The sequence below is a fragment of the Burkholderia aenigmatica genome (assembly GCF_902499175.1).
In the GTDB taxonomy this organism is placed as follows: domain Bacteria; phylum Pseudomonadota; class Gammaproteobacteria; order Burkholderiales; family Burkholderiaceae; genus Burkholderia; species Burkholderia aenigmatica.
Window position 1 is genome coordinate 1 of the sequence record NZ_CABVQC010000072.1, and the last position, 46,523, is coordinate 46,523.

Consider the following 46,523-nt stretch of genomic DNA (forward strand, 5'->3'; position numbering starts at 1 on the left):
GCTGATGCCGCGCGGCCCGCGCGCGGCGCTCGCGGCCGCCGCGCTGGCCGCCCTGATCCAGTGGCTCGCGACCCGCGCCGGCATTCCCGCGTTCACGGCCCCGTTCGCGCTCGCGTCGTGGGGCACGGTGATCGTCGCGCGCCGCTTCACCCTCGGAGAACCCGATGTCGTCATTCGCACACCGTCCTGATGCCGTGAAACCCGGCGGCCCGATCTCGGACGCCGAACGCCAGATGCGCGTCGACCTCGCCGCCGCATACCGGCTCGTCGCGCTGAACGGCTGGGACGACCTGATCTACACGCACCTTTCCGCGACCGTCCCCGGCGAGCCCGGCCACTTCCTGATCAACCCGTTCGGCCTCACGTTCGACGAAGTCCGCGCCTCGAATCTCGTGAAGATCGACCTGGCCGGCAACCGGATCGGCGACAGCGAGCATGCGGTCAACGTGACGGGCTTCGCGCTGCACGCGGCCGTGCACGCCGCGCGCGCCGACGCCGTGTGCGTGATGCACCTGCACAATACGGCCGGCATCGCCGTGTCGATCCAGCGCGACGGGCTGCTGCCCGCGTCGCAGCACGCGCTGCGGTTTCATGGCGACCTCGCGTACCACGACTACGAGGCGCTCGCGTTCTCGCCAGCCGAAGGCGCGCGGCTGACCGCGAGCCTCGGCGCGAAATCCGCGATGCTGCTGCGCAACCATGGCACGCTGACGGTCGGCCGCACCGTGGCCGAAGCCTATGTGCTGATGGATACGCTGATCAAGGCGTGCGACATCCAGGTGCGCGCGCAGGCTGGCGGCGGGCCGCTCGTGCTGCCCGACCCGGCCATCGCCGACCGAACCGCCGAACAGCTGCGCGACGGCGGCGCGATCGAAGGCGAACTGGAATGGCCGGCGCTGCTGCGCCGGCTCGACCGGATCGATCCGACGTATCGCGACTGACGCCGCCGGCTCCCAACCCATCATTCACCCCAACCATCGGAGCATCCGTCATGCCGACTTTCAATATCCAGCTCTTCGAAGGCCGCACCGTCGACCAGAAGCGCGCATTCGTCGAAGCGATCACGCGCGTCACGTGCGAGACGCTCGGCTGCGAGCCGGGCTCGGTCGACATCATCCTGACCGACGTGAAGAAAGAGAACTGGGCGACGGCCGGCAAGCTGTGGAGCGACGAGCGCTGAGCGTCAAAGGCGGCGTCGCTTCGGCGCTGCCTGCCCTGCACTGATTCACCCACAGTGGCGCCCGCAACGGGCGCCGCGAGCGGCTTCCTCCGGCCCGCCCCTCGTTGTGCGCCCGCACATCGCTTTGTCACGCAATCGGCGCATAATGCCGGACAGACGCAGCAGCCGATGGCCACCCGACGAGGAGACCGCCATGGAAGCGAAGAACGAGGAAGTCGTCGCACACCTGCTCTCGGACGTCGTCGAATTCGCGCGCGGGCGCCTGCCCGAAGCCACGTTCCGGATCGTCGAACCCTTCCTGCGTCATTACTACGATTTCGCCGATGCCGACGATCTGCAGAGCCGCAGCATCGCCGATCTCTACGGCGCCGCGATGGCGCACTGGCAGACCGCCCAGAAATTCGTGACCGGCAGCGAACGGCTGCGCGTGTACAACCCGATCCTCGAACAGCACGGCTGGCATTCCGACCACACGGTCATCGAGATCGTCAACGACGACATGCCGTTCCTCGTCGATTCGGTGACGATGGCCGTCAACCGCCTCGGGCTCGCGCTGCACTCGGCGCTGCACCCGGTATTCCGCATCTGGCGCGGTCGCGATGGCGCCATCGAGCGCGTCGATGCGGGCGGCGCGACGCCCGGCGACGGCCAGTCGCAGCTCGCGTCGTTCATCCATTTCGAAGTCGACCGCTGCGGCGATGCCGCGCTGCTCAACACGTTGCGCAACGACATCGCGCACGTGCTCGGCGACGTGCGCGCGTCGGTGGAAGACTGGCCGAAGATCGTCGACATCGCGCGCGCGACGATCAAGGAAATGAAGGCGCGCGAATCGACCGCGGAAGACATCGAGGCACGCGCGTTCCTCGAATGGATGGCCGCCGATCACTTCACGTTCCTCGGCCAGCGCGACTACGCGCTGGTATCGGACGGCACCGGCTTCGGGCTGCGCGGCATCGAAGGCACCGGCTTCGGCATCCTGCGCGAATCGCTGCGCACGTCGGGCGCGCCCGACGTCACGCCGCTGCCGCCGGCCGCCGCCGACATCATCACCGGCTCCTGGCCGATCTTCCTGACCAAGGCGAATTCGCGCGCGACCGTGCACCGGCCCGGCTATCTCGACTACGTCGGCGTGAAACTCGTCGGCCCCGATGGCAAGGTCACCGGCGAACGCCGCTTCATCGGGCTCTACACGTCGACCGCCTACATGGTGTCGAGCGCCGAGATTCCGATCGTGCGCCGCAAGTGCGCGAACATCGTGCGGCGCGCGGGCTTCTTGCCGAAGGGGCATCTCGGCAAGTCGCTCGTGACGGTGCTCGAAACCTATCCGCGTGACGAGCTGTTCCAGGCCGACGAAGACCAGCTCTACGACATCGCGCTCGGCATCCTGCGGCTGCAGGAACACCAGCGCACGCGCCTGTTCGTGCGGCGCGACCGCTTCGACCGCTTCGTGTCGTGCCTCGTGTTCGTGCCGCGCGACAAGTACAACACCGACCTGCGCCGGCGCATCGCGAAGCTGCTCGTCGACGCGTACAACGGCGTGAACGTCGAATTCACGCCGCTGCTGTCGGAATCGGCGATCGCGCGCATCCATTTCGTCGTGCATGCGGAACCGGGCACGATGCCCGACGTCGACACGCGCGAGCTCGAAACGCGGCTCGTGCAGGTCACGCGCCGCTGGCAGGACGATCTCGCCGACGCGCTGCTCGACGCATTCGGCGAAGAGCAAGGCAACCGCCTGCTGCAGCGCTATGCCGACTCGTTCCCGGCCGGCTATCGCGACGACTATCCGGCGCGCACGGCCGTGCGCGACATCGAGCTGATCGAGCGTGTGAAGGATTCGGGGCAGCTCGCGATGAACCTGTACCGGCCGATCGAGGCCGAGGCGCGTGCGTTCCGCTTCAAGGTCTATCGCGCGGGCGACCCAATCGCGCTGTCGCGCAGCCTGCCGATGCTCGAGCATCTCGGCGTGCGCGTCGACGAGGAGCGGCCGTACCGGATCCATACGCAGGATGCCGCGCATGCGTGGGTACACGACTTCGGCCTCGAGCTCGCCGACGATACCGAATTCGACATCGAGCGCGTGAAGGGCCTGTTCGAAGATGCGTTCGACCAGATCTGGAGCGGCCGGATCGAGAACGACGACTTCAACCGCCTCGTGCTGCGCGCCCACCTGAGCGCACGCGAAGTGACGATCCTGCGCGCGTATGCGAAGTATCTGCGGCAAGTCGGCTCGACGTTCAGCGACGCCTATATCGAACGCGCGCTGACCGGCAATCCGTCGATCGCGCGGCAGCTCGTCGAGCTGTTCCTGCTACGCTTCGACCCGGCCACCGGCGACACGCGCGACGTGCAGGCCGAACGGCTGCTGAAAGAGATCGAAGGCGCGCTCGACCAAGTGCCGAACCTCGACGAGGATCGCATCCTGCGCCAGTTCCTCGGCGTGATCAACGCGACCGAGCGCACCAACTACTTCCTGGCCGACGCGAACGGCAACTCGAAACCGTACCTGTCGTTCAAGTTCAATCCGGCGAAGGTACCGGGCCTGCCCGAACCGAAGCCGATGTTCGAGATCTGGGTGTATTCGCCGCGGGTCGAGGGCGTACACCTGCGCGGCGGGCGCGTCGCGCGCGGCGGCCTGCGCTGGTCGGATCGCCGTGAGGATTTCCGCACCGAAGTGCTCGGGCTGATGAAGGCGCAGATGGTGAAGAACGTCGTGATCGTGCCGGTCGGCTCGAAAGGCGGCTTCGTCGTGAAGAACCCGCCGCCGCCGAGCGATCGCGAAGCGTGGATGCGCGAAGGCATCGCGTGCTACCAGACCTTCCTGCGCGGCCTGCTCGACCTGACCGACAACCTGGTGAGCAACGCGATCGTGCCGCCGCCCGACGTCGTGCGCCACGATCCGGATGACCCGTACCTGGTCGTCGCCGCCGACAAGGGCACGGCCACCTTCTCCGACTACGCGAACGCGATCTCGCACGAATACGGCTTCTGGCTCGACGACGCGTTCGCGTCCGGCGGCTCGGTCGGCTACGACCACAAGAAGATGGCGATCACCGCGCGCGGCGCGTGGGAATCGGTGAAGCGGCATTTCCGCGAGATGGGCATCGATACGCAGACGACCGACTTCACGGTGGTCGGCGTCGGCGACATGTCGGGCGACGTGTTCGGCAACGGGATGCTGCTGTCGCCGCATATCCGCCTGGTCGCCGCGTTCGATCACCGGCACGTATTCCTCGACCCGAACCCCGATCCCGCGACGAGCTTCGCGGAGCGCGCACGCATGTTCGCGCTCGAACGTTCGAGCTGGGCCGACTACGATCCGGCGTCGATCTCGTCGGGCGGCGGCGTCTATCCGCGCACCGCGAAGACGATCCCGCTGTCGCCGGCCGTGCAGGCCGCGCTCGGCATCGACGCGCACGCGCTGCCGCCGGCCGAGCTGATCCGCGCGATCCTGCAGGCGCCGGTCGACCTGCTGTACAACGGCGGCATCGGCACCTACGTGAAGGCCGCGCGCGAAACCCACCTCCAGGTGGGCGACCGCGCGAACGACGCGGTGCGCGTGAACGGCACGGACCTGCGCTGCAAGGTGGTCGGCGAAGGCGGCAACCTCGGCTGCACACAGTTCGGCCGGATCGAGTTCGCGCAGCGTGGCGGCCGCATCAACACCGATGCGATCGACAACTCGGCCGGCGTCGATTGTTCGGATCACGAAGTCAACATCAAGATCCTGCTCGGGCTCGTCGTGTCCGATGGCGAGATGACCGAGAAGCAACGCAATGCGCTGCTCGCGGAGATGACCGACGAAGTCGGGCTGCTCGTGCTGCGCGACAACTACTACCAGACGCAGGCGCTGTCGATCGCCGGCCGCTATGCGGTCGAGATGCTCGACGCCGAGGCGCGCCTGATGCGCTGGCTCGAACGCGCGGGGCGCCTGAACCGCGTGATCGAATTCCTGCCGACCGACGACGAAGTCGCCGAGCGCCAGACCGCGAAGCTCGGCCTCACGTCGCCGGAACGCGCGGTGCTGCTCGCGTACAGCAAGATGTGGCTGTACGACGCGCTGCTCGAATCCGACGTGCCCGAGGATCCGCTGGTGGCCGCGATGCTCGTCGACTACTTCCCGAAGCCGCTGCAGCAGCGCTTCAGCGAACCGATGCGCCGCCATCCGCTGCGCCGCGAGATCCTCGCGACGCACCTGACCAACGCGCTGGTGAACCGCGTCGGCTGTGCGTTCGTGCACCGGCTGATGGAGGAAACCAACGCGATACCCGGCGATATCGTGCGGGCGTGCATCATGGCGCGCGACGTGTTCGACCTCGATGCGGTGTGGCGCGACATCGACGCGCTCGACAACCGCGTCGCCGACGACGTGCAGGCGCGCATGTTCGTCGACGTCGCACGATTGCTGGAGCGCGCGGCACTGTGGTTCCTGCGGCATCTGCAATCCGGCGCGGTGGCCGACGGCGGCGTCGTCGAGCTGATCGCACGCTGCCGCGATGCGGCGGAGCGGCTCGCGCCGCAACTGCCGTCGCTGCTGCCGGCCGACGATCTCGAAGCGCTGTCCGAGCGGCAGCGCGTGCTGGTCGAAGCCGGCGTCGACAGCGCGCTGGCGGTGCGCGTCGCGAGCGGCGACATCTCGGCCGCGCTGCTCGACATCGCCGAAGTGGCCGCGGCGAGCAACCGCAGCCTCGAACTCGTCGCGGGCGTCTATTTCTCGCTCGGCACGCTGCTCAATTACAGCTGGATCGGCGAACGCGCGGCGACACTGCCGACGCCGACGCACTGGGACATGCTGGCGCGCGCGGCCGCGCTCGCGGAAGTCGCGCGCCTCAAGCGCACACTCGCGACGAGCGCCCTCGCGGAATCGCCGGATTCGACCACGCCGGAGACGATCGTCGGCGCGTGGCGCGCGCGCCGCGAAGCCGCGCTCGTGCGCTACGAGCACCTGCTCGCGGACCTGCGCGCGTCGGGCGGCGCGAGCCTCGCGGTGCTGCTCGTGGTCGTGCGGGAAATGGCCGTGCTCGAACGCGCTTGACGGGCGTGGTGAACGCGACGGCTCAGACCGTCGCGACCAGCAGCTCTTCCGCGTTGTTCGGCGGCCGCAGGCCGTCGGTGCGATCGGCGAAATAGCGACGCGTCAGTTCGGCGGCCGAGACGTGCGCGGCTTGCGCAAAGCCGGCCTCCCGCGCGAGCGCCTGGATCTGCGCCGGCATGAAGAAGCTGATGAACGGCGTGCCGCTTGCGCGTGCGCCCTTCGCGGCCATTTCGAGCCCGGGGCGCACGTCCGGATCCGCATTCTCCAGCGGCAGCAGGAACGTCATCGCGAGCGTCGAGCCCGGCGCGAGCGATGCGACTTCGCGCAACGCGGCCGCGTTCGCTTCGTGCGTCAGGTACATGCTGACGCCGGTGGACACCACGACCGCCGGCTTGCCGGCATCGAAGCCCGCGCCGACGAGCGCCGCGAGCCACGACTGTTTCGCCTCGAAATCGACCGGCACGAAACGCAGCCAGTCGGGCACGCCGAAACCGAGCTCGACCAGACGGCGCTGCTTCCATGCCTGCGGCACGGGCGGATCGACCTCGAAGACGGTCACGCGCGACGCCATGTCGGGCCGGCGCTGCACGAAGCTGTCGAGGCCTGCGCCGAGGATTACGTACTGGCTCACGCCGCGCGCGGCCTGCTCGGTCACCAGATCTTCGATAAAGCGCGCCCGCGCGACGATCGACGCACGGAACGGCCGCGTGAACTGCGGATCCATGTCGCCGCGCTGCTGCCAGCCGGGTTCCGGTGCGAGCAGTTGCAGCCCGACCTCGTCGACGAGCACATGCGGCGGCGCGTCGAGTTCGACGTGCAGTGCGCGCCACAGCGCAACGCGCGCGGCCGTGCTGTCGGGGGCGCTTTCGCGGGGTTCGGTCATGGCCGCCTCACGCGCCCTGCTTGCCCGGCGCCTGCAGACGCCACACGCGGCCGTCCGGGTCGCGCACGGTCATGTCGCGCGTGCCCCAGTGCGTATCCTCGAACGGCGTGACGACGTCGACGATCGGCTGCGGCTGCACCGCCTGTTCATCCGGCACCTTGAGCACGACCTGCATGTCCGGCGTCTCGCCCGGCGGGACTTCGGCGATGAACAGAAAGGGGCCGTCGCCGCTGCGCAGCTGGCCCGAGTGATGATCGGTCTCGAACTCCAGCGTGAAGCCCAGCGCCTGGAAGAATTTCGCCGACTTGCCCCAGTTGTGCGTCGTCAGGTACACCGCTTCGATTCGCTCGGATGACATGTCACTCCTCCTTGGTGGATGGCCCCGTGCCCGGCGGCGGCGCGGCCAGGTACGCGCGCAATGCATCGGCCACCAGCGCGGACAGCGATTGCTCCGTTTCGATGGCGCGATGCTTGACCTGCCGGATCAGGCTGAGCGGCAGGTACACGTTGAATTGCTTCACTTCTTCGTCGGTCATGGAGCTAGTATGCTAGCAATCTAGCAAATGTCAACCGCAGCCGCGGCCCGTGTTTGCGGGCCGCCGTTGGCTATCGATCGTGAGTCCGGCTTACGTCGCGGCGCGCGCCGCCAGCCGCGCGAACAGCGCGTCGAGGTCGAATCCCGTCGTGTCGATGCCGATCGTGTCGCGCAGGCATGCGCCCCATGTGGCCGCATCGTCGAACGTGACGGTGCGCCCGACACCCGCCGCGTCGCGGATCGTCAGCGTGGTGTTGCGCAGCGCTGCACGGCCGTCCGGCAGCACGCGACAGGCAATCAGGTTATGCAGGAAGATCGATTCGGGATAGGTCGACGTGAACCAGTTCGCGGCGTCGTAATCGATCCACTCGACCCGCTTCGGCTGAAAGCGGTAGGTGGTCTGCCAACTTTCGGGCGTCTCGATCTGCATGTCGAATTCACCGTCGACCGGCGCGGCGACGACGCGGAACGCGCCGTGCGGCGTCAGTTGCCGCTCGTCCGGCACGAAACGCAGCGGCGCAGTGAGCGTCGCGCTGCCGAAGCCGATGTCCGCGAGCCAGGCCGCACCGTCGAGATCGATGCGCAGCAGCATGTGCGTATGCGCGGTGGCGACTTCCGGCGGCAGCATCCAGCGCACGCGCGCGATCATCGGCGTCACGCGAAAGCCGATCGTCGTGAGCGCGGTGTAGAACAGCTTGTTGAGTTCGAAGCAGTAGCCGCCGCGGCGATGTGCGAGCACCTTGTCGACGATCGAAGGCAGGTCGAGTGCGACGCGCGCACCGGTCAGCGGATTGAGGTTTTCGAACGGAATCGCCTGCGGGTGCAGCAGGTGCAGCCGGCGCAGCACGTCGAGCGTCGGCTCGACCGGGCCGTCGTAGCCGATGCGGGAGAAATAGCGCGAGAGGTCGAACGAGTCTGTCATGAACCTGCACCGAAAAAAGGGACACGCCACGATAGCATCGCGCGGAATCCCCATGTTGGGCGGGGCGATCTTCGTCGTCGCGCGCGATGCCGGCACCGCATCGCGCGCAGCCCCGCGCAACGTTACGGCAGCAGCTTCAGCGCGGACGAGGCGACCGACGGCACCGAAATGCCCTGGCTCGTCGCGAATTGCACGGCCTGGCTGAGCGTCGCCGCGAGCGACTGCAACTGGCCCGGTGCGCTTTGCGCGATATACGACGCAGCCTGCATGTTCTGCGGATTCAGGCCCGACTGCAACAGCGACGCCGCGCTCGTCGAACCGAGATTGCCGAGCCCCGACTGCAGCTGCGAATACTGCGTGAGCCCCTGCCCGAGCGACGCGAGGCCGTTGCTGAACGCCTGCTTGTCGATCGGCCCGTGCGTCGCGCCGCCGCTCGCGAATGCCTGGCCGAGCGCCTGTGACACCGATTGCTGCGCGCCCCCCATCTGCGACAGCGCGGCCGGCGTCAGCGCTTCGCCGCCAGAGAGCTGGCTCGCGGCCTGCTGCGCCTGCCCGGCCGCGCCGGTGAGCCCCATCGCCGACGCAAGCGAAGACTGGCCGGTCAGCACCTGCTGGTTCGCGCCGACATAGGCCTGCAGCAGTTGCCCGACACCGCCCTGCGCAGGCGCCGCCTGCTGCCCGCCGCCGAGCAGCGATGCGCCGAGCGACTGCAGGTCGAGCTGCGCGTGCGCGGCACCGCTTGCCAGCATGCTGAACGCAATGCCTGCCGAGGCCAGGTACCGGCCCGTCGCGCGAATCTGCTTCATGTGTTTTCCTCGTGCCCGAATTGTTGAGGCCGATATTGTCGAAGCGCGCCGCGCGCGGCCGCAACGACTGAAACACATCGAAACGAAATCGCGCGGCGCGGCCGCTTGCAATTCGGCGACCGGCGTACGCGGCCGGGCGGATTCGTCCGCATTTGCCGGGCGATATCGGGCGGGAGCTGGAATTCGTTCGCGAGCCGCGTCAATGGCGGCGTTGCCGGGTTTCCCAGACGATGCCGGAGGGGCGGCCAGCCGTCGCGCGTGTCGCACTGCACGTCGAATTCACCGTCGACCGGCACGGCGGCGACGCGGAACGTGCCGAGCAGCGTCTAATGACGTGACGCCACGCCGTCGCACAACACGCCTGTGCCCGTGCCTGGCGTGCCCCGCGCCGTCGAACAACACGTTCGGGAATCAAAGCAAAACGGGCGGCTTGTCGCCGCCCGCCTGTCGATCTGCCATGCGCCCATCCGCACCGGCTTCGGCTTCGGCTTCGGCTTCGGCTTCGGCTTCGGCTTCGGCTTCGGCTTCGGCTTCGGCTTCGGCTTCGGCTATCGGCTATCGGCTATTTGCTATCGACCAGCGCCGCCGCGTTACGCAGCCATCCACCCCGGCAACCGTCCGCCGACCCAATCAGCCGCCTGCTCATAGCCACGCGCAAGCTGCAACACCGCGAGATCGGCGCGCGGACGCCCGATCAGCTGCATCCCCATCGGCAGCCCCGCGTCGTTGAAGCCGACCGGCACGCTGATCACCGGGCAGCCGGCCAGCGTCCACGGCACGACCGTTTCCATCCAGCGGTGGTAGGTATCCATCGCGCGGCCCGCGATCTCCTTCGGCCAGCGCTGGTCGACGTCGAACGGGAACACCTGCGCGGTCGGCGCCGCGATGAAGTCGTAGCGGTCGAAGAAGCTCAGCACGGCCTGATGCCACGCGGTGCGCTCGACGCTCGCGTCGAACACGGCCGCACCCTGCATCGCGAGCAGCCCTTCGACCTCGTAGATCGCCTCGGGCTTCAGCAGCGCACGGCGCGCCGGGTCGCGATAGTGCGCCAGCAGCCCGCCGCCGGACAGCAGGTGCCGGTGCGTGAGCCACAGGCGCCAGATCCGGTCGGGCGCGAACGCCGGCAGCGCGGCATCGACGTCGCAGCCGATCTCGCGCAGCGTCGCCAGCCCCTGTTCGCACAGCGCGAGCACGCCAGCCTCGGTCGCGAGATAGCCGTTCCAGTCACCGACCCATGCGATGCGCTTGCCGCGCAGGTCGGTGTCGAGCGGCTGCGCGAACATGGCCGGATCATCCGCAAGCGACAGCGGATCGTTGCGGTCGTAGCCGGCCTGGATCGCGAGCAGCTGCGCGACGTCGCCGACCGTACGGCCCATCGGCCCTTCGATGCCGAGTTGCTGCACGAACACGTCGACGCCCGGCCAGCGCGGCACGCGGCCCTGCGACGGACGGAAGCCGTAGATGTTGCAGAACGCGGCCGGATTGCGCAGCGAACCGCCGAAATCGCTGCCGTCCGCCACCGGCAACAGCCGCGACGCGAGCGCCGCCGCCGTGCCGCCGCTGCTGCCGCCCGCGCTCTTCTTCAGGTCGTACGGGTTGCGCGTCGCGCCGTAGACTTCGTTGAACGTGTGCGAGCCGAGCCCGAATTCGGGCGTGTTGGTCTTGCCGATGAAGATCGCGCCGGCCGCGCGCATCCGCGCGACACCCACGGAATCGGCCTGCGGCACGTTTTCGCGGAAGATCGGCGAGCCGTAGGTCGTCCGCAGCCCCTTCGTCATCGCCAGATCCTTCGGCGCCTGCGGCATCCCGTGCATCCAGCCGTGGTACTCGCCGCGCGCCAGCGCGGCATCCTTCTCCGCGGCTTCGGCGAGCAGCGCGTCGCGATCGCGCAGCGCGACGATCGCGTTGACCGCGCCGTTCACGCGCTCGACGTGATCGAGATACGCGCGCATCGTCTCGACGCACGACACGGCCTTGCCGCGGATCGCCGACGCGAGCTCGCCCGCCGACAGGCGCACGATCGGATCGACGGGGATGGAAGCGGGAGCGAGAAGCTGCGGGGCGCCGTGCGGCATGCGGAGTCTCCTGGAATCGGAATGGAATGACGGGCCGCGTGGCGGCGGTCGCTCCCGAACCGGCCGGGAGCGGCCGCGCCGCGGCCGATGCACTACTCTACGCGACGCCGGATCGGCAACCTCCGATATTTTCCGCCGCGATTCATTGCGGTTTCGACTGAATCGGGGCGGCGGGCCACGCGTCGCGCACACCGGCCCGGCCGATGAAATCGTTTATGCGCATAAACTTAAATTTCTTATATTTCTATTAGGTGCGGCGCGAGGCAGCGCGCGTTAACGACATTTTTACGCGCTCGCCCGCTCTCTTTAGATGGTTCGACCCGGCGGCGCGCTACGCTGGAATCATCTCGTTCCCTGGACAACATTCATGCTCAAGCTGCTGGTTCCGGTCGGCCACTCTCCACGATCGCTTCAGGCGGTTCGCCATGCGACCTTCCTGTATCGCGAACGTTGCGCGTCGGAGATCGTACTGATCAACGTTCAGGCACCGCTCGAATCGACGCGGCTCGAGGCCTACCATCCGCTGTCGCGGTTGCGTTCGATCGAGGAGAAGTTCGCGTCCGACGATCTGGCCATGGCCGAGCGGATTCTGCAGGAAGCCGGCGTCGAGTACAGCGTCGTGATGAAGGTGGGCCCGGTGGCCGACACGATCGCCGCCGTGGCAGCGGAGACGGGATGCGACGAGATCGTGGTCGTCGCGCCGCGGCACGACCCGTTGCATGCGTTGATGTCAGTGTTCCGCCGCAGCGTGATGAGCCGGCTGGTACGGATTTCGAATGTGCCGGTAACCGCCGTGCAATGACGGCGATGACGCGCGGCGGCGCGTCGACGGGCGTTCGCTGATGGGCCGCACGCCAACACCCGTGACAGACGGGCGAACGAGCAGTGCGACACAGGTGCGCGTTGCCGCCCGCACGCGCACCGGCCTTCACGCAGCGCTTAATCGATGACCTTGCGCCAGAACACGAAATAGGCGGCTGCCGACGATGCAACGAGCAGGATGGCCCACATCGGGGCGAGGCTGATCAGGACGGAAGAGACGTTAAGCATTTGGATTCCTCACTATTTCGATAGCAATGTTCAACACGCACCTGCTTGCCGGAACCGATGCATTCGTCCGCGATCGCGTTCCGTCAAATCATGCATTCATGCTATCGCTTTGAACGGCCGCGCGACCGCCCCGTCCCGCCCGTACCCTGACATTCGTCAAACTCGCGCGAATCGCGTGCCTGCCGCGCTGAAAACCATCGCGCGAATGCCGCGCCGCATGTCCGGTTTCGCCCGCCTGCCGCATTGAAGCCGCGCCCTCCTTCCGCACGCAAAGCACGAAAAACGGGACAGGATCACCGCGCTTCCCCTGTTTCAGCAGACGTTTACCGGGGGAACCCCCAAGTGCTTCGTCGAACGGGTCCGCGTTACGCTTGAGCGACGAGGAGACGAACCATGAGACGAGCCGTACATATCGCTGTTTTCGCGCTGCTGGCGTATCTCATTGGCGATCGCGCGATCCTGCATGCGCAGGGCCGCGACACCAGCCCGCTTGCGTGCGAACAGGGCGCCGCGCAGGTGAAGGTCGACGCGCTCGGCCGCGGCTTCGGCGAAGCGGCCGCCAGCAGCCAGAGCGAGGCATTCATGTCGGGCTGCCTGGTGACGGGGCGCGGCAACCAGGACGTCGCGCTGGCGAACCGCTGACGTACGTCGGTTGACGCGCCGGTCGCGCCCGGGTCACAAGGCCTGAACCGGCGCCACGTGCGCCCGCATCCCTTCCCGCTTATTTCGACCGAAGTCGCGACGCATGTCACGGCCCGGACGGCGGTGCCGCCGAACGTCTGCACGTGACCGCCATCATCGCGGGGCAAACGCGTCGACGTCGGCTCGATCGGCGGATCCTTGCCGCCCAGCACGCCCCCGTCGATCGACCGGCCGAATTTCCGGCCGCCGCGTCACGGCTCCGCTTCATTCGCAGCAACACCCCATCCAGAGATGAACCATCCGCACACCGAGTTGATCCAGCGCTTCTACACGGCGTTCCAGCAGCGCGACATCGACGCCATGCTCGCCTGCTATGCCGATGACGTCGTCTTCAGCGATCCCGCATTCGGCGAGTTGCGCGGCGACCTCGCACGCGACATGTGGCGCATGCTGGTCGCGCGGGCGCAGGACTTTTCCTTGACGTTCGGCGACGTCGACGCGGATCAACAGGCCGGGCGTGCCGAGTGGATCGCCCACTACCGGTTCACCGCGACCGGCCGGATGGTGGTCAACCGGATCGACGCGCGGTTCCGGTTTCGCGACGGACTCATCGTCGAGCATCGCGACAGCTTCGACCTGTGGCGCTGGGCGCGTCAGGCGCTGGGACTGAAAGGCGCGCTGCTCGGCTGGACGCCTTTCGTGCAACGCGCGATCCGCGCGCAGGCGCGGAAAAATCTCGACGCGTATCGCGCCAAACGGAAATAGCACCACCGTTATGGCTTCATCGTCGCATTGATCAGGTCGTAAGCCATGTCCGGCAGCACGCCGTCCGGATTCTTGAGACCGTACTGGCTGTACCAGCTTTCGTCCGCTTCGGGATGCGGGCCGACGAGCCCGACGCGGCCTTTGCCGTAGCGATAGGTCGCGGCCGCGATATCGCGGTTCGGATAGGTCGCCAGCACGACCGCGCCGGGAGCGGCCGGAAGCATCGCGCCATCCTGGAAGTAGATCCAGCGCCGTTTCCCGCGCCATACCACCGGCGTCACCGTGTCCGCGATACCGTGAAGCGTCGAGCGTGGCCGGTCGACTTCGGTGTCGATCTCGCCGTCGACCAGCCCGAAACCCGGAGCGCCCGCCAGGTAGGCGCCCATGCAGATGCCCAGATAGCGCCCGCCGTTCGACACGTATTGCCGCACGGCCTGGATCGAGCGCTTCCCGATGCTGGCCGCTGCGCCCGGGATGTCCTGCCCGCCGCCGGGCTGGACATACAGCGCGGCGCCCGCCAGGACTGCGGGCGTGATCTTGAGTTTTTCCGCCGGCCCGACGTAGATCACGCGGAACCGGTGGTCCGATTCCCGCAGGCGCCTCGCAATCGTCTCGGGGCAACCATCGCACGCGGCCGGGCCGCGATAGACCAGCGCGACGGGACGGCTGGCGGAGCCGCGCGTTTCGTCGCCGGCCGCGGCCGCCTGCACGACCGACGAAGCGACGAGCGACACCACCACGAAAACCGATTCTCTGTATCGCATGCTGTTGATCGAAAGGACTGACGGACGCGCGGCCGTTCGGGACAGGGCGATCGGCACGCACCGCTGCTCGCCTCGGCTTTTGAAACCTGATTGAAAGCCGCGCGAAATGGAGCGTAGGCGCGCGAAAGCGCCATGTGTGTACCGTTTCCTTGCGTGCTTGTGCAGATATGTGCGCCACGGCCCCGGCAGCAGGGCTCCCGGGACTTCGTTACCGGTCGCGCCCCTCGCCTGCCGTCCCGAACGGCCCGCGCCCGTTCCGCATGACGGCATGCCTGATCCGACGGGAGCGGCCTGGCGCGAACGGACGATCCCGGGCCGCAGTTGGCCACCCGGCCCCGCCGCCCGCGCACATCCCGGCGGCGGTCGGAACCACCCGGAACCCCTCTCCCGCGTTCACGCCCAGGCAAGCCACCGAAACACGTCCGAAAAACCCAACTCCCCCGTCCCATCGGGCTTTTCCGTGCCGCGCCCAGCAACTCTTATATAAGACATAAGACATTTGACGTTACAGAGCATTGAGATTAGAATCCCGCTCAAAGCAGTGCCTGGAACAGCCCCGGAGTGCCGGCAAGGCCTTCCCCTCAAACGCAATATCAGCAGGTCTCCCCATGCTTGAAAACTTTCGTGCTCACGTGGCCGCCCGCGCCGCGCTCGGTATTCCTCCCCTGCCGCTGACGGCTCAGCAGACCGCCGAACTGGTGGAACTGCTGGCGAACCCGCCTGCCGGCGAAGAGCAGACGCTCGTCGACCTGATCACCCATCGCGTGCCTGCCGGCGTCGACGAAGCCGCCCGCGTGAAGGCCGGCTTCCTGGCTGCCGTGGCCAAGGGCGAGACCGCCTCCCCGCTGATCTCGCGCGAACGCGCGACCGAACTGCTCGGCACGATGCTGGGCGGCTACAACATCCAGCCGCTGATCGAGCTGCTGTCCGATGAAGCCGTCGCAGCCGTGGCCGCCGACGCACTGAAGAAAACCCTGCTGATGTTCGACCAGTTCCATGACGTCAAGGAACTCGCCGACAAGGGCAACGCGCACGCGAAGGCCGTGCTGCAAAGCTGGGCCGACGCCGAATGGTTCACGAGCCGTCCGGAAGTGCCGCAAAGCCTGACCATCACCGTGTTCAAGGTGACGGGCGAAACCAACACCGACGACCTGTCGCCGGCCCCGGACGCCACCACCCGCCCGGACATCCCGATGCACGCACTGGCGATGCTGAAGAACGCACGCCCGGGCATCACGCCGGAAGAAGACGGCAAGCGCGGCCCGGTCAAGTTCATCGAATCGCTGAAGGAAAAGGGTCACCTGGTCGCCTACGTGGGCGACGTGGTCGGCACCGGCTCCTCGCGCAAGTCGGCCACCAACTCGGTGCTGTGGTTCACCGGCGAAGACATCCCGTTCGTGCCGAACAAGCGCTTCGGCGGCGTGTGCCTCGGCAGCAAGATCGCCCCGATCTTCTACAACACGATGGAAGATGCCGGCGCGCTGCCGATCGAGCTCGACGTGTCGCAGATGGAAATGGGCGACGTGGTCGAACTGCGCCCGTACGATGGCAAGGCACTGAAGGACGGCAACGTGATCGCCGAATTCCAGGTCAAGTCCGACGTGCTGTTCGACGAAGTGCGCGCCGGCGGCCGCATTCCGCTGATCATCGGCCGCGGCCTGACCGCGAAGGCACGTGAAGCGCTGGGCCTCGCGCCGTCGACGCTGTTCCGCCTGCCGCACCAGCCGGCCGACAGCGGCAAGGGCTTCTCGCTCGCGCAGAAGATGGTCGGCCGCGCATGCGGTCTGCCGGAAGGCCAGGGCGTCCGCCCGGGCACGTACTGCGAACCGAAGATGACCTCGGTCGGCTCGCAGGACACCACGGGCCCGATGACCCGCGACGAACTGAAGGATCTCGCATGCCTCGGCTTCTCGGCCGATCTCGTGATGCAGTCGTTCTGCCACACCGCCGCTTATCCGAAGCCGGTCGACGTGAAGACGCACCAGACGCTGCCGAACTTCATCAGCACGCGTGGCGGTATCGCGCTGCGCCCGGGCGACGGCGTGATCCACTCGTGGCTGAACCGCATGCTGCTGCCCGACACCGTCGGCACCGGCGGCGATTCGCACACCCGCTTCCCGATCGGTATCAGCTTCCCGGCAGGTTCGGGCCTGGTCGCGTTCGCGGCCGCCACCGGCACGATGCCGCTGGACATGCCGGAATCGGTGCTGGTCCGCTTCAAGGGCAAGATGCAGCCGGGCGTCACGCTGCGTGACCTCGTCAACGCGATCCCGCTGTACGCGATCAAGCAAGGCATGCTGACGGTCGCCAAGCAAGGCAAGAAGAACATCTTCTCGGGCCGTATCCTCGAAATCGAAGGCCTGCCCGACCTGAAGGTCGAGCAAGCGTTCGAGCTGTCGGATGCGTCGGCAGAGCGTTCGGCAGCCGGTTGCTCGGTGCACCTGAACAAGGAACCGATCATCGAATACCTCAACAGCAACATCACGCTGCTGAAGTGGATGATCGCGCAGGGCTACCAGGATCCGCGCAGCCTGCAGCGCCGTATCGAAGCGATGGAACAGTGGCTGGCCGACCCGCAACTGCTGTCGCCGGATGCCGACGCCGAGTACGCGGCCGTCATCGAGATCGACCTCGCCGACATCCACGAGCCGATCGTCGCATGCCCGAACGACCCGGACGACGTGAAGACGCTGTCGGACGTCGCAGGCGCGAAGATCGACGAAGTGTTCATCGGCTCGTGCATGACCAACATCGGTCACTTCCGTGCAGCGTCGAAGCTGCTCGAAGGCAAGCGCGACATCCCGGTCAAGCTGTGGGTCGCGCCGCCGACCAAGATGGACCAGAAGCAACTGACCGAAGAAGGCCACTACGGCGTGTTCGGCACGGCTGGTGCGCGTACCGAAATGCCGGGCTGCTCGCTGTGCATGGGTAACCAGGCACAAGTGCGCGAAGGCGCGACGGTCATGTCGACGTCGACCCGCAACTTCCCGAACCGCCTGGGCAAGAACACGAACGTGTACCTCGGCTCGGCGGAACTGGCAGCGATCTGCTCGCGTCTGGGCAAGATCCCGACCAAGGAAGAGTACATGGCCGACATGGGCGTGCTCACCGCGAACGGCGACAAGATCTACAAGTACATGAACTTCGACCAGATCGAAGACTTCAAGGAAGTGGCCGACACCGTGCAGCTGTAAGCACGCGCAGCGGGCTGCGACGGGCGGTTGACGTCGCGGCACCACGCAATGGCGCCGCAGGCTGAATGCCCGCGGCGCCATTTTTTTATCGGGCGCCGGAGGGCAGCGCCGGCCCGGTCACTTGTGAAGCGCGTAAAGCCGCTCGACCACGTCGAACGGCAAGCCTTCGTCGTACCCTTCCGCTTCGTCGAGATCGACATACTCGCGGCCGTCGGTCGGCTGCAGCATCAGCGCCGGCACTGGTCGCGCGACCGGGAGATCGGGATAGTCGTTCGGGCTCGCGCCTTCGTAGTCATGCGGATCGAACCAGATCCCGTGATCGGCGTAATAGCCGTCGGCATAACGCTGCTCGATTTCACGCACCAGCCGGAACTGGTCCAGTTGATACGACGCGTTGCCCAGGTCGCTTTCGTTCGCGTACTGCACGAACCACGCGGCGCCCAGACTCCAGTAGATCAGCAGCGCGGTGGCGCGATCGATGTTGCGGTTGTCGAGCAGCCAGCGCAGCGCGCGGCTGTTACCGTCGTAATTGGAGCGCGCGGCGAAGCGGTGCAATTGCTCGGGCGTCGCGCCCTCGAGCCAGGTGCGGACGATATCCCACGCCTTTTGTTCGATGTCGGAATCATCCATGGATGGCGGCCTCGCGGAACGGTGAATGGCGAAAAAGCGTCGAATGACCGCCAATTCTAACGCGGCTTCGCAACCGTCACGCGCCCTCGCCGCCCGGCTGGCGGCGGATCACCAGTTCGTTGAAGCTGGTGTGCGGGTCGGGTTCGCGCGCAAAGCGATGCGCGGGAAGCACGGCAAGCAGGATCTCGGCGGTCGTGCGCACCACGCAGCCGCTGGCCACGTGGCCGCCCGACACGCGGCCGACCACATCGGAAACGGACATGTGCAAGTGCGCGCCGTCCGGCGATACCGAGCCGGCCAGCGTCAGGATTTCGAGGTCGCCGCGCAGTTCGGTCGGCACGTCGGCCCCGGCAAAGCGCAACTGCGCGACGCTCAGGCTGCCGATGCCCTGGATCACGAAGGCTGCGTGCGCGTCGTGCTGACGCAATGCGTGCTCGATCGACGCGCGCAGGTCGTCGCCGGGGGAAAGACGCAGGGGGTGGGCTTGCATGGTCGTGATCCTGTTCGGGGCCGGGATGTCGACCAAGGGTAAGTTCGTGACGGCAATCCGGCAAGCCCGCCGGTCGCCCGCCCGGTCAGAGATCGAGCCGGAGGCACTCGAATTCGACCGCGCCGTCGCATGGCAACTCGCCCATGTCGAGCGTGAAGCCGACCACGTCGATCAATCCCTGCTCCCGATCGATGACCCACCCGCATCCGCGGTAGCCGTACGGGTTCCCGGTTTTCCCGATCCATTGCCGGCTGGCTGCACGTCTTGCGTCGTCGGGCCAATCGTCGAGACAGGCCGCCCGGACCTCGCAGTCGACTGCCGACACCGGCGTTCGCACGATGTCGTCGACGCGCGCGTCGCCTCCGAACGAGAACACCGTGATCGCGTGTTCGCCGCACCGTAACGTCACCGCCGCGCACTCGCTGTCGGTTGAATATGGCGCGACGTGCATCACCACCACCTGCTCCATGTCGTGCCTCCATGCCCCGATGCCGCCGCCGTGTCGTCGGCTGCGCGGATTGCGCTCCGTCGTCCGTCACCGGCGCCGGTCCCGGGCGCAAGCATACCGTCAGCGACGCGCGCGCGCCGGCTCGCGCCCTCCGGACGAATGCGCGGCGACGCCGTGCGACGGCTTCGCGGCAACGGACCAGCGGACCGCGCTGGCACGTTGCACACCGGGCGGCGCAGCCTTCCACTGGCGCCGCCATACCCGCAGCGCACCATCGGTGCCGGATGCAAGCATCACACGGTGAAACGCTCGCTCGCGAACTGCGCATCGGGCACGCCTGCCGCCATTGCCACGTCCCGTACACCCTGCACGAGCGGGGGCGGTCCGCACACGTAGAGGTCCGGTGGCGCGCCGACCTGCGCGAGCGCCGCGCGCAACGCATCGACCGGCGTGCCACTGAACCCGGCCCACTCCCCGCCCGGCCGCCAGACGCACAGATCGACGCGCAACTGCGGCAGGTCCGCTTGCAATCGCGTGAGTTCATCCATCATGAACAGTTCGCTTTCCTGATTGACGCCGAAGAACAGCCGCGCGTCGACCATCTCCTGAAATTCAGCCATGCGCCGCAGCATCGACAGGATCGGCGCGAGCCCGGTGCCGCCCGCGACGAACCAGCGCGGCCGCAGGCTGTCCGCGAACAGCCCGAAGCCGCCCATCGGCACGCGCACGGTCAGCGGATCGCCCGGCCGCGCGCGCTCGCGCAGGTAGGTCGAAAACCAGCCGCCCGGCCGCAGCCGGATCAGGAACTCGAGGCGGCCGTCCCAGTTGCTCGTGTTCGCGAGCGAATACGGGCGGCGCATACCGCTGCCCGGCACCTCGAGTTCCGCGAACTGGCCCGGCTCGAATTCCGCGGCCGAGCCGAACGCGTCGTCGGGCTCGACCTGCAGCTCGACGCGCATCGTGTCGGCCGCGATCGTCTCGAGCGCCGCGATCCGCGCGGTGCGCACGGGCACCGGATGCAGCAACACCTTGGTGCGGTCGTACGGCGCGGCGACCCGCAGATCGCCGCGCGGCCGGGTCCGGCACAACAGGACCACGCCGCGCTGGCCGGCCGGCAGCACGCCGGCACTGTCGGTCGACGTCTCGTACGCGCCGTCGACGACGGTCGCCTGGCACGCGCCGCAGCTTCCGCGCCGGCATTGCGACGGCAGCGTGATATCGGCCTCGGCCGCTGCCGACAGCAGATCCTGCCCGGCATCGCAGGCGAAGCCGAAGCGCTCGCCGTCGCGTGTCGTGATCTCGATGCGATAAGTCATCGAACGATCCCGCTCAAGCGGCCTGGCGCGCCAGCGACGCGGCCAGGTCGGTACCGGCGTCGCCGATCGGCTGGATGCCGAACTGCTCGACCAGCACCGCCAGCACGCCCGGCGTCACGAAGGCCGGAAGCGTCGGCCCGAGGCGGATGTTGCGCAGGCCGAGCGCGAGCAGCGTCAGCAGCACGGCGGCCGCCTTTTGCTCGAACCACGAGATCACGAGCGACAGCGGCAGGTCGTTCACCCCGCATTCGAATGCGTCGGCGAGCGCCGTCGCGATCCGGATCGCCGAGTAGCTGTCGTTGCACTGCCCGAGGTCGAGCAGGCGCGGAATGCCGCCGATATCGCCGAACGCGTGCCGGTTGAACCGGTACTTGTTGCAGCCGAGCGTCATCACGACCGTATCGTCCGGCGCCTGCTCCGCGAACTCGGTGTAGTAGTTGCGGCCCGGTGCCGCGCCGTCGCAGCCGCCGATCAGGAAGAAATGGCGGATCTGTCCGGCCTTGACCGCGTCGATGACCTTGTCCGCGACACCGAGCACCGCATGCCGGCCGAAGCCGACCGTGATCGTCTCCTCCGGCGCCGTGGCCGGGAACCCGGGCAGCGCCTGCGCGGCGCGGATCAGCGTCGAGAAATCGTGATGCTCGAGATGGCGCACACCCGGCCAGCCGACCGGACCCGTCGTGAAGATCCGCTGCCGGTATTGCGGCATCGGTTCGATGATGCAGTTGGACGTCATCAGGATCGGCCCCGGGAAATGCGCGAAGTCGCTCTGCTGATCCTGCCATGCGCCGCCGTAGTTGCCGGCCAGATGCGGAAACGCCCTCAACACCGGATACGCATGGGCCGGCAGCATCTCGCCGTGCGTGTACACCTGGATGCCGGTGCCGGCCGTCTGTTCGAGCAGCGCGTGCAGATCGCCGAGATCGTGGCCCGACACGAGGATCGCCTTGCCCGCCACCGGCGACACGCGCACGGCCGTCGGTTGCTGCGCGCCGAAGCGGCCGGTGTTCGCGCTGTCGAGCAGTTCCATGACCGTCAGGTTCAACCGGCCGAGGTCGAGTGCCTGCGCGAGCAGCGCGTTGACGTCGTCGGGGTCGCGCGCGAGAAACGCGAGCGCCGCCTCGATCCCCTCGTAGATGTCGTCGCGCTCGTAGCCGAGCACCCGCGCATGATGCGCGTACGCGCACACGCCCTTCAGCCCGTACAGCACCAGCGCGCGCAGGCCGACGATGTCCGCGCCCACCTTGTCGAGCCCGTGGTCCACGCCGACGCTCTTGGCCTGCTCCAGCAGCCCGGCCAGATCGTCCGCCGGCTGCCACATCGCCGGCCCGTGCTGCGCCGGGACGACCGTGCCCGCCGCCCGCGCGCTCGCGTCGCATGCGGCCTTCACGCGGTCGCGCATCTGCGCCGCTTCGCGCAACAGCGCGACGAAACGGGCCGCATGGAAGTTCACGTTGGTCAGCGTCGTGAACATCGCATACAGCACGAACCGGTCGGCATCGCGATCCGGTGCGCCCATCGCACGCGCGATCGCACCGTATTGCGCAATGCCCTTCACTGCATGGACCAGCAGATCCTGCAGGTCCGCCGTCGTTGCATCCTTGCCGCAGTTGCCTTTCGCCGATGCACAGCCGGGCCGCGTGCCGGTCCTGTCAGTCTGTTCGCATTGATAGCAAAACACGGTGCTCTCCTTTCTCGATCATGGGGGCGCGGGTCGGCGCGAGCGACAGCGGAACGCGGGTTCCTGGCTGCCGGGCATCCCGCCCGCTTCAAGATGCGCGTCTTATGCATCTTTTTTCATGATGTTTCGGCACGCGTTTCGCAACCGTGATGCAGATCAAGAAACCGGATGCGCGCAGGTGAGGCAACTTGTCGCTATGACTGCCCGCCGGCTTCGGTCGCGGCTTCATGTTCGTTGTCGGCATCCGCGCCTTCGATGCCCCAGTCGCCGTATCGATACCAGTCGTCACCGAGCAGCTCGCTCGGGTGCTGCGTACGGCTGGAGCCATTGCCGCAACGCATCGCGTGTGTCGGGCAGTAGTTGTCGCATCCCCAGCAGATCCGCTCCGGATGCACGGGATGCAGTGGAAATTTCTTGGCCATGATCTTGTCTTCCCGATGTCGTTTGATCCGCTACCGTTCGACTCTAGCTCACCGGCGCACACGGGCCATGCGGCACTCGTTCGCACCGGCGGCGCGGCATCGGCTAGGCACGCGCACACGATTGGTCTAGGCTGCACGGTATTCCGCGGCGCGAGCCGCCAACCCGATCCCTGTCCGATGACCACCACTCCGAACCGACGATCCCGCTTGCGCGGCGGCCTGCTGGGCCTGCTGATCGGCGACGCGCTGGGCGTGCCGTATGAATTCCACGACGCCGAGTCGATTCCGCCGCCCGCCGCGATCGACATGACGCCACCGCCCGGCTTTGCGCGCGCCCACGACGGCGTGCCGCCCGGCACCTGGAGCGACGACGGCGCGCAGGCGCTCGCGCTGCTCGACGCGCTGTCGGACGACCACGCCCTGAATCTCGACACGTTCGCGCGCAACCTGCAGGACTGGTTTCATCGCGGCGCCTTCACGCCGGACGGCCGCGTGTTCGACGTCGGCCTGCAGACGCAGCGTGCATTCCACGCGCTGGCGGCCGGCGCGGCGCCAGTTGTTGCCGGCCCGAACGGCGAGCGCGACAACGGCAACGGCTCGCTGATGCGCTGCTTCCCGGTGGTCATGGTCGCCGCATCGCGCGACGAAGCGATCCGGCTCGCGTGCAAGCAGAGCGTCGTCACGCACGGCCACGTGCGCTCGCAACTGTGCTGTGCGCTCTATGGCCTGACGGCATGGGGCATCGTCGAAGGCCAGCCCGCGCCCGATGCCGTGCGCGCGGCCGAAGACGAGTTGCTGGCGCGCTACGCGGGCACCGCCGACGAGAGCGAACTGAAGATCGTGCTCGATGGCCGCTTCGATGCGCCGCAAGGATCCGGTTACGTGGTCGACAGCTTCTGGTCGTCAATCCATTGCCTGCTGTCGACGGGCAGCTACGAAGACTGCGTGAAGCGCGCGATCGCACTCGGCAACGATACGGATACGACAGCGGCCATCGCCGGTAGCCTCGCCGGCGCGCTGTACGGCGAGCACGCGTTGCCCACCCGCTGGGTCGCGGCGCTGCGCGGGAAAGAACAGGTCGAGGGCTGGCTCGCGAAACCGTGAGCGTGCCAAGGGAATACGCGGCAAACAGCGGAAGGAGATCTGATGGGGCAGTACGCGGACGCAGACTGGTACAGACGAAGCGTGGCCGACTACCTCGCGCAGTACGGTGCGGTTCCGCCGCCGTAGGTCATCGCGGCCGATTCGCATCCGTACGGCATGCGGTGGCGCATGGGCGGCGGCGAAACGTTCATGACGGTGTTTCAGGAATGGTGGGAACAGCACACGTGGCACGAGCGCGAGCGCGTGACCTACTTCCTGAAATGGGCGCCTCCGCCGCGCTGGATTCCGTGGATGGCCGACGTGATCCGGGATCTCGAACCGTGGGAAGAGGACGGCGAATTCGACTACACGCGCTACTACGCGCAGCTCAAGCAGTTGGGATTCGGCGGCACCGCCGACGTGGAAGCCGACATGGAAGACAGCCGCTGGGATTGATACAACCGGGCCATCGCCGGCCCGGCCGCATTACACGTCACGCATCACGCGCGCCGGTCGCTCGCCAGCAACCCGTACAGCGCGCTGTCCGATACGTCGTCCCCGACGATCCAGCGTTCGCGCAGTAACCCTTCCCGCGCAAAGCCGAGCCGTTCGAGCAGCCGCGCCGACGCTGCGTTGCGCGGATCGATATCGGCTTCGAGCCGGTTCAGCCGCAACGTGCCGAACGCGTGATCGATCACGGCCGATACCGCCTCGCGCATGTAACCGCCGCTCCAGAACTTGCGCCGCAGGCAGAAGCCGATCTCGGCGCGCCGGCATTGCTCGTTTGCATGGAACAGCACGCATTCGCCGAGCGCTTCGCCGGTTTCCCGCAGTTCGAGCACGCAGATCAGGTCCTGCCCGCTCGCGGAATTCTTCACGTTGCGCGCGACACGTTCGATCGCCTGTTCGATGTGCGTCATCGGCGAGAACGAGAAATAGCGCATCGCTTCCGCATCCGACCAGATCTCGAAGAAGGTGTGCGCATCGGCGTCGCGTAGCGGTCGCAGGACGAGGCGGGAGGTATCCAGCGTGACGGGTTCGAACAGAGGCATGGCGACAGTCGGTCGAAAACGGGATCGTGAATTAGAACACGCAAGCCGCAAGTCGGCCATCTCGCGCGTTCGCACGCTCCGCCGCACAGCAGCAACCCGATCGCCGCCAAACAAAAAGGCCCGGACATCGCCCGGACCTCTTCACTTCAGCCGCTACCGCCGGCCGCGCTTACGCTTCAAGCGCTTCGAGCACCTTCCCCTTCGTCTCGATCCCGACGAAGTGCACGGTCACCGCCGCGATCAGCGGCACGATGCCGATCAGGTAGAACGCCGGCGCGAGGTTGCCGCCGATGATCGCGTGCGGCACCACCATCGGCGCGACGAACGACGCGATCTTGAGCCACGCGCTGCCAAGCCCGCAGCCCGACGCGCGGATGCTCGTCGGATACTGCTCAGGCGTATAGACGTACGCGGTGATGAACCCCGACGCCATCAACCCGAGCGACAGCGAGCAGAAGATCGAGACGACATACACCGACGACGCATGATAGATGCCCGCGAACGCCAGCGACAGCGCGCACAGCACGAACGACCACACGATCACCGGCTTGCGGCCGAGCTTGTCGACGAGCAGTGCGGACGCCAGCGACCCGAGCACGCCCATCACCGAGCCGATCACCGCGAGGTTCAGCGCGAGCTGCAGCGGTGCGTGATAGAAGTTCTTGTAGATCGTCGGCAGCCACGTCGACAGCCCGTACTGGATGAACCCGCAGGTCGCCCACAACGTCGCCACCGCGAGCGTGCGCTTGCGATAGGCAGCGCTGAACAGATCGCTCATCTTGCGCTTCGGATGCTGGCGCACCATCTCGTCGAAAGCGGCCGCCTGCGTGACCGGCGGCAGCTCGCCGCGCACCGACGATTCAAACGCGCCGACCGCCCGCCCGGCTTCGGCCAGGCGCCCGCGCGACGCGAGCCAGCGCGGCGACTCCGGCACGATGCGCGTCAGCACGAGCGAGAGAATCAGCGGCAGCCCGCCGACGAAGTACATGATCTCCCAGCCAAAGCGCGGCACGAGCCACGCGCCGAGCGCCATCGACACGAGCAGGCCGATCGGGAACACGATCTCGTACAGCAGCACGAACCGGCCGCGGCCATGTGCACGCGTGATCTCGTTGATGTACGTCGCGGCAACCGGCAGCTCGCCGCCCAGGCCGAGGCCCTGCAGGATCCGCAGCAGCACGAAGATCTCGAAGGTCGGCGCGAAGCCGCACGCGATGCTCGTGACGCCGATCACGGCCGAGCTCCATGCGATCGCCTTCACGCGGCCGTGCTTCTCGGCCAGCGCCGGAAACAGGAAGGCGCCGATCAGCTGGCCGATCGCGCCGGATGCGATCAGCAGGCCGATCTGCGTCGGCGACAGCCCCCATTTGTGAATCAGCAGCGGCAGCGTCGCCGCGATCGTGATCACGTCGAAGCCGTCGAAGAACGTCGCGGTGCCGATCAGCACGCGCGCGCGGATCTGCATCGCGTTGGCCGGAAGCCGCTCGAGCCGCGCGATGATCGCGCCGGGCGTGGAGGCGGCAGCTTCCATCGTGGCGCGACCGGCCACGACGTTGTCGAAAGTGCTCATGCGGGGTGTCTCCTGTGTCTCGTCGCCCGGTCAGGCCAGTGTCTTGCTCGTGTCTGCCAGGGCTTCCGTATCCACTGCCCGGCCCTGGTTCATCCACTTGCGCGCGAGCTTCAGCTCACGTGCGTTGTTGACGGCGATGACACCTCTCACATGTCCTTCGCCCACGAAAAACAGCGTCGCGCGCCGCGCGGCAAGCTCGCCGCGCACGACGAGCTGCGCATCGGCCGGCAGATCGCCGAGGATCTGCAGGTTCACGTCGTACTGATCGGACCAGAACCACGGGATCTCCGCGTACGGGGCACGCACGCCGAGCACGGCCTTCGCGGCCGCGATCGCCTGATTCTGCGCGTTGGCCCACGATTCGAGCCGCACGCGCCGTTTCAGCCAGCCGTTGTGATGGTTCGCGACGTCGCCGCACGCGAAGATCGCCGGGTCGCTGGTCGCGCCGAATTCGTCGACGACGATGCCGTCGTCGATCGCCAGCCCCGCATCGCTCGCGAGCGACGCGTTCAGCGCGAGGCCGATGCCGGCCACCGCGAAATCGGCGTCGATCGTCGTGCCGTCCGCCAGCGTCGCGCGTACCTTCGACGCGTCGTCGGGCTGCGCGTCGAGCGATGCGAGCGCCGCGCCGAGCCGCACGTCGACGCCGTTCGCACGATGCAGGTCGAGCAGGAAATCCGACACGATCTGCGGCACCGAGCGGCCGCACAGCCGCGGCGCGCCTTCGACCACGACCGCCTCGACGCCGAGCTTGCGCGCGGTCGCCGCGACTTCGAGGCCGATCCAGCCACCGCCGATCACGAGCACGCGCTGGCTCGCGCGCAGCTTCTCGCCGAGCGCGGCCGCTTCGTCGAGCGTACGCAGGTAATGCAGGTTCGGCGTCTTCACGAGCGCGTCCGGCAGGCGGCGCGACGTGCCGCCGGTCGCGATCACGACCCGGTCGTATTCGATCTCGCGGCCGCTTTCGGTTGTCACGACGCGGCGCGCACGGTCGATCGATGCGGCGCGTTCCGGCTGCCAGGCTTCCACGTTCAGCGCGTCGAATTCGTCGGGCCGCACGACGCGCACGGTTTCGATGTCGGCGTCGCCGGCCAGCACGGCCTTCGACAACGGCGGACGCTCGTACGGCAGATGCGGTTCGTCCGCGATCATCACGAGACGGCCGGCAAAGCCTTCCGCGCGCAGCGTCTTCAGCACCCAGCCGGCGGCCTGGCCGCCGCCGATCACGACGACCGTGCCGGGCGCAGCCTGCGCCTGTTCGTTCCCTTCGCTCATGATTTCCGCTCCGTCATGAACTTGCCTTCCGGCGCCTTCGCGTTCTTCTGCCGGCGCGTGTTGCCGTCGAGGCCGCCGTCGACGGCCCATTCGGCGAACACGGTCGGACCCGGCTCGAATTCGCGCGGCTGCCATTCGGGCGTCAGCATGTCTTCGTCCGCGTAGTACTCGATCAGGCCGCCGGCCGGGTTCTGGAAGTACCAGAAGTACGCGGACGACACCGGGTGACGGCCCGGGCCGAGTTGCGTTTCCCAGCCGCAGCGGTCGATGTGCATGCCGCCGCCGAACACCTCGTGGATGTCGCGCACGGTGAACGCGACGTGGTTCAGGCCGCGTTTGCCGTTCGGCAGCGCGAGCAGGAACAGGTCGTGGTGGCCGCCGTGCGGCGCGCAGCGCATGAACGCGCCGCGGCCCGGGTAACGGTCGGACGTCTCGAAGCCCAGCAGCTCGTGATAGAACTTTTCCTGTGCGTCGAGGCAGTTCGTGAAGAACACCACGTGCCCGACCTCGACCGGTTCCGCGCGTGCATAGATCGGGCTCGGCTGGTCGACGCGCAGCGTCTGGCCCCACACGTTCGACGGCGAGCCCGTGATGTCGAGCTCGCGCTTGCGCGTGACTTCGATGCGGATCGCCATCCCGTTCGGATCGATGCAGCCGACCGCATCGTCCTGCGCGTAGTAACCGGGCTGGCCGGCCAGTTTCGTGCGCAGCGCGTCGAGTTCCTGCTGCGTCGCGACGCCCCATGTGACTTCACGCAGCGTCGGGCCCGCTTCGAACGCGGGCGGCAGCGCCGGATCGTCGGCCTTGACGGCCAGCACGGTGCAGCCGTTCAGCGTCTCGAAGCGTGCGCGCGAATCGTCGTGCGAGACTTCCTTCATCCCCCAGTCGGCGAAAAAGCGCCGGCAGGTCGCGAGGTCGTCGACGCCGTACGTGATCTGCTCGATTCCCAAAATGCTCATTGCGTCATTCCCCTTCGCTCAGTTCGCCCACGGCAGCGGCGCGTCGTTCAAGCCCCAGTAGAGGCTCTTCTGCTGCATGTATTCGCGGATGCCGAGGCGGCCCTTCTCGCGCCCCATCCCGCTCTCCTTCCAGCCCGAGAACGGCGTGGAAATCGAGAACAGCTTGTACGTGTTGATCCAGACGGTGCCCGTCTCCAGCGCACGCGCGATGCGCCAGGCGCGCTTGTAGTCGCGCGTCCAGATGCCGGCCGCCAGGCCGAACACGCTGTCGTTCGCCTGCGCGATCAGCGACGCTTCGTCGTCGAACGGCATCGCGACGAGCACGGGCCCGAAGATTTCTTCCTGGCAGATACGCGCGCTGTTCGGCAGGCCTTCGAGAATCGTCGGCTGATAGAAAAAGCCGTTCTCGCGCCCGTCGCCCGACGGCCGTTCGCCACCGCACAGCAGGCGGCCGCCTTCTTCGAGACCGAGCGCGACGTAGCGCTCCACCGATTCGCGATGCTTCGCGGTGATCAGCGGCCCCATCTGCGTGTCGGGACGCGTCGGGTCGCCCAAGCGCAGCTTGCGTGCGCCCGCGACGAGACGCTTCATGAATTCGTCGTACACCGCGCGCTGCACGAACAGCCGCGAACCCGCGATGCACGCTTCGCCCGACGAGCTGAAAATGCCGTACAGCACGCCGTTGACCGCGTGATCGAGATCGGCGTCGTCACAGACGATGGTCGGCGACTTGCCGCCGAGTTCGAGCGACACGGGCATCAGCTTTTCGGCCGCGATGCGCGCGATGCCGCGGCCCACTTCGGTGCCGCCGGTGAACGACACCTTCTTCACGAGCGGATGACGCACGAGCACGTCGCCGATCACCGAGCCCTTGCCCGGCAACACGCTCAGCACGCCCTTCGGCACGCCGGCTTCCTCGCAGATCCGAGCCAGCGCGAGCGACACGAGCGGCGTGACTTCGGCCGGCTTGAGCACGACCGCGTTGCCGCCCGCCAGCGCCGGCGCAAGCTTCTGCGCATCGGACGCGATCGGCGAATTCCACGGCGTGATCGCCGCGATCACGCCGATCGGCTCGTACACGCTCATCGTCAGGTAATCGCCGCGCGACGGCGTCAGTTCCTCGTCGAGCGTTTCAAGGCACGCCGCGAAATAGCGGAACGTGTTCGCGGCGCTGGCCACCAGCACGCGCGTCTCGCTGATCGGCTTGCCGTTGTCGCGGCGCTGCAGGTTCGCGAGCGCCTCGTGGCGCTGCATGATCAGGTCAGCGATGCGGTACAGCACCTGCGCACGCAGGTGCGGCTTCAGCCCGGCCCAGTCGGCGCGGCGCCAGGCGGCGTCGGCGGCGACGACAGCTTCGGCCGCGTCGTCCGCGTTCGCGGTCGACACTTCCATGTTCAGCGACTGGTCGGCCGGATAGATGCTCGCGTAAGGCGCGCCACGGCCGCGCCGCCATTCGCCGCCGATCAGGATGTTGCCGTCGGGTACGAGGCTCGTATCGAAAGGAGTCATGTCACAAGTCCCACAAATCTGTCTCTGCACGTCCGCCCTCGCCGTGGCGCGGGCGGACATTCAATGGCCCGGTCAGATCACGCAGCGGGCCGCGCGGTTGCGCAGCGCGCGGATCGCGCTGTACGCCGTCAGCGCGGACGTCTTCGGGTTGTCGGGCAGCGGCTTGCCGCTCATTTCCAGCGACATCTCGCCGAATGCGCCGCGCGCGGTGATGCGATGCACGTTGCGCTCGACGGCCGGATCGGCGATCAGGCGCACGTGCGTCGCGTCGAGCCCGAGGCCCGCGAGCGCGACGGTGGCCGCAACGTTCGCGTTCTTCGGATACAGGCGTGCGGCATCGCGCGCGCTGCCTTCGAAGATCACCTTTTCCGCGTTCATCGCACGCAGGTCGCACAGTTCCTCGGCAGGCGTGCCGAGCCAGCCGAGCGGCGGCTTGCGGCCCACGTACAGCACTTCGTCGAGGCCGCCCTGCTTCGCGGACGCCAGCGCGTCGATCCCGCCGATCGCGCCGGACAGCAGCGTGACCGTCGCATCGCCTTCGTCGGCCGCCTGCGCGAGCACGTCGAGCAGCGCGAGATCGGACAGCGCGCCGATCGATGCGACCGCGCAGTCGGTGCCGGCCTTCAACAGCGGCACGACGTGATCGACGAGCGCGCTGTGGCCTGCGCATTCGAGTGCGAACTCGGGGCGGCGGGCCAGTGCGTCGACCGACGACACGACCTCCACCGCGCCGCCCAGCACGCCCTGCACCGCCGCGCGCTGGTGTTCCGGCACGATCACGTGCGCGATGCGCAGCGACGCATCGTGCTCGACCGCGTGGTACACGGCCGCGCCGATCGCACCGAAGCCGATCATCGCGACGTCGACGGGTGCGTGGCCGTTACGCATACTGGCGCTCCGACGGCTCTTCCTTCTTCACCGGCGGGCCGGCGAAGTTCGACGCGAACGAGCCGACCGACAGCATGTCGACCTCGACCATCACCGGCCCTTCCTTCGCCATCCCTTCACGCACGATCGCTTCCGCCTGGTCGAGCGACGTGATCCGATAGTGCGTGAGGCCGAAGCTCGCGCAGAACTGCGCGAAATCGGGCTGGTGCAGCTGTACGAAGCAGCGGCGGCCACCGTAGTGCGCGTCCTGGATGTTGCGGATCACGCCGTAGCACTGGTCGTTCATCAGCACGATCATCACGTTCGCGTTTTCCTGCACGGCCGTGACGAGCTCGCCGACGTTGACCATCAGGCCGCCGTCGCCGACGAGGCAGACCGTCTTCGCAGCCGCATCCGCCAGCGCCGCGCCGATGCCCATCTGGATGCCCTGGCCGATGCCGCCGCCGAGCGCATGCACGCCCGAGCGCGGCTCGAAGATCTTCAGCAGGCGGTTGCCCCACGTGCTGTTCGAGATCGTCACGTCGCGCACCCAGTTGTAGTCGCGGCCGACGGCGCCCTGCAGCGTGTCGACGAGCTGCTTGTACGGCCCGAGGCCCTTCGACACGTCGGCCACCGCCTGCTCGCGGGCTGCCGCGAGATCGACGGCGAATTGCGGATCGACCGACAGGCGGCCTTCGAGGCGGTCGGCCAGCTCGGCCAGCACGCGCTTCGAATCGCCGTGCACGAACAGCTCGTTGCGATAGCCGCGGTTGTCGGCGAGCGCGTCGGCATCGACGCGGAACAGCGGCTGCGGCAGTGCGAGCTTGTACTTCAGCGTCTCGTTGCCGCGCAGGCGCGAGCCGACGACGACGAGTGCATCGCAGGTCTTGTAGAACGCTTCGACGGACGCATGCACGTTGAACGCGCCGAGCGTCGCCGCATGATCCTCGGGCAGCACGCCGCGGCCCTGCACGCTCGTCACGACGCCGAAGCCGAGCTTCACGAGGCGTTCGACTTCCTCGCGTGCGTGGCGCGCGCCGCCGCCGAGCCACAGCAGCGGGCGGCGCTTGGCCGCCAGTGCGTCGGCGAGCTTCGCGACGCGTGCGGTGTCGTGCTCGCGCACCGTGACGTGTGCCGGTGCGAGGTCTTCCGGCCATTCGATTTCGGCAGCCTGGATGTCGATCGGAATCTCGACCGACACGGGGCCCGTCGGCGCGGTCTGCGCGATGCGCACGGCTTCGCGGATCGTCGGCAGCACGGTTTCGACGGTGCGCACGCGGAACGCGGCCTTCGAGATCGAGTCGAGCATCGACAACTGGTCCGGCGCTTCGTGGATGTACGCGAGATCCTGGTCGAGATACGGCGTCTCGATCTGCCCGGTGACGTGCAGCAGCGCGGTGCCGGCCGTCAGCGCCTCGACCATCGCGCCGGCTGCGTTGCCCGCCGCCGTGCCCGTGCTCGTGAACGCGACGCCGAGGCCGCCCGACACGCGGGCCAGGCCGTCTGCCATGTTCAACGCGCCGGCTTCGCCGCGTGCGCCGACATACCGGATGTTGCCGCGCGAGTTGATCGCGTCGAGGATCGGCATGTTGTGGATCGAGATGACACCGAATGCGGTCTTCACGCCGCACTGCTCGAGAAAGGCGGCAATCAGCTCGCCAACCGTGGTTTTTTTAGACATGGCGTGCAAAGCCTCCAGAAACGTCGATATGGCTGCCCGTCGTGTACGACGACAGATGCGTTGCGAGATAAAAGAGTGCCCAGGCGGCCTCGTCAGGCTTGCCGAAGCGGTTCAGCGGAATGTTCTTCGTGCGGGCGATCGCGCCCGTCCAGTCCTCCCAGCTTTCGCCGGCCTGCGCCTGCACTTCATAGCGGCGGCGCCACTGGCCCGACTCGACGATGCCGATCAGGATCGAGTTCACGCGGATGCGCTGCGGCGCGAGCTCGGTCGCGAGCGACTTCACGAGGCTCAGCACGCCCGCGCGCGCCGACGACGTCGCGACCATGTGCGGCTCCGGCTGCAGCGCGAGCAGCGAGTTCACGCAGGTGATCGTCGGCGCCTGCGCGTCGCGCAGCAACGGCAGGAACGCGCGGGTCGGGCGGATGATGCTGAAATACTTCAGTTCGAGCTCTTCGCGCCACGCGTCGTCGGTCGTGTCGGCGAAGGTCGACACGCGGCCCTGGCCGGCGTTGTTGACCAGCATGTCGGCGCGGCCGAAGCGTGTCGACACCGCTTGAGCGAACGCAGCCACATCCTGCTCATCGAGCACGTTGCAGCGTGCGGCGAGCAGTTGCGCGCCCGGGTATTTCTCGCCGAGCATCGCTTCGGCGCGCGCCAGGCGCTCGCTGTCGCGGCCGCAAATCGCGACCGACGCGCCCGCCTGCAGGAACCGTTCGGCGGTCGCGAGGCCGATGCCGGACGAACCGCCCGTCACCACCGCCACCTGCCCGGTCAGATCGATCTGGATCATCGGAGTCCTAAAGCCTTCAGAAACGTGTGCTCGTCATCCGAGCGGTAATTGAGCCGCCGCGACAATTCCGCCGCCGCGCGCTGCACCTTGTCGATCAGACCATCCGCGATCAGCGCCGCGTCGATCTCCGGCCGCGGCACCGTCACCGTGATGCATGCGACGATCTTCTGCGTCTCGTTGCGCACCGGCGCCGTCACCACCGAGATGCCGCGCTCGAACGACGAATTGCTGACGCCGTAGCCGCGCAGCGCATCCTCGCGGATCACTTCGTACAGCGCGTCGACCGTCTCCGGCGTCGCGTTCGTCATCCGGTTCAGCGCGCCTTCCGGATACAGCGCATGCAGTTCCTTCAACGACAGGTCGCCCATCAGCACGTGGCCGTGCGTCGTCGCATGCGCGGGCAAGCGCGTGCCGACATTCACGCGGATCGAGCTGAACACCGGCGCCTGGCTCTGCGCCTTCGCGACGAACACCACGTCGCGGCCGTCGCGGATCACGATGTGCGTCGTGAAGCCGGTCGCGTCGCGCAGGCTCTCGATCACGGGCAGGCCCAGATCGGTCAGCTCCAGCGAGCTCAGGTATTCGAAGCCGAGCCGCAGCACGGCGATGCCGAGCTTGTAGTTGCGATCCTTGTCCGCGCGCTCGAGGAAGCCGAGCGATTCGAGCGTCTGCAGCAGACGGAATACCGTCGTGCGCGGAATGCCGAGCCGCTTCGACAATTCGGGCGCGCCGAGCACGGGCTCGCGCGGCGAGAATTCGGCGAGGATCCGCAGCCCGCGTTCGAGGCCGGGCACCACGTAGCTGGCTTCGGCTTTCCCGTTTTCGGTATCGGGTTGTTGTAGCGGTTCGTTCATGCCAGTCCCCGCTGTTGGTCGCACTGACGGCAGAACGTGTCGATCAGTGCGGAATAAACGGCCGGCGCTTCCACGTAGCCGGCATGGCCTGCTTGCGGAATCACCTGTAGCCCGACGTGCGCGGCCGCGGCAATCCGCTCGCACGCGGCGGGCGGCGTGATCGCGTCGTTCGCGCCGACGGCCACGGCCGTGCGGCCGCGAAAGCCGGCGAGATCGGTCGCGAGATCGGCATTCGCGAGCAGATGCGTGGCCTGTGCGTAGCCGGCCGGCACGATGCGCGCCATGTTCCAGCGCACCCACGCACGCGCATCCTCGTTCGCGAAACCGGACAGCATGTTGCCGCTGCGCTGCTCGGCGAGCCCGGCCGGGCCGAGTTCGGCAAGCATCGCGAGCCGCGCGTCACGGCGCGATTCGCGGGTTTCGGCCGGTGCGCTGCCGTAGCCGCCCGCGGGCGACACCAGCAGCAGGCCGGCGATCCGCGCGGGCATCACGCGGGCGAGACCGCCCGCGATGATCGCGCCGAGCGAATGACCGACCAGCACGCAGCGTTCGATGCCGAGTGCCTCGAGCCACGCATTCAGCGATGCCGCGTAATCGGTAGCGGCCGGCGACGCGCCGTGCACCGGCGTCGACACGCCATAACCGGGCGCATCCCACGCGAGCACGCGCCGCGATGCGCCGAGCGTGTCGAGCTGGCGGACCCACGATGCGGCGCCCGAGCCGATGCCGTGCAGCAGCACGACGGGCAGCGCACGGCCCGCATGCTGCGCGCCGGCCTCGCGATAACCGATCGTGCCCGCCGCGCCGGCCGCGCAACGCTGTTCGGGAAACTGCCCGAGCAGCGCGGCGAACGCCGCGGTGCGGTCGCGTTCACGTTTGTCGATGACACTCATTGCTTCACCCGCTCCGTTTCAGCGCTTGATCTTCGCGAGCGGCGAATCGGGCGGATACGTCGGCGTGATCGGCTTCGGCGAACCGAGCATCACGCACATCAGCGCGTCTTCCTCGCCAATGTTGATTTCCGTGCGATACACGCCGGGCGGCACCGAGATCAGGTCGCGCTCGCCGAGGATCGCTTCCCACGTCTCGCCGTCACGCTCGCAGATCACCTTCATCTTGCCGCGCAGCACGAAGAAGATTTCCTCGACGTCCATGTGGATGTGGCTCGGGCCGATGTTGCCGGCCGGGATGACCATCGTCGAAAACGTGAAGCCGCCGGCCGGCACCGTGTTGACGTCCTTCGCGACGCCCGTGCCGCCCGTGCCGACGTAGCGCATCTGCGCTCGGCGGTACTTCGGGTCGTAGTCGGCCTGGAACTTCAGTGCGTCCCAGTCGTAGCGACGGGTCGCGTAGCGCGCCACGCGCCCTTCCATCCAGTCGTTGAAGCTTGCGCCTTCCGGCTGGTCCCACGACTTGCGTTCGAGATCGGCGTCCGCCATCGTCCTCTCCTTCATCAGAGTGAAAACTTCAATTCAATCAATTCATCACGAAGCCGCCGTTTACCGGCAGCAATTGACCCGTCACGAAGCGCGCGCCGTCCGACAGCAGGAACAGCACGGGGCCCGTCACGTCGTCGGGCACCTGCGCGCGTGTCAGCGCGCGGCCCTGCATGTAGAACGCGTGGCGCTCGGCCGGCACGTAGGCCGTCGCCTCGACTTCGGTGAGCCCCGGCGCGATCGCGTTGACCGTCACGCCGTGCGCGCCGAACTCGCGTGCCTGCGCATGCGTCATCGCGATCACCGCGCCCTTGCTCGCGACGTACGCGAGCAGCTTCGGCGCGCCCCACAGCGCGGTGTCCGACGCGAGGTTCACGATCGCGCCGCGGCCCGACTGCGCGAGGTGCGGCAGCGCTGCATTGCTGACGAGCCACACGCCGCGCACGTTCACGTTCATCACGGCGTCCCACGTCGACACGTCGAGCTCGGTCGACAGCTTGCCGCCCGAGTTCGTGATCGCCGCGTTGTTGATCAGCGCGTCGATGCCGCCGAGCGCCGCCGCGCCCTGCGCGACGAACGCATCGACGCTCGCCGGATCGGCGAGATCGAGTGCGAAGAAATGGGCGACATGGCCGGCTTCGGAGAGTTGCGCGGCAAGCGCACGGCCTTCGTCGGCCAGCACGTCGCCGAACGCGACCTGCGCGCCCGCTTCGACGAGCGCCGTCACGAACGCCGCGCCGAGCCCGCGCGCGCCGCCCGTGACGAGCACGCGGCGCCCCGCGAGCGACACGACCGGAGCGCGCTCAGCCATTTGCCGGCTCCGATGCGGCCTGCGCCTGCGCCGCGCGATGCGCGTCGAGCGCGGAAAGATGCTCCTGCGCACGCGTGCGCAGCATCCGGCGTACGCGCGTCATGCCGACGTCGTGCTGGTACAGGTATTCGTGATCGCGCGCATTCGGCGCGAGGCTTTCGAGGACGTAGCGGTCCTGCTCGAGCACGTCCCAGTGCAGGCCCTCGAGGCGGTTGCGGTACATGAAGCGCCACACGTCGCGCTGCCAGCCGCTGACCTTGCGGGTGCGCCAGAAGTAGACCTGGCAGTTGTCGCCGTCGACAGGCGTCGCGAAGCCGATGATCCCGAAGTTGCCGCCCGGGCCGAACTTCTGCTTGTACGGGATCGCGAGGCGCATCCACAGGCAGCCCGTTTCGCCGAGCTCGACCCAGTCGAAGTTCACGTCGCGCTGGCCGATCTTCTCGAACATCAGCCCCGTTTCCGTCTTGCGCACGCGCATGTCGGCCTGCTTGTCGCCTTCGGCCATCGAGTGCGAGGTGGCATGGAGGTACGCGCCGTGCATCGGGTCCATCACGTTGTCGATCGCGTACTGATAATTGCACTTCCAGTTCGACACGCACAGGAAGTGGCCGTACTCGTCGTCGACCAGTTCCTCGGGCAGGTTCAGCGGCGCCGGCTCGCCGTGCGCTTCATCGCCGAACCACAGGAAGATCGCGCCGGCCTTCTCTTCGACCGGATACGACTTCACGCACTTCGTGCCTTCGAGCGGACAGTTCGACACGGCCGGCACGCGGTTCACGGTGCCGCCGCCGTCGACTTCGATGCCGTGATACCAGCAGGCGATGTTGCCGCCGAGGTTCCAGCCGAGCGACAGGCGCGCGCCGCGGTGCGGGCAGCGATCTTCGAGCGCGTGAACCTTGCCGTCGTGATCGCGCCACAGCACGATCTGCTCGGACAGGCGCGTGAGGCCGACGGGCGCATTCGACACCTGCCAGCTCGGCGCGACGGGATACCAGTAGTTCTTGATGCCGCGGTCGAGATAGTCACGGACCGGGTCGTGTTGGACTGCGTGTTGTACGGGGGACGTCATCAGTGTGCTCCGGATGCGGTTGTCGTCGGGTCGGCGATCGGCGCTCAAGCGCTCATTCCGCCAGCGCGGCCATTTCGGCGCGGAAGCGCTCGGCGGTCCACGCCGTGCCGTCCGGCGCGCGGAAGCCGATGCGGTTCAGGCCCGCGACGACGTCGTCCAGCTCGATCGCGCCGGCTTCGAACACGCGTTCGAGCGCATCGCCGAGGTCGTTTTCGTACTGGGTCGGTGCGGCCTTGCGGTTCTGCCAGACCTGGTTCTCGACCTGGCCGGGGATCTCGATCTGCCCCTTGCCCGCGACATTGTTCGGCTGCGGCGCCACCCACGGCTTCAGGAAGGGATTGAAGTTGACGGTCGCTTCTTTCATGTCATTCCACCTTGATCTGGATTTCCTCGCCGGCGAGACGCACCGCGTACTGCTTCAGTGCGCGTCCGCCCGGACCCTTCAGGCATTCGCCCGTCTTGATGTCGAACACGGCCTCGTGCAACGGGCATTCGACCGTGCCTTCGTCGACGAACCCCTGCGTCAGCAGCGCGTACGCATGCGGGCACACGTTCTCGAGCGCGTACACCTCATCGCCGACGCGATAGATCCCGATCTCGACGCCGTCGGTCCGCTTGAACTCGATCGGCGTGTCTTCCGACAGCGCGCCGGCGTGTCCGGCGCAAACCCATTGTTCAGACATCTCACACCCTTCCTTCTGATCGACTCTCGGTTGGTTCCGATTTGTTCCATACCCGGAACAGCAGTTTATGGATGGTGATTATAGGAGCGACTTTCCACGAGTAAAACAAAAAGGTGCATGCCCTAGGGAAAACACTGACCGTCGGGTCGGCGATCACGTCCATCCATCTCATTAAATGAAATTTTTTGTTATGTGACGGGGATTTACCGGGTTTACGCGGGCTTCGCGCACCGCCGCCGGGCATCGGTCGGAAACCCATCCGTCCCGAAAAAATTATTTTTGATCCGGTGCGTGACGCCTCTATACTCCATTCCATCAGAGGCACGTCGTTCCTTATATGGAACACAAAAAATGCCCACCCGATGGCGAAAACGCGCGACGGCCGGCCGTTCCTGCGCATGCCGCCACGGCACGTTTTCATCAGGTTGGAGAATCAGGAGATCAAATGGTCAAGCATGCGGTAGCAGCAGCAGTGATCGGATTGGGCGCCGTGTCGGGCGCGTGGGCGCAGAGCAGCGTGATGCTGTACGGCAGCACGGATGCGGGTGTCGCGTACGTGAACAACGTCGGCGGCCATGCGAAGTGGGCGATGATCCAGGGCAATACGCAGCCCGATCGATGGGGCCTGAAAGGCAAGGAAGACCTCGGCGACGGCCTGTCGGCGATCTTCCAGCTCGAAAACGGCTTCTATACGAACAACGGCCAGTTCGCGACCGCGAACACGATCTGGAACCGCGCGGCGTTCGTGGGCCTCAGCTCGGAACGCTACGGCACGCTGACGCTCGGCCGCCAGACGCCGCTGTCGTTCGATTATCTCGATCCGCTCAGCACGGCCTACCTCGCGATGAGCTGGTACGCGTTCCACCCCGGCAACATCGACGGGCTCGCCGCGACCGGCAACGTGCCGTACAACAACTCGGTCAAGTACCGCTCGCCGACCTTCGCGGGCTTCTCGGCCGCCGCGACGATGGCGCTCGGCAACACGACGAACTTCTCGACCGGCAAGTCGGTCGGCGTCGCGCTGAACTACGCGAACGGGCCGTTCAAGGCGTCGGCCGTGTACTCGAACGAGCACGACCGCGCGATCCTGATCAGCACGACCGGCATCACGTCGTTCCAGGGGCAGAACACCGCGACCGGCTATACCGCGAGCAAGGTGGAAAACATCGGCGCGGGGGCGTCCTACCAGTTCGGCGACTTCCTCGTGCATGGCCTGTACACGCGCACGAAGATGCAGTCGAACGGCTTTTCGGATACGTTCCAGAGCTACGACGCGGGCGTGAACTACCGCAGCAGCGCGTTCAACACGATCGCGGGCGGCGCGGCGACCACGACGCTGGCCGGCCGCCGCTGGACGCAGGTCGAGCTCGGCGACATCTATTCGCTGTCGAAGCGCACGCAGCTGTACGCGAACGTGTTGTATGAGCACGGTTCGGGCGGTGCACAGGCCGCGTTCTTCACGGCAGGCGTGTCGAGCACCGCGAACCAGGTAATCGTGCTCACCGGGATCCACCACTCGTTCTGAACGAACGGTGGCAGGCGCTTCGCCGTCTGAAACGACAAAAGCGGCCCGCGGGCCGCTTTTGTCTTTCGCGCATTGCACTGGCACGGCCGCCAGCCGCACATCGGAACACTCAGAACATCGCGACCTTGTGGCGCGCGTGTGCGAACGTCGGGTCGCTTTCGAGCGGACGATAGTTCAGCCGCTGCGACAGGTCGACCGCCGCGCCGCACACGGCTTCGACGAGCCGTTCCTTCTCGCCGGCCTCGCCGATCTCCGAGCGCGGCACCGTCGCCGTGATCGCCGCGACGATCGAGCCCGAATGATCGCGCACGGGCGCGGTGACGGCCGAAATGCCGCTCTCGAATGCCGCCTCGCTGACCGCGTAGCCGAGCCGCGCGTAATGGCGCACGCGTTCGTACAACTCGTCGACGGTGCCCGGCGTGCGCTCGGTGAACTGCTCGAGGCGCTTTTCCGGATAGAGCTGGCGCAGCGCGTCGCGCGTCAGGTCGCCCATCAATACGTGGCCATGCACGGTTGCGTGCGCAGGCAGGCGCGTGCCGACGTGCACCTTCACCGAACCGAACATCGACGCGTTGCTCTGCGCCTTCGCGACGAACACGACGTCGCGCTGGTCGCGGATCAGCAGGTGCGTCGACAGGCCGGTCGCGTCGCGCAGCCGTTCGAGCACGGGCGCACCGAGATCGGTCAGTTCGAGCGAATTCAGGTATTCGAAGCCGAGCCGCAGCACGCCGACGCCGAGCCGGAAATAACGGTCGCCGTTCACGCGCTCGAGGAAACCGAGCGCTTCGAGCGTCTGCAGCAGGCGGAACGTGGTCGTGCGCGGAATGCCGATGCGCTTCGACAACTCGGGCGCGCCGAGCACGGGCTCGCGCGCGGAGAATTCGGCGAGAATCCGCAGCCCGCGTTCGAGCCCCGGCACCAGATAGGACGAACCGCCGCCGGACGATTCATCGTCGCCGGGCGCGGCTTGGTCGGGTGCGTTGCTCATCGTTGTCTTGGCCATGTGGGCATGGACGGGAGGAAATCAATTACGAAACAGGTCATGGATCGTCGCGGACGGCCGGTCATGCCGCCCCGGCGCGCACGCAGTTGCACCCGCGCACTTCGCCGCGACGCAGCATGCGCCGCCACGACTCCCGGAAGAGTCATTCACGGTCGAGAGGATAGCAGCGATGGGCAGCGCGACGCCATGCGGAAATCGCCGGACGGCGGGACAGCCGCCGCCCGGCCGTGCGAGGCGAGCCACCGACTGATCGAGACCACCGTGGCATGTACCGCCGAGATGCCCGCAGGCTACAGGTGCGACAGATGAACCCGGATGTTCGTGCGGTCGTACTTGAAGCCGCCGGCCGCGTCCGGTTCGAGCACGCTTGCCAGGTCGACCGCATACCGCCATCCGCTGCCGAGAAGCCCGCCGTTTACGGCGCGGATCCGGGTGCCGCCGATGGCGATCGCCGCATGAAAGACCGTGCCGCCACGCGAGAAGCCGACCGCGGTCCCGGCCTGAATGGGCGCGTGCCCGTCCCATTCGCCGCCGTTCTCGAAGTTGAACCGCGGCCGCCAGTGCTGACCGATCGTGTCGAGCAGCGTGTTGGGCGTGATCATCGCGTCAGCCCGCATCAGGTACCGCACATAGGCTGCGGCATCGTAGCAGACGCCGGCGGAAACATACGTGTTGATATCGGCCGTGCCGGAGATCAGCGCCTGCACGTGTCTCTGCCGCTCGGGGAAACCGAACTGGGCGACATGCGCGCCCAACGGGGTCAGTTGCATGGGTGGCTCCTGTTGAAGAAGCGAGGCGTCATCGTCCCGCCAATGCAATAACCTCATATTTTATGACGATATCCCGCTACGTCGACGGCTGCCCCCGGGCATCACGGCATGCGCGCCGCCGATGCCGGCGCGGCGGCGGCCGCATCGGGATTCGGCGCGAGCCGCAGGCGCACGCGCAACGGCTGCAGCATGTCGGGCGGCGGCGGTTCCGCCAGCGGGCCGGCCGTGAGCAGTTGCCGCAGCGTCGCGTCCGCGTCGGGATCGCCGAGCGACGCGAATTCGACGCGCGTGACAGCGCCGTTCGCCCCGATCCACGCGCGCACGACGATCGCGGGCGGTGGCGCATCGGCACGCGCGTTCAGCACACGCGCCTCGAGATAGCGGTGCAGACGGTCGGCCGCGTCGCCGTCGGCTTCGAGCCAGGTCTGGAACTGCTGCCCGGCGAGCTGTCCGTAGCGGATCCACGTCTGCGGCACGTCGGCCGTCTGCGCGACGGCCGGCACGGCGCATACGGCCAGCGCCCACGCGACGACGATCGCCCGCAGCCATCCCGATGCGCCCCACTCCTGCATTCGCTTCATTCCGTCTCCCGTTTCGACGGTTCGCCGTCGTGCTGCGTCGTGTCGTGTCATGCGACCCTCAACCGATCTCGATCGGCACATACAACCGCGTGCCGCCACGCTGGACGAGCAGCGCGACGTTACCGTGCGCAGCGTCGATCTCGGTCATCAGCGCGCCGATGCTCGCGACCGACGTGCCGTTTACCGACAGCACGATATCGCCGGGCTGCAAGCCCGCGCGGGCGGCCTGCCCGCTCGCCTGCTCGACGACGAGCGCCTGGCCGACACCGAGCCGTTGCCGCTCCTGCTCGGTCGCCGCGCGCAGCGCGAGCCCGAACCGCGCGGGCCCTTGCTCGCCACCGGCCGACGCCGTGCCGCTGTCGAATGCGCCGACCGTCGCGCTCACGTGCATCGCCCGTCCCGCGCGCCACACCAGCAGGTCGGCTTGCCGCCCGGCCCGCATGCCCGCCACGGTGCCGAGCAGGTCCGCCGATTCGGCAACCGGCTTGCCGTCGACCGCGAGCACGACGTCGCCCGGCTGCAGGCCCGCGTGTGCGGCCGGGCCATCCGGCTCGACCATGGTGATCAACGCGCCGTCCGGGCTCGCGAGGCCGAACGAACGCGCGAGCGCCTGGCTCACCTCCTGCACGGCCACGCCGAGCCGGCCGCGCGTGACCTTGCCGGTCCGCAGCAACTGGTCCTTCACGTCGAGCGCGATATCGATCGGGATCGCGAACGCGAGCCCCTGATAACCACCCGTCTTCGAGAAAATCATCGAGTTGATCGCGATCACGCGGCCGCCGAGGTCGAACAGCGGGCCGCCCGAATTGCCGGGGTTGATCGGCACGTCGGTCTGGATGAACGGGATCGCCCGCTCGCCGGGCAACGAGCGCGATTTCGCGCTGACGATGCCCTGCGTGACCGTGTTCGCGAACCCGTAAGGCGAACCGATCGCCATCACCCAGTCGCCCACTTCGGTGCGCGCCGGGTCGCCGGTCGCGACGACCGGCAGGTTGTGCGCGTCGATGCGGATCACCGCGACATCGGATACCGGATCGCTGCCGATCACGCGCCCCTTGAACTGCCGCTTGTCGGTCAGCTTCACGTCGATCGCAACGGCGTCGCCGACCACGTGCCGGTTGGTCAGGATCACGCCATCCGCACTGACGATGAAGCCGGAGCCGAGGCTCACTTCCTCGCGGTTGCCGATCACGCGCCGCGCCAGAAACGGCGCGAGCGGATGATCGGGCGCGATGCCGGGCGGCAACTGGATGCCCATCTGCGTGACTTCGCGCGTGACGCTGATGTTGACGACGGCCGGGCCGACACGCCGCACCAGCGCGGCGAAATTCGGCAGCGCGACGGTCGGCGTTGGCGTTGGCGTTGCGGCACCCGGCTGCGCTGGCCGCTCGGCAGCCGTTGCCGTTGAACAACCGCACGCGCACGCACAGGCCAATGCCAGCCGGCCGGCCATCGCTCGCAGCATCGCCGCCCGGTTCGTGTGCTTGCCCGCCGTCATGTTGCTGCTCCTCGTCAGTTCGCACCGGAACGCAGCCGGCTCGTCGATACCTGCGCCCCACGCTCGGCCGCGTGCATTACTTCGGCGGCACCGCGACCGGCGCATCGGGCCGCTGCGGCGTCACCGACCGGCCCCAGTTCGAGCCGAAACGGTTCCGCTCGGTCGACAGGTTGAACGTGCCGAGACGGTTCGACGGCTGCTTCGACAGCCGCTCCGAATCCGTTTGCGATGCCCCCGCCTGCGGGTCGGCCTTCGGCTTCAGTTGCTGGCTCAGGCAGTCGTACGACAGCGCGCGCTTGCCGTCGACTTCCGCATCGACACAGACCGGCTTCGCGGCCGAGCCCGGACTGGCCGGCGCGGGCACGGCCGCACTCGCCGCCGCGCGCCCCCCCTGCGCGTGCGCACCGGCTGCCAGCAGCAGGCAGACGATCGTCGCGATTCCGCTTCGTCGCATCTTCATGTGCGCCTCCTTCAGAAATGGCGCCATGGCGCCCTCACGGCCGCCATCACAGGTGCGTGCCCGGCGTCGCCGCGCGCGCCAGGAAACGCGCGAACGCCGCGCTATCGGCCGCTTCGACGGCAGGCTCTTGCGCATCGATCCGTTGCGCCCACGCGTCGCGCATGTCGTCGACCGGCTGCCACGCATGGACCTGCGCGCCGGTCGGATACGGCGTGACGAGCGGTTCGCGATAGTCGACGCGAAACAGCGCCGGTGCGCCGCTGCCGGCCGTCCACAGATCGCCGACGTCGCGCACGCTCGCGTCGAACCAGAACCGCACCCAGCGCACCGTCGGCGCGCGCGGGTCGGGGCCCGGCGCATCGGTGCCCGCCGCGTCCGGCACACGCAGGAAGCCGGCCAGCACGAGCAGCACGGCCGCCAGATCATCGTCGCGCAACATCCGGTACGACCAGAGATCCGCGACGTCGACACAGGCGACCACCGCGATGAAGCGGCCGATCGTGAGTGCGGGCCACGCCCGCCGCATCAGCGCGTAATGGCGTGCCCACTGCGCGACGAAGCGCTCGCGGTGCCGGGCGGCGACCTGCACGTCGCGCGAGCCGCGAATCGTCAGTTCGTCCGGTTGATACTGGCGTGTCGTGAGCACGCACTGCGCGGAACATCGCGCGCTCCGGTGCCGCGCGTAGCCGCCCGCACCGGGCAACGGCTCCAGCGCGCCGAAGCACAGCGGGCAATGCGTGGGCCACTCGCCGGGCCGGCCCGGCCAAGGGTTGGCCTTCGGCATGCGCGGGCGGTCGGCGGCTGCGGCCGGGCGGCGTCGCCCCGGCGTGCGCGCGTCGGGCGCGTCGACGCGCGGTGTCGAACGGACGATTGCCATGAGCGAGCCTACCGGGCAGACGCGAGCGCTTTCTTCAGCGCGTCTTCGTTGATCGGCGCGTTCGCAGCCAGCTTCGCGAGATACGCCTGCGCATTCTGCTGGGTGCGCTGCGCACGCAGCATCGCGCGCAGTTGCTCCTTCACGTCGGCCAGCGGGCGCGGCGCCGCCGCGCGGATGTCGATCAGCTTCACGACATGAAAGCCGGCCGGCGTCTGGATCGGCGCGGAGACCTGGCCCGGCTTCAGTGCGTCGGCCGCCTGCCGGACCGCCGGCACCATCAGTTGATCGGGTACGAAACCGAGATCGCCGCCATTCGCGGCACTCGCCTTGTCCTGCGAGTTCGCCTTTGCGAGCGCCGCGAAGTCGCCACTGCGCGCGCGGTTCGCGAGATCGGCCGCCTGCTTGCGCGCCTTGTCGAGCGTCGCGGCATCCGCGTTCGGCGGCACCGCGATATAGATCTGCGCGACGTGCAAGGCGCGCGGCGCGGTGAACGCGGCGCGGTTCTTGTCATACGCGGACTGGAGCTCCGCGTCCGACGGATAGTCGGCCGGCGGCGCATTCACCGACGCCAGATAGCTGCGCACGACGATATCGCGCTGCGCCTGCTCGACAGCCGCCTGCACCTGCGCCTGCTTGTCCCAGCCCTTCGATTTCGCCTCGGCCAGCACGGCCTTCTGCGCAAGCGTCGAGCGCACGACCTGGTCCAGCGCCCCGGGATCGGCCGCGAGACGTTCACGCCCTTCGGGGCTCACCGCCTTCAACAGCTCCGCGATATCGGCCTGCGTGACCGACGCCTGCGCGGCATTCGCAATCACGTCGTCCTGCGCGTGCGAAACGAGCGGCACGGCCAGCACGAGACCGCCTGCCACGATCGCCAGCATCTTCATCTTCGTCTTCATCGTTCGACTGCCCTCTCGATTGCTCTTGAAATGCGGACGCTGCATCAGCGCGCGTCCGTCAGCGTCATGCGCAGGACGAGCGGCTGCGCCAACCCGCGTGGCGGCGCCGCGCCGACGGCCCGGCCGACGAGTGCGGCGTGCAGCGCCGCGTCGAGTTCCGGTTGCCCGGCCGCCCCGCTGTCGATGCGCGTCACGTGCCCGTACCGGTCGAGCCACGCACGCACCGGCAGCTCGGGACCGTCGTCACCGGCATCGGCAAGCTCACCGGCCCAGCGCTCGATACCGGCGCGCAGGCGGCACACCGCTGCGTCGTCGCCGTCGAGCGTCGCCTGCAGCCACTGCGCAATGCGCCGTGCATACGCGCCCCACGCGGCGGGTGCATCGCCGGCGGCGATCGCATCCGCGTCGTGCCGCGCACGGCCGGGCAGCAGCG

At 67.8% G+C, this 46,523-nt stretch carries 47 protein-coding genes and 1 pseudogene; 12 read left to right on the forward strand and 36 right to left on the reverse strand.

What is annotated here, in order from left to right; genetic code table 11:
* From BDO18943_RS34965 to BDO18943_RS34980, 4 genes and pseudogenes are all read left to right on the forward strand, one after another.
* Positions 1–190 (forward strand): annotated as a pseudogene (locus BDO18943_RS34965) (urea transporter); the annotation flags it as partial.
* Positions 165–941, forward strand: coding sequence for a class II aldolase/adducin family protein (locus tag BDO18943_RS34970; protein ID WP_043177273.1), 777 nt, complete (start codon positions 165–167; stop codon positions 939–941). The pseudogene BDO18943_RS34965 and the gene BDO18943_RS34970, both read left to right, overlap by 26 nt.
* Positions 942–991: 50 nt before the next feature.
* Positions 992–1,180, forward strand: coding sequence for a 4-oxalocrotonate tautomerase (locus BDO18943_RS34975; RefSeq protein WP_039344138.1), 189 nt, complete (start codon positions 992–994; stop codon positions 1,178–1,180).
* 193 nt (positions 1,181–1,373) lie between these two features.
* Positions 1,374–6,215, forward strand: a complete 4,842-nt coding sequence (locus BDO18943_RS34980) for an NAD-glutamate dehydrogenase (RefSeq protein ID WP_175025828.1) — start codon at positions 1,374–1,376, stop codon at positions 6,213–6,215.
* Positions 6,216–6,237: 22 nt separating this feature from the next.
* On the opposite strand, the gene BDO18943_RS34985 is transcribed toward BDO18943_RS34980, so the two are convergent.
* The 5 genes from BDO18943_RS34985 to BDO18943_RS35005 all read right to left on the reverse strand — a co-directional run bounded on the left by BDO18943_RS34985 (position 6,238) and on the right by BDO18943_RS35005 (position 9,361).
* Positions 6,238–7,098, reverse strand: a complete 861-nt coding sequence (locus BDO18943_RS34985; protein ID WP_175025829.1) for a class I SAM-dependent methyltransferase — start codon at positions 7,096–7,098, stop codon at positions 6,238–6,240.
* Positions 7,099–7,105: 7 nt separating this feature from the next.
* Positions 7,106–7,456, reverse strand: coding sequence for a VOC family protein (locus tag BDO18943_RS34990; RefSeq protein WP_043177283.1), 351 nt, complete (start codon positions 7,454–7,456; stop codon positions 7,106–7,108).
* Between the two features lies 1 nt (position 7,457).
* A complete protein-coding gene (locus BDO18943_RS34995; protein ID WP_089452540.1) occupies positions 7,458–7,634 on the reverse strand; it encodes a ribbon-helix-helix domain-containing protein in 177 nt (58 codons plus the stop codon).
* 90 nt (positions 7,635–7,724) lie between these two features.
* On the reverse strand, positions 7,725–8,555 hold the full coding sequence (locus BDO18943_RS35000; protein WP_175025830.1) for an arylamine N-acetyltransferase family protein: 831 nt from the start codon (positions 8,553–8,555) through the stop codon (positions 7,725–7,727).
* Positions 8,556–8,677: 122 nt separating this feature from the next.
* A complete protein-coding gene (locus BDO18943_RS35005) occupies positions 8,678–9,361 on the reverse strand; it encodes a hypothetical protein (RefSeq protein ID WP_175025831.1) in 684 nt (227 codons plus the stop codon).
* Between the two features lie 378 nt (positions 9,362–9,739).
* Here BDO18943_RS35005 and BDO18943_RS35010 point away from each other — a divergent pair, with 378 nt between their 5' ends.
* Entirely contained in the window at positions 9,740–10,009 is a 270-nt protein-coding gene (locus BDO18943_RS35010) for a hypothetical protein (RefSeq protein WP_175025832.1), read from the forward strand.
* Here BDO18943_RS35010 and BDO18943_RS35015 read toward each other — a convergent pair.
* Positions 9,952–11,436, reverse strand: a complete 1,485-nt coding sequence (locus BDO18943_RS35015) for an amidase (RefSeq protein ID WP_175025833.1) — start codon at positions 11,434–11,436, stop codon at positions 9,952–9,954. The two genes, BDO18943_RS35010 and BDO18943_RS35015, sit on opposite strands and share 58 nt — an antisense overlap.
* Positions 11,437–11,803: 367 nt before the next feature.
* Here BDO18943_RS35015 and BDO18943_RS35020 point away from each other — a divergent pair, with 367 nt between their 5' ends.
* The 3 genes from BDO18943_RS35020 (at position 11,804) to BDO18943_RS35030 (ending at position 13,893) form a co-directional block, all read left to right on the forward strand.
* Positions 11,804–12,238 carry a universal stress protein gene (locus BDO18943_RS35020; protein WP_175025834.1) on the forward strand — a complete coding sequence of 145 codons (435 nt, stop codon included), beginning with the start codon at positions 11,804–11,806 and terminating at the stop codon, positions 12,236–12,238.
* A gap of 641 nt (positions 12,239–12,879) precedes the next feature.
* Positions 12,880–13,128, forward strand: coding sequence for a hypothetical protein (locus tag BDO18943_RS35025; RefSeq protein WP_039344123.1), 249 nt, complete (start codon positions 12,880–12,882; stop codon positions 13,126–13,128).
* Positions 13,129–13,419: 291 nt separating this feature from the next.
* Positions 13,420–13,893: a nuclear transport factor 2 family protein gene (locus tag BDO18943_RS35030; protein ID WP_043177296.1), complete on the forward strand. Its 474-nt coding sequence runs from the start codon at positions 13,420–13,422 to the stop codon at positions 13,891–13,893.
* Between the two features lie 8 nt (positions 13,894–13,901).
* Here the strand turns inward: BDO18943_RS35030 and BDO18943_RS35035 are convergent, their stop codons facing one another.
* On the reverse strand, positions 13,902–14,657 hold the full coding sequence (locus tag BDO18943_RS35035) for a BPL-N domain-containing protein (RefSeq protein WP_175025835.1): 756 nt from the start codon (positions 14,655–14,657) through the stop codon (positions 13,902–13,904).
* Positions 14,658–15,265: 608 nt separating this feature from the next.
* Here BDO18943_RS35035 and acnB point away from each other — a divergent pair.
* Positions 15,266–17,851 (forward strand): bifunctional aconitate hydratase 2/2-methylisocitrate dehydratase, encoded by a 2,586-nt coding sequence (acnB, locus tag BDO18943_RS35040; RefSeq protein WP_175025836.1) that lies wholly within the window; start codon positions 15,266–15,268, stop codon positions 17,849–17,851.
* A gap of 117 nt (positions 17,852–17,968) precedes the next feature.
* Here acnB and BDO18943_RS35045 read toward each other — a convergent pair whose 3' ends face one another.
* The 6 genes from BDO18943_RS35045 to BDO18943_RS35070 all read right to left on the reverse strand — a co-directional run bounded on the left by BDO18943_RS35045 (position 17,969) and on the right by BDO18943_RS35070 (position 22,838).
* Positions 17,969–18,481 (reverse strand): DUF4274 domain-containing protein, encoded by a 513-nt coding sequence (locus tag BDO18943_RS35045; protein ID WP_175025837.1) that lies wholly within the window; start codon positions 18,479–18,481, stop codon positions 17,969–17,971.
* Positions 18,482–18,557: 76 nt separating this feature from the next.
* Positions 18,558–18,971, reverse strand: a complete 414-nt coding sequence (locus tag BDO18943_RS35050; protein WP_175025861.1) for a PPC domain-containing DNA-binding protein — start codon at positions 18,969–18,971, stop codon at positions 18,558–18,560.
* A gap of 85 nt (positions 18,972–19,056) precedes the next feature.
* Positions 19,057–19,440 (reverse strand): hypothetical protein, encoded by a 384-nt coding sequence (locus BDO18943_RS35055; RefSeq protein ID WP_175025838.1) that lies wholly within the window; start codon positions 19,438–19,440, stop codon positions 19,057–19,059.
* A gap of 272 nt (positions 19,441–19,712) precedes the next feature.
* On the reverse strand, positions 19,713–20,735 hold the full coding sequence (locus tag BDO18943_RS35060) for a 2Fe-2S iron-sulfur cluster-binding protein (RefSeq protein ID WP_175025839.1): 1,023 nt from the start codon (positions 20,733–20,735) through the stop codon (positions 19,713–19,715).
* A 13-nt stretch (positions 20,736–20,748) separates the two neighbouring features.
* Positions 20,749–22,416, reverse strand: a complete 1,668-nt coding sequence (gene hcp, locus BDO18943_RS35065) for a hydroxylamine reductase (RefSeq protein ID WP_175025840.1) — start codon at positions 22,414–22,416, stop codon at positions 20,749–20,751.
* A gap of 194 nt (positions 22,417–22,610) precedes the next feature.
* A complete protein-coding gene (locus BDO18943_RS35070; RefSeq protein WP_175025841.1) occupies positions 22,611–22,838 on the reverse strand; it encodes a DUF3079 domain-containing protein in 228 nt (75 codons plus the stop codon).
* 177 nt (positions 22,839–23,015) lie between these two features.
* Here BDO18943_RS35070 and BDO18943_RS35075 point away from each other — a divergent pair, with 177 nt between their 5' ends.
* Both BDO18943_RS35075 and BDO18943_RS35080 read left to right on the forward strand, forming a co-directional pair.
* Positions 23,016–23,942: an ADP-ribosylglycohydrolase family protein gene (locus tag BDO18943_RS35075; protein WP_175025842.1), complete on the forward strand. Its 927-nt coding sequence runs from the start codon at positions 23,016–23,018 to the stop codon at positions 23,940–23,942.
* 189 nt (positions 23,943–24,131) lie between these two features.
* Positions 24,132–24,377, forward strand: a complete 246-nt coding sequence (locus tag BDO18943_RS35080) for a hypothetical protein (RefSeq protein WP_175025843.1) — start codon at positions 24,132–24,134, stop codon at positions 24,375–24,377.
* Between the two features lie 44 nt (positions 24,378–24,421).
* Here BDO18943_RS35080 and BDO18943_RS35085 read toward each other — a convergent pair whose 3' ends face one another.
* The 15 genes from BDO18943_RS35085 to BDO18943_RS35155 form a co-directional block, all read right to left on the reverse strand.
* Complete coding sequence (locus BDO18943_RS35085) at positions 24,422–24,973, reverse strand: GNAT family N-acetyltransferase (RefSeq protein WP_175025844.1); 552 nt, start codon at positions 24,971–24,973, stop codon at positions 24,422–24,424.
* A gap of 169 nt (positions 24,974–25,142) precedes the next feature.
* Positions 25,143–26,543, reverse strand: a complete 1,401-nt coding sequence (locus BDO18943_RS35090) for an MFS transporter (RefSeq protein ID WP_175025845.1) — start codon at positions 26,541–26,543, stop codon at positions 25,143–25,145.
* 30 nt (positions 26,544–26,573) lie between these two features.
* Positions 26,574–27,818, reverse strand: a complete 1,245-nt coding sequence (locus tag BDO18943_RS35095) for an NAD(P)/FAD-dependent oxidoreductase (protein WP_175025846.1) — start codon at positions 27,816–27,818, stop codon at positions 26,574–26,576.
* On the reverse strand, positions 27,815–28,777 hold the full coding sequence (locus tag BDO18943_RS35100; protein WP_175025847.1) for a VOC family protein: 963 nt from the start codon (positions 28,775–28,777) through the stop codon (positions 27,815–27,817). Before BDO18943_RS35100 ends, BDO18943_RS35095 begins: the two co-directional genes overlap by 4 nt.
* Before the next feature lie 18 nt (positions 28,778–28,795).
* A complete protein-coding gene (locus tag BDO18943_RS35105; protein ID WP_175025848.1) occupies positions 28,796–30,286 on the reverse strand; it encodes an aldehyde dehydrogenase in 1,491 nt (496 codons plus the stop codon).
* A 72-nt stretch (positions 30,287–30,358) separates the two neighbouring features.
* The gene (locus tag BDO18943_RS35110) at positions 30,359–31,174 is read right to left on the reverse strand and encodes an aspartate dehydrogenase (protein WP_175025849.1); all 816 of its coding nucleotides are present in this window, start codon (positions 31,172–31,174) and stop codon (positions 30,359–30,361) included.
* Positions 31,167–32,834: a thiamine pyrophosphate-binding protein gene (locus tag BDO18943_RS35115; RefSeq protein WP_175025850.1), complete on the reverse strand. Its 1,668-nt coding sequence runs from the start codon at positions 32,832–32,834 to the stop codon at positions 31,167–31,169. The genes BDO18943_RS35110 and BDO18943_RS35115 overlap by 8 nt, the downstream gene beginning before the upstream one ends.
* Positions 32,827–33,624: an SDR family oxidoreductase gene (locus tag BDO18943_RS35120; protein WP_175025851.1), complete on the reverse strand. Its 798-nt coding sequence runs from the start codon at positions 33,622–33,624 to the stop codon at positions 32,827–32,829. Before BDO18943_RS35120 ends, BDO18943_RS35115 begins: the two co-directional genes overlap by 8 nt.
* The gene (locus tag BDO18943_RS35125) at positions 33,621–34,478 is read right to left on the reverse strand and encodes an IclR family transcriptional regulator (RefSeq protein ID WP_089496640.1); all 858 of its coding nucleotides are present in this window, start codon (positions 34,476–34,478) and stop codon (positions 33,621–33,623) included. Before BDO18943_RS35125 ends, BDO18943_RS35120 begins: the two co-directional genes overlap by 4 nt.
* A complete protein-coding gene (locus BDO18943_RS35130; RefSeq protein ID WP_175025852.1) occupies positions 34,475–35,371 on the reverse strand; it encodes an alpha/beta fold hydrolase in 897 nt (298 codons plus the stop codon). Before BDO18943_RS35130 ends, BDO18943_RS35125 begins: the two co-directional genes overlap by 4 nt.
* Before the next feature lie 18 nt (positions 35,372–35,389).
* Positions 35,390–35,917, reverse strand: a complete 528-nt coding sequence (locus tag BDO18943_RS35135; RefSeq protein ID WP_043177345.1) for a cupin domain-containing protein — start codon at positions 35,915–35,917, stop codon at positions 35,390–35,392.
* 37 nt (positions 35,918–35,954) lie between these two features.
* Entirely contained in the window at positions 35,955–36,725 is a 771-nt protein-coding gene (locus BDO18943_RS35140) for an SDR family oxidoreductase (RefSeq protein WP_175025853.1), read from the reverse strand.
* On the reverse strand, positions 36,718–37,794 hold the full coding sequence (locus BDO18943_RS35145) for an aromatic ring-hydroxylating dioxygenase subunit alpha (RefSeq protein WP_175025854.1): 1,077 nt from the start codon (positions 37,792–37,794) through the stop codon (positions 36,718–36,720). The genes BDO18943_RS35140 and BDO18943_RS35145 overlap by 8 nt, the downstream gene beginning before the upstream one ends.
* Positions 37,795–37,846: 52 nt before the next feature.
* Positions 37,847–38,158, reverse strand: a complete 312-nt coding sequence (locus BDO18943_RS35150) for a recombinase-like helix-turn-helix domain-containing protein (RefSeq protein WP_043177351.1) — start codon at positions 38,156–38,158, stop codon at positions 37,847–37,849.
* Position 38,159: 1 nt separating this feature from the next.
* Positions 38,160–38,477, reverse strand: a complete 318-nt coding sequence (locus BDO18943_RS35155; RefSeq protein ID WP_006758060.1) for a non-heme iron oxygenase ferredoxin subunit — start codon at positions 38,475–38,477, stop codon at positions 38,160–38,162.
* Between the two features lie 445 nt (positions 38,478–38,922).
* Between BDO18943_RS35155 and BDO18943_RS35160 the strand changes: the two genes are divergently transcribed.
* Positions 38,923–40,002, forward strand: coding sequence for a porin (locus BDO18943_RS35160; protein WP_175025855.1), 1,080 nt, complete (start codon positions 38,923–38,925; stop codon positions 40,000–40,002).
* Positions 40,003–40,111: 109 nt separating this feature from the next.
* On the opposite strand, the gene BDO18943_RS35165 is transcribed toward BDO18943_RS35160, so the two are convergent.
* The 8 genes from BDO18943_RS35165 to BDO18943_RS35200 form a co-directional block, all read right to left on the reverse strand.
* Positions 40,112–41,005: an IclR family transcriptional regulator gene (locus BDO18943_RS35165; RefSeq protein ID WP_175025856.1), complete on the reverse strand. Its 894-nt coding sequence runs from the start codon at positions 41,003–41,005 to the stop codon at positions 40,112–40,114.
* 290 nt (positions 41,006–41,295) lie between these two features.
* On the reverse strand, positions 41,296–41,832 hold the full coding sequence (gene tecA / locus BDO18943_RS35170) for a type 6 secretion system effector deamidase TecA (protein WP_321534233.1): 537 nt from the start codon (positions 41,830–41,832) through the stop codon (positions 41,296–41,298).
* 44 nt (positions 41,833–41,876) lie between these two features.
* A complete protein-coding gene (locus tag BDO18943_RS35175; RefSeq protein WP_175025857.1) occupies positions 41,877–42,356 on the reverse strand; it encodes a YbaB/EbfC family DNA-binding protein in 480 nt (159 codons plus the stop codon).
* A gap of 58 nt (positions 42,357–42,414) precedes the next feature.
* Complete coding sequence (locus BDO18943_RS35180) at positions 42,415–43,854, reverse strand: Do family serine endopeptidase (RefSeq protein ID WP_175025858.1); 1,440 nt, start codon at positions 43,852–43,854, stop codon at positions 42,415–42,417.
* 76 nt (positions 43,855–43,930) lie between these two features.
* Positions 43,931–44,314, reverse strand: coding sequence for a hypothetical protein (locus BDO18943_RS35185; protein WP_122949553.1), 384 nt, complete (start codon positions 44,312–44,314; stop codon positions 43,931–43,933).
* Positions 44,315–44,360: 46 nt separating this feature from the next.
* A complete protein-coding gene (locus BDO18943_RS35190; RefSeq protein WP_175025859.1) occupies positions 44,361–45,191 on the reverse strand; it encodes a hypothetical protein in 831 nt (276 codons plus the stop codon).
* Between the two features lie 8 nt (positions 45,192–45,199).
* On the reverse strand, positions 45,200–46,090 hold the full coding sequence (locus BDO18943_RS35195) for a peptidylprolyl isomerase (RefSeq protein ID WP_043177373.1): 891 nt from the start codon (positions 46,088–46,090) through the stop codon (positions 45,200–45,202).
* Positions 46,091–46,134: 44 nt separating this feature from the next.
* A complete protein-coding gene (locus BDO18943_RS35200; RefSeq protein ID WP_235996273.1) occupies positions 46,135–46,521 on the reverse strand; it encodes a hypothetical protein in 387 nt (128 codons plus the stop codon).
* Between the last annotated feature and the right edge of the window lie 2 nt (positions 46,522–46,523).

Coding starts and splice junctions, on each gene's coding strand:
- BDO18943_RS35045 (WP_175025837.1), bottom strand. CDS start 18,481: ATGGATGATTCCGACATCGAACAAAAGGCGTGGGATATCGTCCGCACC.
- BDO18943_RS35020 (WP_175025834.1), top strand. CDS start 11,804: ATGCTCAAGCTGCTGGTTCCGGTCGGCCACTCTCCACGATCGCTTCAG.
- tecA (WP_321534233.1), bottom strand. CDS start 41,832: ATGAGGTTATTGCATTGGCGGGACGATGACGCCTCGCTTCTTCAACAG.
- BDO18943_RS35130 (WP_175025852.1), bottom strand. CDS start 35,371: ATGAGTGTCATCGACAAACGTGAACGCGACCGCACCGCGGCGTTCGCC.
- BDO18943_RS35195 (WP_043177373.1), bottom strand. CDS start 46,090: ATGAAGACGAAGATGAAGATGCTGGCGATCGTGGCAGGCGGTCTCGTG.
- BDO18943_RS35105 (WP_175025848.1), bottom strand. CDS start 30,286: ATGACTCCTTTCGATACGAGCCTCGTACCCGACGGCAACATCCTGATC.
- BDO18943_RS35140 (WP_175025853.1), bottom strand. CDS start 36,725: ATGGCTGAGCGCGCTCCGGTCGTGTCGCTCGCGGGGCGCCGCGTGCTC.
- BDO18943_RS35185 (WP_122949553.1), bottom strand. CDS start 44,314: ATGAAGATGCGACGAAGCGGAATCGCGACGATCGTCTGCCTGCTGCTG.
- BDO18943_RS35005 (WP_175025831.1), bottom strand. CDS start 9,361: ATGAAGCAGATTCGCGCGACGGGCCGGTACCTGGCCTCGGCAGGCATT.
- BDO18943_RS35175 (WP_175025857.1), bottom strand. CDS start 42,356: ATGAAGCGAATGCAGGAGTGGGGCGCATCGGGATGGCTGCGGGCGATC.
- BDO18943_RS35145 (WP_175025854.1), bottom strand. CDS start 37,794: ATGACGTCCCCCGTACAACACGCAGTCCAACACGACCCGGTCCGTGAC.
- BDO18943_RS35120 (WP_175025851.1), bottom strand. CDS start 33,624: ATGATCCAGATCGATCTGACCGGGCAGGTGGCGGTGGTGACGGGCGGT.
- BDO18943_RS35190 (WP_175025859.1), bottom strand. CDS start 45,191: ATGGCAATCGTCCGTTCGACACCGCGCGTCGACGCGCCCGACGCGCGC.
- BDO18943_RS35060 (WP_175025839.1), bottom strand. CDS start 20,735: ATGACTTATCGCATCGAGATCACGACACGCGACGGCGAGCGCTTCGGC.
- BDO18943_RS34975 (WP_039344138.1), top strand. CDS start 992: ATGCCGACTTTCAATATCCAGCTCTTCGAAGGCCGCACCGTCGACCAG.
- BDO18943_RS34970 (WP_043177273.1), top strand. CDS start 165: ATGTCGTCATTCGCACACCGTCCTGATGCCGTGAAACCCGGCGGCCCG.
- BDO18943_RS35150 (WP_043177351.1), bottom strand. CDS start 38,158: ATGAAAGAAGCGACCGTCAACTTCAATCCCTTCCTGAAGCCGTGGGTG.
- BDO18943_RS35050 (WP_175025861.1), bottom strand. CDS start 18,971: ATGCAAGCCCACCCCCTGCGTCTTTCCCCCGGCGACGACCTGCGCGCG.
- BDO18943_RS35015 (WP_175025833.1), bottom strand. CDS start 11,436: ATGCCGCACGGCGCCCCGCAGCTTCTCGCTCCCGCTTCCATCCCCGTC.
- BDO18943_RS35030 (WP_043177296.1), top strand. CDS start 13,420: ATGAACCATCCGCACACCGAGTTGATCCAGCGCTTCTACACGGCGTTC.
- BDO18943_RS35035 (WP_175025835.1), bottom strand. CDS start 14,657: ATGCGATACAGAGAATCGGTTTTCGTGGTGGTGTCGCTCGTCGCTTCG.
- BDO18943_RS34980 (WP_175025828.1), top strand. CDS start 1,374: ATGGAAGCGAAGAACGAGGAAGTCGTCGCACACCTGCTCTCGGACGTC.
- BDO18943_RS35085 (WP_175025844.1), bottom strand. CDS start 24,973: ATGCCTCTGTTCGAACCCGTCACGCTGGATACCTCCCGCCTCGTCCTG.
- BDO18943_RS34990 (WP_043177283.1), bottom strand. CDS start 7,456: ATGTCATCCGAGCGAATCGAAGCGGTGTACCTGACGACGCACAACTGG.
- BDO18943_RS35025 (WP_039344123.1), top strand. CDS start 12,880: ATGAGACGAGCCGTACATATCGCTGTTTTCGCGCTGCTGGCGTATCTC.
- acnB (WP_175025836.1), top strand. CDS start 15,266: ATGCTTGAAAACTTTCGTGCTCACGTGGCCGCCCGCGCCGCGCTCGGT.
- BDO18943_RS35155 (WP_006758060.1), bottom strand. CDS start 38,477: ATGTCTGAACAATGGGTTTGCGCCGGACACGCCGGCGCGCTGTCGGAA.
- BDO18943_RS35095 (WP_175025846.1), bottom strand. CDS start 27,818: ATGAGCGAAGGGAACGAACAGGCGCAGGCTGCGCCCGGCACGGTCGTC.
- BDO18943_RS35160 (WP_175025855.1), top strand. CDS start 38,923: ATGGTCAAGCATGCGGTAGCAGCAGCAGTGATCGGATTGGGCGCCGTG.
- BDO18943_RS35115 (WP_175025850.1), bottom strand. CDS start 32,834: ATGTCTAAAAAAACCACGGTTGGCGAGCTGATTGCCGCCTTTCTCGAG.
- BDO18943_RS35110 (WP_175025849.1), bottom strand. CDS start 31,174: ATGCGTAACGGCCACGCACCCGTCGACGTCGCGATGATCGGCTTCGGT.
- BDO18943_RS35090 (WP_175025845.1), bottom strand. CDS start 26,543: ATGAGCACTTTCGACAACGTCGTGGCCGGTCGCGCCACGATGGAAGCT.
- BDO18943_RS35180 (WP_175025858.1), bottom strand. CDS start 43,854: ATGACGGCGGGCAAGCACACGAACCGGGCGGCGATGCTGCGAGCGATG.
- BDO18943_RS35080 (WP_175025843.1), top strand. CDS start 24,132: ATGACGGTGTTTCAGGAATGGTGGGAACAGCACACGTGGCACGAGCGC.
- BDO18943_RS35075 (WP_175025842.1), top strand. CDS start 23,016: ATGACCACCACTCCGAACCGACGATCCCGCTTGCGCGGCGGCCTGCTG.
- BDO18943_RS35165 (WP_175025856.1), bottom strand. CDS start 41,005: ATGGCCAAGACAACGATGAGCAACGCACCCGACCAAGCCGCGCCCGGC.
- BDO18943_RS35125 (WP_089496640.1), bottom strand. CDS start 34,478: ATGAACGAACCGCTACAACAACCCGATACCGAAAACGGGAAAGCCGAA.
- BDO18943_RS34985 (WP_175025829.1), bottom strand. CDS start 7,098: ATGACCGAACCCCGCGAAAGCGCCCCCGACAGCACGGCCGCGCGCGTT.
- BDO18943_RS35070 (WP_175025841.1), bottom strand. CDS start 22,838: ATGGCCAAGAAATTTCCACTGCATCCCGTGCATCCGGAGCGGATCTGC.
- BDO18943_RS35135 (WP_043177345.1), bottom strand. CDS start 35,917: ATGGCGGACGCCGATCTCGAACGCAAGTCGTGGGACCAGCCGGAAGGC.
- BDO18943_RS35055 (WP_175025838.1), bottom strand. CDS start 19,440: ATGGAGCAGGTGGTGGTGATGCACGTCGCGCCATATTCAACCGACAGC.
- BDO18943_RS34995 (WP_089452540.1), bottom strand. CDS start 7,634: ATGACCGACGAAGAAGTGAAGCAATTCAACGTGTACCTGCCGCTCAGC.
- BDO18943_RS35000 (WP_175025830.1), bottom strand. CDS start 8,555: ATGACAGACTCGTTCGACCTCTCGCGCTATTTCTCCCGCATCGGCTAC.
- BDO18943_RS35100 (WP_175025847.1), bottom strand. CDS start 28,777: ATGAGCATTTTGGGAATCGAGCAGATCACGTACGGCGTCGACGACCTC.